The following is a 57,671-nucleotide window of genomic DNA, read 5'->3' as shown; positions in this document are numbered from 1 at the left end:
CGGTTCGTGAAAATTTAGCTTTTGCCGATGGTTTTTTTCTAAATGATAAAAAACATCAATTAGAGATTATTAAGATGATTCGAAAATATAAACCAGAAATTGTACTTTGTAATGCAATTGATGATAGACATATAGATCATCCTAAAGGAAGTAGTTTGGTTTCTGATGCTTGTTTTTTAAGTGGATTATTAAAAATAGAAACTGAAGTAGAAGGGAAGCAACAAGAAAAATGGAGACCAAAATTAGTGTATCATTATATACAATGGAAAAGTATTGAACCCGATTTTGTAGTTGATGTAACTGGTTTTATTGATAAAAAAACAGATTCAGTTTTAGCATATTCGTCACAATTTTATGATCCAAAAAGTAATGAGCCAGAAACTCCAATAACAAGTAAAAATTTTATTGATAGCATAAATTACAGGGCAAGAGATTTGGGAAGATTAATTGGAGTTGATTACGCAGAAGGTTTTACTACAGAGCGTTACGTTGCTATAGAAAATTTAAGTAAATTAATTTAATTTTTTGTTGTTTTAGAATAGAAAAAATATTTATATTTGCACCCGCAATTATATGGTGGTTGTAGCTCAGTTGGTTAGAGTATCGGTTTGTGGTACCGAGTGTCGCGGGTTCGAGTCCCGTCTTCCACCCAAAAATAAAATCCTTCTCATTATGAGAAGGATTTTTTTGTTACTATTATTTTATATATTCTAAAGGATAATTTTAATTTATCCCTTATAGAATGGCAACTTTACAATTGTTGCTGGAATTGCTTTTTTACGAACTTGAATATGTATTTGCGTTCCAGACTTTGCAAAAAGAGTAGGAACATAACCCATTCCAATTCCTTTTTGTAAACAAGGACTCATTGTACCAGAAGTTACGTTTCCAATAACATTTCCATTGCCATCTACAATATCATAACCTTGTCTTGGAATTCCTCTTTCATCTAATTCAAAAGCAACTAAACGTCTTTCTGGTTTGTGTTCTTTTTCTTTAGCTAAAGCTTCATGGTTTACAAATTTTTTCGTGAATTTAGTAATCCAGCTTAAACCTGCTTCAATTGGTGAAGTTGTATCGTCAATATCGTTTCCATACAAACAGTAACCCATTTCTAAACGCAAAGTATCTCTTGCTGCTAAACCAATTGGTTTAATTCCGAATTCTTCTCCAGCTTCAAAGACTTTATTCCAAATTTGTTCTACTTCAGAATTTTTACAATAAATTTCGAATCCTCCAGAACCAGTATAACCTGTTGCAGAAATAATGACATTTTCAATTCCTGCAAAATCTCCAACTTTAAATTTATAAAAAGGAATATCTGCCAAATCTAAAGAAGACAAAGATTGCATTGCATCAATTGCTTTTGGTCCTTGAATTGCCAACAAAGAATAATCTTCCGATAAATCTTTTAGATCTGCATTAAATTCTTCATTGTAAGAAGAAATCCAGTTCCAATCTTTCTCAATATTTGAAGCATTAACTACTAATAAATATTGGTTTTCTTTAATTCTATAACAAATTAAATCATCTACAATTCCGTTTTCTGTATTTGGAAAACAGCTGTATTGAGCATCGCCAATTTCTAATTTAGAAGCATCGTTAGAAGTAACTTTCTGAATTAAAGCCAATGCATTTTCTCCAGAAACTAAAAACTCTCCCATATGACTTACATCAAAAACACCAACAGATTCTCTTACCGTTAAATGTTCTGCAGTAACGCCTTCATATTGAACTGGCATATTATAACCAGCAAAAGGAACCATTTTTGCTCCAAGATTTTCGTGAATTGTATGTAATGCAATATTTTTCATGTATAAACTTCTTAAAATTTCAGCTAAATTATTGAAAAATTCGCAATTATCAATCACTAATTTTTTGTTAATGTTTCTTTTGAAAAAATAAATAATATTACATTTGAAAAAACAACAACTAATATAATTACAATGAAAAGTTTCAGATTTTTATTTATCCTTTTATTTACAATTTCTTTCAGTGGATTTTCACAAACTCCAACTGATTTTTTATCTAAAGAATTTCATAAAAGTAGAAGAGATGCATTAAGAGCGAAAATGCCAGCAAATTCTGTAGCAGTAGTATTTGCAAACCCAATAAGAAATAGAGCCAATGATGTAGATTTTGTATTTCATCAAGATCCAAATTTTTATTATTTAACAGGTTATAGAGAACCAAATGGTGTTCTAGTACTATTTTCTGATAATCAAACAGATGAAAACGGAGTTTCTTATAATGAAATTTTATATGTTCAGAAAAAAGATGAAAAAGCAGAGCAATGGAATGGAAAACGTTTAGGAATTGAAGGAGCTAAAAATGAATTAGGCTTTAAAAAAGTAATGAATGCTGAAGAGTTTGTAAGTACAAACATCAATTTTAAAAATTTTGACAGAGTTTTAATCGAAAAATTTAGTGATGATTATAGAAACTCTACAAGAAACACTGCAGAAGTTTACGATTTAGTAGTCGCTTTTAAAGAGAATTCAGGTTTTAATCCTAATAACTTTTTATCACCAGTAAAAAAGCAAGTTTATGAATTGGTAAAAGCTACTCCAATTGAAAACAGCGCAAATGTTGCTCAAATAATTGGTAGAGCCTTGGCTTATGATCCTTCATTAAAAAATGATGAAGATTTAATGAAATATAAAAATGCTACTGATAGTAAAATTAAAAAAGAATTACAGCAGAAAATTTCTTTAAAATTAGAAGCAAAAACTAATATAGATGTTACTTTTTTATCAAGTAATTTAGCAGCGTTAAGAGAAGTAAAAACTGCAGAAGAATTAAAATTGTTAACCAAAGCAGTTCGTATTTCTGCAGTTGGTCAAGTAGAAGTTATGAAAGCCATGAAACCTCATATGTCTGAAACTGAATTACAAGGAATTCATGAATTTGTCTACAAAAAATATGGCGCAGAACATGAAGGATATCCTTCAATTGTTGGTGCAGGTAATAACGGTTGTATTTTACATTATATAGAAAACAACAAAACTAAAGTTGGTAACGATTTGGTTTTAATGGATTTAGGAGCAGAGTATAGAGGTTACACAGCAGATGTTACACGAACAATTCCAGCAAACGGAAAGTTTACAAAAGAACAAAAAGAAATTTACGATATTGTTTATGCCGCACAAGAAGCTGGTATTGCAGAAAGCAAAGTAGGCAATAGTTTTAATGCGCCAAATACTGCTTGTAGAAAAGTGATAAATGAAGGTTTACTAAAATTAGGAATTATAAAAACTTTGGACGAAAAACACCCTTATTTACCTCATGGTGTTACACATTATATTGGTTTAGATGTTCATGATGCAGGAACTTATGGTGCTTTTGTAGCCAATTCTGTAATTACTGTAGAACCTGGAATTTATATTCCAGAAGGTAGTAATTGTGACGAAAAATATTGGGGAATTGCAGTTAGAATCGAAGACGATATTTTAATCACAGAAAATGGCCCAATTAATTTATCTGGCGAGGCTCCAAGAAAATCAGATGAAATTGAAAAAATGATGAAAAAGAAATCTATTTTAGATGAATTCATTTTACCAGATTTAGATAAATAATGGGTAAAACTGCAATTGTTTTAGGAGCAACAGGTTTAACAGGAGGAATTCTATTAGAAAAACTTTTAGCTGATAAAAATTACTCAACAATTAAACTATTTTCAAGAAGTTCTGTTAAAGTAAAATCTGAAAAAATAGAAGAATTTATTGTAGATTTATTACAATTAGAAAAGTCTGCAAAAGATTTTACTGCAGATGAAGTTTACTGTTGTATTGGTACTACAGCTTCAAAAACCAAGGATAAAGAAAAGTATAAAAAAATAGATTACGGAATTCCAGTAACTGCTGCTAAACTCTCCAAAAAAAATGGTATAGAAACATTTGTGGTAATGTCTTCAATGGGAGCAAACTCCAATAGTTCAGTTTTTTACAACAAAACAAAAGGAGAAATGGAGCGAGATGTTTTAAAGCAAAATATTAAACACACATTTATTTTAAGACCTTCTTTAATTGGCGGAAATCGTGATGAAAGTAGAGTAGGAGAAAAAATTGGAAAGATATTTATGACCATTTTTAATCCGTTATTTATAGGACCATTAAAGAAATACAAAATGATTCATCCAGAAATAATTGCCAATTGTATGAAAATACTTGCAAACAACCCTAAAAATGAATCTATCATTAGTTCAGATAAAATTTTATTAATTGCTAATTCTAAATAATATGAGTGAAAAACAACCCAACAATCCAATGCATGGCATAAAATTGGCAACAATTGTAGAGCAACTTTTTAAAGAATATGGTTGGGAAGAATTAGGAGATATTTTAAATATAAACGCTTTTAAAAATAACCCAACTTATAAATCGAGTTTAAAATTTTTAAGAACCACACCTTGGGCAAGAGAAAAAGTAGAAAAATTTTACGAAAAAAATATGCTTGATTAATTTTTTATGGAGCTATTTCCTGCTTTCACTACTCGCTTTTTTTGCATAAAAAATGCAAAAAAGAGCTCAAATAAACCGTTCAATCAGGGCTAGAACTTTTTGCTAACTTATTTTAAATATTATAAGTTATTGTTTTTCTATTTTTAATTCGCTTTCTCATTCCTAAGAAAACAAGAATCCATAATTAACTACTTAGAATCTCAATAACCAACTCCTTTGTCAAAGGTTTACCATTGGCAATTTTCTTAATATTATCAAACGTAAAAACAAAATCACATCCCATTTTATAATCTGAACAACCATAAGCAGTTTTTCCTTTTAAAATGGTTCCTTTTTTACATTTTGGACATGCAATTTTATCTGAAGTAGAATTTATAGGTTTTGATATTTCTTTTTTAGGTTCTAGTTTTAAAGCAAAATGCTCATCAAAACGAATTAAACCATCTACTTTACCAGCATCGGTTTTAAAACCTTTTAAGTTGGTTGTACAACCTTTATCAATCAAACGAATTAACTGATTTTCAGAAATCTTTTTTCCGTAAACTTCAAACGGAATTTTTAAATCGCAATTATTTTTATATTCAGAACAACCAAAAGCAGAAGATCCTTTTAATAATTGCCCTTTTTTACATTTCGGACAGGTTTTTCCAGCAACTTGTTTTGATTTTGCAGGTTTTTTTGTTTTTGAATTGGTAGTTTGTTTTTCTTCCTTTGCAGTTGCGTTAGAAGAAATTCGCTTTTTAGAAGTATTAGAACGGACTTCATACACCAATTCATCTACCATTTTTTTCATATTATTTATGAAAGTCCCAGCATTGAATTCTCCACGTTCAATTTCTTTTAAACGTTTTTCCCAACGACCCGTTAATTCAGCAGATTTTAATAATTCGTTATCAATAATATTAATTAAATCGATGCCTGTTTGCGTTGGTAAAACGAGCTTTTTCTTACGTTCTATATATTTTCTTCTGAATAAAGTTTCAATAATACTTGCACGCGTAGAAGGTCTTCCAATTCCGTTTTCTTTCATTAATTCGCGCATTTCATCATCATCTACTTGCTTTCCTGCAGTTTCCATGGCGCGTAATAAACTTGCTTCTGTAAAATTTCTTGGTGGTTTTGTTTCTTTTTCTAAAAAGGATGGTTCATGTGGTCCTTTTTCGCCTTTTACAAAAGAAGGTAAAATAGCTTGAGCGTTTAATTCTTTTTTTGCCTTACTTTCTTCCGTTTCAAAAGCAACTCGCCAACCTTTGGTTAAAATTTCTTTTCCAGTTGTTTTAAAAGGAACATCAGAAGCTTTTCCAATTACAGAAGTATTAGAAACATCAGAATCTGGATAAAAAACACCAATAAATCTTCTGGTAATTATGTCATAAACTTGTTGCTGATTGTATTGCAAATTGCCCTGAATTCCTGTCGGAATAATTGCATGGTGATCTGTAACTTTTTTATCATCAAAAACACGTTTCGATTTCTTTATTTTCTTTCCTAAAAGTGGTTGCGTTAATTCGCTATAATTTGTCAGTTTTGACAAAATTCCGCCAATTTTCGGATATACATCATTTGGTAAAAAAGTAGTATCAACTCTTGGGTAAGTAACTACTTTCATCTCATATAACTTCTGAACCATTTTTAGTGTTTCATCCGCAGAAAATCCGAATTTATTATTACAATATACCTGTAAACCTGTTAAATCGAACAATTTAGGAGCGTATTCTTTACCTTTCTTTTTGGTAACAGAAACAATTTCAAAGTCAGATTGTGCTACTTTATCTGCTAAAACTTGTCCATCTTCTTGTTTCAGAAAACGACCATCTTCATAATTAAAAAGTGTATTTCTGTACGTGGTTTGCAATTCCCAATAAGGTTGTGGTTTAAAATCTCGAATTTCCTCAAAACGAGTTACCAACATTGCAAGGGTAGGAGTTTGCACTCTTCCAACGGATAAAACTTGCTTGTAACCGCCAAATTTTACGGTGTATAAACGAGTTGCATTTAAACCTAAAAGCCAATCTCCAATAGCTCTAGAAAATCCTGCATAATAGAGATTATCATATTGTTCAGCAGGTTTTAAATTGTTGAAACCTTCTTTTATGGCTTCTTCAGTTAAAGACGAAATCCATAAACGTTCTACTTTTCCTTTGTAATTACACTGGTTAATTACCCAACGCTGAATTAATTCTCCTTCTGTTCCTGCATCCCCACAATTAATTACAACATCTGCTTTTTCAAATAAACTTTTTACAATATTAAATTGTTTTTTAATTCCTGCATCTCCAGTAACTTTTGTATCAAAACGTTCTGGAAGCATGGGTAAGTTGTTCAAATCCCAACTTTTCCAATGTGGTTTGTAATCTTTAGGTTCTAAAAGTGTGCATAAATGCCCGAAAGTGTAGGTTACAGCATAGCCATTTCCTTCGTAGAAACCATCACGTTTTGTGTTGGCTCCCAGAATATTAGCAATTTCTCTTGCTACAGATGGTTTTTCGGCAATACAGACTTTCAATGTTGATTAATTTTGTGAGTTCGAAATTAGTGAATTATTATATAATTAAAGATGTTCTTTTTGCGATTGTTAATAAAATAGAAGTCCTTCAGTTTCTTAAAACATGAAGGACTAAAATAGGAATTTGTATATTATTAATTAAGAGATTATTTAATTTATAAATAGGATTAATATCACTTTAATTTTGAAAGTTCTTTTTTCACATCTTCCCAAGAGAGTTTTTTCTTTTTAATTGATTCACTAACTTCTTGCTGAATTTCATTCTTTTGAGAATCAGTTAAGTCATCCCATAAATCTGTTTTTTCTTTTTTACTCATGTTTAAAGATAATAAAAATTTTATTTAACCAAAGCCAATTGAATTCGCTTTCGAACAATATCAACCTCTAATACTTTTACCAAAATTTGCTGATTTAAAGCCACAATTGCATTGACATCTTTTACAAAAGTATCTGATAAGTTAGAAACGTGAATTAAGCCACTTTCTTTAATTCCGATATCTACAAAACAGCCAAAATTGGTAATATTATTTACAATTGCTGGTAAAATTTGTCCGGTTCTTAAATCAGAAATGGATTTGATATTTTGGTCAAAAGAAAATGCTTTTGCCTTTTCTCTTGGGTCAACTCCAGGTTTTTCTAATTCTTTAATAATATCTTCTAAAGTTGGCAAACCAATGGTTTCAGAAATATAATTTTTTAAATTTATTTTTTGAAGAATCTCTTTATTACCAATAAAATCTGCAACTTTTACTTTGTTGTCTTTCGACATTTTATCAACCAAAGCATAACTTTCTGGATGCACACCAGAATCATCTAACGGATTTTTACCATTTTTAATTCGTAAAAAACCTGCAGATTGCTCAAAAGCTTTTCCTCCTAAACGTGGTACTTTTTTAATGGCAGTTCTTGAAGTAAAAGAACCATTTTCGTTTCTATAATTTACAATATTTTCTGCAATTTTTGGTCCAATTCCAGAAACATAACTCAACAAAGATTCACTTGCAGTATTTATGTTTACACCAACAGTATTTACACAACTTTCTACAGTAGAATCTAAAGATTTTTTCAATTTTGATTGATCTACATCATGCTGATATTGCCCAACTCCAATCGATTTTGCATCAATCTTTACCAATTCAGCCAAAGGATCTTGCAGACGTCTTCCAATAGAAACAGAACCACGAACCGTAACATCGTAATTTGGGAATTCGTCTCTGGCAATTTTTGAAGCAGAATAAATAGAGGCACCAGCTTCACTAACTACAAAAACTTCAACTTTATTCTTAAACTGAATTTTTTGTACCAATTGTTCTGTTTCTCTGGATGCTGTTCCATTTCCAATTGCAATGGCTTCTGTATTATAAGATTCTGCTAAAGAGCTGATTTTTTTAATCGCTTCTATGGTTTGTTTTTGTGGTTCATGAGGATAAATATTCTCATTATGCAACAAATCTCCTTGCTCATTTAAACAAACTACTTTACAACCAGATCTAAAACCAGGATCGATTGCTAAAATTCTTTTTTCTCCTAAAGGAGCACCTAATAATAATTGTTTCAGGTTTTTAGCAAAAACTAAAATGGCATTTTCATCTGCTTTTTCTTTGGCAATTGATAACGCTTCGTTAGATAAAGAGGGAAATAACAAACGTTTATAAGCATCTTCGATAGCCAATTGTATTTGCTCTGAACATTCGTTTTGAGAACGAATAATTCTGTCTTCCATTTTTTGAAGCCCTCGTTCTTTGTCAATTTCTATTTTAACACGAATAAAGCCTTCATTTTCTGCTCTTAAAATTGCCAACAATCTGTGTGATGGAATTCGCATTAAAGATTCGCTCCAATCGAAATAATCTTTAAATTTTTGTGCTTTTTCGTTATCAATTTCTTTCTTTACAACTTTCGATGAAATCGTAGAATAACGTTCTAATTCTCGTCTAATATGAGTTCTGATATCAGTTCTTTCGTTAATCCATTCTGCAATGATAAAACGAGCACCTTCCAAAGCATCTTCAATAGTTTCAACTTCGTTGGAAGTATATTTTGAAGCAGTATGTTCCAAGTCATTTATACGCTGACTCATAATCATCTTCGCCAACGGTTCTAAACCTTGTAAACGTGCAGTTTCCGCTTTTGTTTTTCGCTTTTTCTTGAAAGGTAAATACAAATCTTCTAAAGCAATCATATCTTTAGAATTGTTTACTTTTTGTTCTAATTCAGCAGTTAGAACATTTTGCTCTTCTAATGCTTTTAAAATCGCTTTTTTTCGTTTTTCTAACGCTTCAAAAATTTCTTTAAAATTGACTATTTTTCCAATTTCAACTTCATCTAAATTACCAGTCATTTCCTTTCTATATCTACTTATAAAAGGAATTGTAGCGTCTTCATTTAACAAAGAGATAGTGTTTTCTACAGATTTAGATGATAGTTGTGTTTGCTGAATTATATATTGAAGTAATTGCATTTTATATTTGAATTTTATCAGAAAAAAGAAACCCCATAAAGTTAAATTTATGAGGTTGTAAATATACTTTTAATATTGATTTATTCAGAAATTACTTTCTCAAAAGCCAATCTTTTTGCGTTGTAACTTGTGTAAATAACACCACAATATTTGTAACCTAATTTTTTGATTAAAGATTGCATTCCAATGTTTTCTTCATGTGTATCAATCTTTAAACTTTTTACTTTATTTTCTAATAATTGCATGTGAAATTCATGGAACATAAAAGTTGCCAAACCGAATTTTCTAAACTCTTTTTTGATTGCCATTCTATGTATTACACCATATTTTTCATCTTCATTTATAATCCAATTTCCATCAATAACTTTATAAGTTGGTTCTTTGTTGGTGGTAAACATGGAAGTTGCCATTATTTGGTTTTCATCATTAACAACCACAAAGCTTTCTCCGTTTTTAATATCGTTTTCAACTTGTTCAGCATTTGGATATCCATTTTGCCATTGATCGATATTTTGAGATAATAAATAAGCTTTAGCATCATTAATAATTTCCATAATTGCAGGAACATTGTCTAAAGTAGAAAGTTGAATTTTCATCAGTAAAAATTATATCATTTTAAAATCTAATAACAATTCACCTTCAATAGAACATTGCAAATGATCTCCTTTTTGAATTTCTCCAATTCCTGCAGCAGGAGTTCCTGTGAAGATTAAATCTCCAGGTTCTAACGTCATATATTCAGAAATAAATGAAATAATATCTGCGAAATTATTAATCATAAACGCTGTACTACTTTTTTGTTTTTGTTCTCCGTTTATTTTTAAATCAAAATTTATATTATTCAAATCTGGAAAATTAGAAACAGGCTTAAAATTGGAGATAGGAGCAGCACCATCAAACCCTTTTGCAAATTCCCAAGGATGTTTTCTTTCTCTATAATCATTTAAAACATCTTTGGCTGTATAATCGATTCCTACAGCAATTTCAGAAATATAATCGTTTGCATTTTCAACAGATATGTCTTTCCCTTTTTTACCGATTTTAATCACTAACTCAACTTCATAAACCAATTGATTTGTGAAACTTGGGTATTTAACATCGCAATTAACTGCTAAAGCTGTTTCTGGTTTAGAGAAGATAAACTTTTTTCCTTTTCTTCTTTCTTCGATTTCTTTTTGGTCAATTACATAATTACTACCAATTCCTAATATTTTCATTTTCTTTTATTTTTGATGTAAAAAAAAACCACAAAAATCACAATGTATATTTTGTGTTTCTGTGGCTAAAATAATTTATTTTTAAAGATTTTAAGCAGTAACTTTCTCTTTTTTAGTTTTACTTTTTGGTGCAAAATCTACCACAACTTGATTTTGTAAAATATCTTGCATTGTTTGTCTTTTTCTAATTAAGTAATCTTTTCCATCAACAATCATAACTTCTGCAGGAATATAACGAGAATTGTAGTTAGAAGCCATTGAAAAACAGTAAGCTCCAGCATTGTGGAAACATAAAACATCTTCTTCAGAAATTTCTGAAATTCTTCTGTTTGATGCAAACGTATCAGTTTCGCAAATATAACCTACAACCGAGTAATAACGGTCTTTTCCTGACGGATTAGAAATATTTGTAATATGATGATAAGAATCGTACATCATTGGTCTAACCAAGTGATTAAAACCAGAATCTACATGTGCAAAAACTGTTGAAGTTGTTTGTTTTACAACATTTACTTTTGCTAAAAAAGAACCCGCTTCAGAAACCAAAAACTTACCTGGTTCGAACATTAATGTTATTTCTTTTCCATATTCAGTACAAAAATCATTAAATCTTTCTGATAATTGTAAACCTAATTGCTCTATATCTGTAGAAATATCTCCTTCTTTATAAGGCACTTTAAATCCACTTCCAAAGTCGATAAAATCGATATTTTTGAATTGTTTTGCCACATCAAATAAAATTTCTGATGCACGTAAAAAAGTATCAATATCTAAAATATCAGATCCTGTATGCATGTGAATTCCATTAATATTCATTCCTGTGTTTTCTACGACACGTTGAATGTGAGGAACTTGGTGAATCGAAATTCCGAATTTAGAATCGATATGACCTACAGAAATTTTAGAATTTCCACCAGCCATAATATGCGGATTGATACGAACACAAACAGGAATTTCTGGATGTTTTTGACCAAATGATTCTAAAATAGAAAGATTATCAATATTAATTTGAACACCTAATTTTGCAACTTCTTCAATTTCTTGAAGAGAAACACCATTTGGCGTGTAAATAATATTCTTTGGGTCAATTCCCGTTGTTAAACTCAATTGTACTTCTTGAATAGAAACTGTATCTAAACCAGCACCTAAATTGGTTAAAAACTTTAAAATATTTACGTTCGATAATGCTTTAACAGCATAATTCAATTTTAAATTATCAACAGAATTAAATGCACCTGTTAGGCGTTTGTATTGCGTTTCAATTTTATCTGTATCGTAAACGTATAAAGGACTTCCGTATTTATTTGCTAATTCTAAAAGTTGTGTTCTTTCCACAATAATATATTTTTATTTCGGGTCAAAAGTAACCAAATTGTTTAATAAACTTGTATTTGTTTAAAAATATAACAAATTGTTTTTTATTGTGATTTTTACATCAAATTTACTTGATGATTTTAGTAAAATAATGCTTTAATTTTCGTTGAAATCATGTTAATAACTAATTGTTAAAGGCATTTCATTTTTCTTTGTTAAACCCTATTTTTACGAGTACTTCAAACCTAACAGTAGTAAGAGATTTTTATGAGTCAAGAAACAAAATATACAGAAGATAATATTCGGTCTTTAGATTGGAAAGAGCATATTAGAATGCGTCCAGGAATGTACATTGGAAAATTAGGAGATGGCTCTTCTGCAGACGATGGAATTTATATTTTGGTGAAGGAAGTTTTAGACAATTCCATTGACGAATATGTAATGGGAGCTGGAAAAACTATTGAAATTTCTATTCATGGAAGTAAAGTTACGGTTCGAGATTATGGTCGTGGAATTCCGTTAGGGAAAGTGGTTGACGTAGTTTCCAAGATGAATACTGGAGGTAAATACGATTCTAAAGCCTTTAAAAAATCTGTTGGTTTAAACGGAGTTGGTACAAAAGCAGTAAACGCATTATCTTCTTATTTTAGAGTAGAATCTTCTCGTGAAGGAAAATCTGCTTCAGCGGAATTTAGTCAAGGAAATTTAGAAAATCAGGAATTTTTAGAAGAAACTTCTCGAAGAAAAGGAACGAAAGTTTCTTTTGTACCAGATGAAGAAATATTTAAGAAATACAAGTTCAGAAATGAATATGTAGCAAAAATGCTGAAGAATTATGTGTATTTAAACCCAGGTTTAACCATAATTTTTAACGGAGAAAAGTATTTCTCTGAAAACGGATTAAAAGATTTATTGGAAGATAATAATAATCAAGATGATATGTTATATCCAATTATTCACTTGAAAGGACATGATATTGAAGTTGCAATTACGCACAGTAAAACCCAATATTCAGAGGAATATCATTCGTTTGTAAACGGTCAGCACACCACACAAGGTGGAACACATCAATCTGCATTTAGAGAAGCGATTGTAAAAACAATTCGAGAATTTTATGGAAAGAATTTTGAAGCTTCAGACATTCGAAAATCGATAATTTCTGCAATCGCCATAAAAGTGATGGAACCTGTTTTTGAAAGTCAGACAAAGACAAAGTTGGGTTCTACAGATATGGGTGGAGATTTACCAACAGTTAGAACCTACATAAACGATTTTCTAAAAACAAAGCTAGATAATTATCTGCATAAAAATCCTGACACTGCAGATAAGCTTCAAAGAAAAATTGTACAAGCAGAGAAAGAAAGAAAAGAGCTTTCAGGAATTAGAAAGTTAGCTAAAGATCGTGCTAAAAAAGCGAGTTTACACAATAAAAAATTACGTGATTGTAGAATTCATTTAGGTGATATTAAAAAGGAAAATTATTTAGAAACTACTTTGTTTATTACAGAGGGAGATTCTGCTTCTGGTTCTATTACAAAATCGCGAAACGTAAACACTCAAGCCGTTTTTAGTTTAAAGGGAAAGCCTTTAAATTCTTACGGATTAAGTAAAAAAATTGTATATGAAAACGAAGAATTCAACCTTTTACAGGCCGCTTTAAATATCGAAGATGGTTTAGAAGATTTGCGTTATAACAACATTGTAATTGCAACAGATGCCGATGTTGATGGAATGCACATTCGTTTGTTATTAATCACATTTTTCTTGCAGTTTTTCCCTGAATTAATCAAAGAAGGACATTTATATATTTTAGAAACTCCGTTGTTTAGAGTTCGAAATAAGAAAGAAACTTTTTATTGTTATTCTGAAGAAGAAAAACGAGAAGCAATTGAGAAATTAAGAGGAAAACCAGAAATAACTCGATTTAAAGGTTTGGGTGAGATTTCACCAAATGAATTTGTTCATTTTATTGGTGATGACATTCGTTTAGACCCTGTAATGTTAGACAAAGAAATGTCTATTGAACAAATGTTGGAATTCTATATGGGTAAGAATACACCAGATAGACAAAAATTTATTATTGATAATTTGAAAGTTGAGTTGGACACTATAGAAGATGAAGTTTAGAATATGAGTGAAGAAATAAACGAAAACGAACACGAAGAAGAATTAACGAACCAAAATGAGGAGTTAGAATCGCCTCAAGAAGAAACCATTACCAAAGTTACAGGAATGTACAAGGAGTGGTTTTTGGATTATGCTTCGTATGTAATTCTAGAAAGAGCAGTACCTTCTTTAGAAGACGGTTTGAAGCCTGTGCAACGTAGAATTATGCATTCTATGAAGGATTTGGACGATGGACGTTACAATAAAGTGGCGAATATTGTTGGTCATACCATGCAATATCATCCTCATGGAGATGCTTCTATTGCTGATGCAATGGTGCAAATTGGTCAGAAAGAATTACTGATTGATATGCAAGGAAACTGGGGAAATATCTTAACTGGAGACAGAGCTGCAGCATCTAGATATATTGAAGCTCGTTTGTCGAAATTTGCGTTGGATGTTGTTTTTAATCCGAAAACGACGGATTGGAAAATGTCTTACGATGGAAGACGAAAAGAGCCGATAGATTTGCCTGTAAAATTTCCGCTTTTGTTGGCACAAGGAGCAGAGGGAATTGCAGTTGGATTGTCGACCAAAATATTACCTCATAATTTTATTGAGCTAATTGATGCTTCCATAAAATATTTAAAAGGAAGAAGTTTTAAAATTGTACCCGATTTTTTAACAGGCGGAATTGCCGATTTCACTAATTATAAAGATGGAAAACGAGGTGGAAAAGTAAGAGTTCGTGCAAAAATTGCGCAATTAGATAAGAAAACGTTGGTAATTACTGAAATTCCTTTTGGGACAACCACCACTTCTTTAATTGAAAGCATTATTAAAGCGAACGAGAAAGGGAAAATAAAAATTAAAAAGATTGAAGATAATACTGCTGCTGAAGTAGAAATTTTAGTGCATTTACCACCAAATGTTTCGCCAGATAAAAGTATTGATGCTTTGTATGCTTTTACGAATTGCGAAAGTTCTATTTCACCTTTAGCGTGTACGATTGAGAATAACAAACCTGTTTTTGTTGGGGTTTCAGAAATGTTGAAACACTCTACAGATTTAACAGTAGAATTGCTGAAAAAAGAGTTAGAAATTCAGTTAAATGAATTGGAAGAACAATGGCATTTTTCTTCATTAGAGAGAATATTCATTGAAAATAGAATTTATAGAGATATTGAAGAGGAAGAAACTTGGGAAGGCGTAATTGAAGCAATTGATAAAGGTTTAAAACCACATATAAAACATTTAAAACGTGCCATAACTGTTGAAGATATTACTCGTTTAACAGAAATAAGAATTAAGAAAATATCGAAATTCGATATTGACAAAGCCAAGCAATTTATTGAAGGTTTAGAAGATAAAATAGCCGTTGTAAAAGGTCATTTAGCAAACCTAATTGAGTATGCAGTCGACTATTTTAAACGTTTGAAAGAAACGTACGGAAAAGGAAAAGAGCGTAAAACGGAAATTAGAATTTTTGATGACATTGTAGCGTCTAAGGTGGCAATGAATAACGCAAAACTGTATGTAAATAGAGCAGAAGGTTTTATTGGAACTTCCTTAAAAAGAGACGAATTTGTTACAGATTGTTCAGATATAGATGATATTATTATCTTTAGAAAAGATGGTGTAATGTCCGTTACAAAAGTAGATGCGAAGACTTTTGTAGGAAAAGATATTTTACACGTTGCTGTCTTTAAAAAGAAAGATAAAAGAACGGTTTATAATTTTATGTATAGAGATGGGGCTCGTGGACCAAGTTACATGAAACGTTTTAACGTAACTTCTGTAACGCGTGATAAAGAGTACGATTTAACAAACGGAAGTAAAGGTTCTATTGTTCATTATTTTTCTGCGAACCCAAATGGAGAAGCAGAAGTAGTTACCATTAATTTACGTTCTGTTGGAAGTGTGAAAAAGTTGAAATGGGACATCGATTTTGCGGATTTAGCTGTAAAAGGAAGAGCAGTTCGTGGAAATAGAATTACAAAATATTCAATAAAAAGTGTCGATTTTAAATCGGAAGGAGTCTCTACTTTAAAACCTCGTAAAATTTGGTTTGATGATGCTGTACAACGTTTAAATGTTGATGATAGAGGTGAATTGTTAGGCGAATTTAAAGCAGAAGATAAATTGTTAATCATCACCCAAAGTGGAAAAGCAAAAGCGGTAAAACCAGATTTGGCAATGCATTTTGATGATGATATGATTGTCTTGGAAAAGTGGAAACCAAACAAACCAATTTCAGCCATTTATTATGATGGAGAAAAGGAACGTTATTATGTAAAACGTTTTCTAATTGAAACTACAGATAAGGAAGAAGAATTTATTTCTGACCATCCTAAAAGTCAGTTAGAAATTGTTGCCACAGATTACAGACCAGTTGCTGAAGTAATTTACTCGAAACGAAGTTTAGAAAACGAGGAAGTTAATTTTGAAGAATTTATTGCTGTAAAAGGAATAAAAGCACAAGGAAATCAATTAACGACAGAGAAAGTGAAGCAAGTAAATCTATTGGAATCTTTACCTTTTGAAGAAGAAGTGGAAGAAACTACTGAAGAAATAGAAGTGGTTGATGAAGAAGTTATTGAAGAGAAACTTATTGATATTCCTGTTGTTGAAAAGCCTGTTTTAGAGGATGCTGATAAAGAGGATAAAAAACAAGCACTTTTAAAGAAAGCTATTCAGAAGAAAAAAGAAAATACGGATGATGATACACAACAGAAGTTGTTTTAATAGAATAAAAATGAAAAAAGGAATTTTAATTTATTTGCTTTTGATTTCTCCATTTGTTCTCAGTCAAGATTTTGGCTTTCATTTTGGAATGAATTTATCAACCCAATTAAATAAAGATAAAGTTCAAAATAATTCTAAAGAATTAGATTATAAAAATGTTTTTGGTGTAAATTTTGGATTTGATTATAAAACTAAAATAGGACAAAATGTGTTTTTTCAGACAGGTTTAACATTTATACAAAATGGATTTAAACACGATAGATTAAATATTAATGGAGGCTCATATTTAGCAAAATCAGCTACATTAAATTATTTAAAAGTTCCCTTACTTTTATTAGCAGACAAAAAAACAACAAAAGTTGGCCCGAATATAAAATTTGGAGGTTATATTTCATATTTAATTGGCGGAGATTATAATGTTTTAAATTCTCCTATTGAAACTCCTTTAAACAAAGAATTTAAAAAACTTGATTTTGGAATAACTGGAGGAATTGGGTTAAAAATTAACAAATTTACCCTCGATTTTATTTATAATTTAGGTTTGAATAATATAGCTGAAGATGGCGATAATAACTTTATAGAAACAGTTATAAAAAACAGGAATTTTAATGTTAATCTAATATATTGGATATACTAAAAATTAGATAACTAAATTTCTCATGAAACTTAAAAACCTTTATTTAGCATTATCAGTTTTAGGAATTTGTTATACTTGGTATTATAATATTCAATGGTTTCAAACTACAGAAAACCCTACTTTTTTAGGTTTTATGCAAGATGCACAAGTCAATTTTGTAGGTAAATCTTTTGGTGCAGATTTAACGGTTGTTGTGCTAACTTTTTTTGTGTTTATGATTCCAGAATCTATAAAACTTAAAATTAGGTTTTGGTGGGTATTAATTCCGCTTACTTTTTTAATCGCCATTGCATTTACGTTTCCGTTGTTTTTATATATGAGAGCAAATGCTTTAGAAAAACTTCAAAAAACATGAATAAAATAGGACTTATTGGTGGAATTACGCCAGAATCAACAATTTTATATTACCGAATTTTAAACCAGTTAAATGCGGAAAAATTAGGCGCAAAACATTCAGCAAAAGTAATTATGAATTCTTTTGATTTTGGAGAGATTTCTAAACTTCAAGTTGAAGGAAATTGGGATAAGTTGAACGAATTAATGGCAAAAGCTGGAAAAAGTTTAGAAAAAGGAGGCGCAACTTGTATTTTAATTTGTGCAAATACCATGCATTTGTGTATTGATGCTGTTAGAAATGTGGTGAATATTCCAGTAATTCATATTGCAGAAGCAACAGCAAAACAAATCATTGAGAAGAAGTTGAAAAAAGTGTCTTTATTAGGTACAAAATACACCATGGAAAAAGACTTCTTCAAAGATATTTTAACGTCATTTGGAATCGAAACCATTATTCCTAATGAATTAGATAGAAACGAAATTCATCGAGTTATTTACGATGAATTATCGAAAGGAGAAATTAATCCTGTTTCTAAAGTAAATTACATCAACATTATTAACAAACAAATAGAAAGTGGGGCAGAAGGTATTATTTTAGGATGTACAGAAATTCCGTTATTAATCAATCAAGAAGATGTTTCTGTACCCGTTTTTGATACGACAATGATTCACGCAACTGCTGGTTTTTATCAAATTTAAAAAACTTACTATCAATTTTATTAGTATATTTAAGTATTATCCCCCAAATATTTTAAATGCAAAAACAACTACTTTATATTTTCTTATTCCTTTGGTTTGGAATAAGCTTTTCGCAGACAGATATTTATTTTGTTAAAGATTCTGAAAATATTTTTAATAAAGAATCTATAAAAAATGCAGATTTCAATTTATTAAAAAATGAAATAAGTGAGGGTTATAATAACGCTACTTATTGGTTTAAAATACCAGCATATAAAACAGATAAAAACTATATTTTTAGGGTTACATATGATAGGTATACAGATGCAATTGTTTATCAAAATTCTAATATAATAGAGAAACTTAACAACCAAAGGTATCTAACATATCGTTTTTCTAGAGAAAATGATGTTTATATAAAAATTAAATCCAAACTTCATTCTTACATACCCATTGAGTTTGATACAGAAGAAGCCTCGTTTGTAAATCAAAAACATCAACTAATTTTTAACTGTTTTTATTACGGTGTTGCTTTTTTTATTATTCTTTATAATTTCTTTTACTTTTTTCTTTTTAAAGAAGATACTTTTCTATACTATTCGCTCTTTTTAGGTTTTACTTGTTTGGGAATTTTTTCCATGGATGGCATGTTAAATTTTTATAATATTAGTGAAGCCCTTAATAGATTTATTGTGACTTTAAGTTTAGTATTATTAACTTATTTTTCAGCTAAATTTGCGAGTAGTTATCTGTTTTTAGACAGGTACTATCCTAAAATTAAAAGAATTAGCTATTCTGTTGGTGGTGTAATTATAGTTGTTGCAATACTTTTTTTAATTTTTAATAATTATTATTACTTGCTTACACTTAACGTGTTAGTTTTTTTATTACTTTTTATATATTGGGTCGTTTCAATCTTACTATTTAATAAAAGCTTTTATAATAAAATATTAACAGTAGCATACGTGTTGCTTTTATTCTCCTCTATAGATTTCTTTATACTAAAATTTATTGGTTTATCAATTATTGATATCGATTCAATTACCATTAAAATTGGAGCTTTTTTTGAAATGATAATTCTTTCTATTGCAGTATTATATAGAATGAAAGTTTTAAGAGATGATAATTATTTTATGAAACAAGAAATTATTAATTATTCTAAAGAAATTAAAAATTTATCTGAAGAAATATCTGAAGAAAAAGAAATTTTGAATCAAAAATTAGCATCGGTTTTAAGTATTAGAGAAGATGAGATTTTTAAATTAATTGTAGATGGAAAATCAAATAAAGAAATAGGAACACTTTTAAATATTTCTGTAAATACAGTAAAGTTTCATATTAAAAATATTTATGAAAAATTAAATATAAAAAGTAGAAAAGAAGTGTTAGTAATTGCTAAAAGTCAGCATTAACAGTCTATTTAGTGTTTTACTACCCAAAAACTACCCAACTAAAAAAATAGAATTTATGAGATATTTACTAATTTTACATTATCAGAGCGATATATAGTAATCCCCCAATTAGTGCAAAAAAGTCTTCAATAGAAATATTGGAGACTTTTTTTTATTGCATCTTTTCAAAGAAAGTTAATTGGTAATTTGGCAATAATTCTGGATTTGTAATTTTAATAATATCCTTTAAAACCAAATCTGGTCTTGTTGGCGCTAATTCGTAATAAATAACACCACCAGTTTTTCCTTTTTTGGTAGAAGGCGTATAAATTTCATCATTTTTAAATGACGAAAATCTAGCATACAATTCATTGCTTTTTAAGAGTTGCTCTTTCGATGAAAAATAACCTGGAGCAATCCAAAAATCTGCTTTTTGTCCTTTATCAAAAACGCTTTCGAAACTTAAAGATAAACTTCCTTTTCCTTCGGAATTTCCCCATAAATAATTAAGGTTTGCATCTTTTAAAAAAGTAGCTACAAAACTATCTCCAGCAGGTAAATTCCAAATATCTTTACTCATAATTGCACCAGATAAAATTGTAGGTTTTTTTGTTGATTTTAAAGCGATTTGTTTCGCCTCTAAATAATTATTTTCAATTACTTTAAAAATACTATCTGCTTGTTTTTCATTATCAAATAAAACACCGAAAAATTTAATCCATTCTGCTCTTCCTAAAGGCGTTTCTTCTAACCAATCTCCATTATAAATTACATTTATTCCTGCTTTTTGTAATGTAGATAAAGATTTATCAGCGGAAGAAACACTATAACCAACTACCAATTCTGGTTGTAAGTCTAATAATATTTCTGTGTTTAAAGAATTCTCTTTCCCTATTTCTGTAATTTTCCCTTCTTCAATTAAAACCCTCGTTTTTTCTGACGAAACATATTTAGAATATGGAAAACCAACAATAGAAGTTTCTTCATTTAATAATTCTACCATTGGAATATGGGTAGTAGAAGTAACTACAATTTTATCAATTGGAACTTGAATAACATTCTTTTTAGAATCATTTTTTTCTGCTAATTTTTCTTCAATAAGGTATTCAAAAACATCTTTAGATCCTTTGTAAGCAGATTTAATTATCAACTTTTTCATTCCATTTTCTTCACCAATATCAAAGCCTTTTGCATATTTAATAGTGCTTGCAAGTTGAGTTTTATTATCAATTTTTATAACTTCTTTCTTACAAGAAAAAGAGATAAATAAAAGTAATAACAAAAATGAGTTTTGGATATTTTTTTTCATCAAAAGTAAATTTTCAACAAGATTACAAAACTATTTTATAATAACAATATTTAAACTACTTTTGCGCCGATTTTGGTTTTGATGTAATAATTATTTTGCATCAAATTAAAAGGGAATCTGGTTAAACTCCAGAACTGTTCCCGCAACTGTAAGCTATAAAGCTTGTAACTAATTCTTTTACCACTGACAATTTTATTGTTGGGAAGGTTTGTTACAAGACGCAAGTCAGGAGACCTGCCATTTTCACGAGTTAAAAACTTTCGGGATAAAAGTTTATGTACTAATACCAATTCGTACACAAAATTTACCTGATTTATTGTTTCAATTAAATCATTAAAAATGAAAAAACAATTAGTAATTGTTGGTGTTTTGGCATGTAGTTTTGTCAACACTAATCTTTTTTCGCAAAAAAAACAGACGCAAAAAGAAAACGTAGAAACGTTAAAAGAAGTTGTAGTTACTGCAACTAAATTCAGCCTGAAAAAAGAAAACACAGGTAAAGTAATTAATGTAATTTCACAAAAACAACTGCAACAAAATGCAGGTAAATCTGTTATTGAAATTCTAAATACCATTGCTGGTATAGATGTTAGAGGTGTAAATGCAAACCCAACAGAACCAAGAAGTATTAATATTCGTGGTGGAAGAAGTAGGCAAGTTTTAGTTTTAATTGATGGTGTTCCTGTAACAGATCAATCTGCAATTAATCAAGAATTTGATTTGCGTTTATTAGCAGTAAATCAAATAGAAAGTATAGAGATTTTAAAAGGAGCCTCATCTACTTTATATGGTTCTGGTGCCGCAACTGCAGTAATAAATGTTATTTTAAAGAAAGCTTCAAAAGATAAAATTTCTGGTTCTTTCGAAACAAGTTTGGGTACAAATAATACTGCAAATTCAGATAAAGGAAGTTTGTCTGATAGAAACCAAAATGTAAACATTAATGGAACTATTGGAGATTTTAATTTTTTAGGTTCTTTTAGTTTAACAGGTGTAGATGGAATGTCATCAGCAAAAAGTAAAACAAATACTGCTTTTGAAAACGATGCTTTTTATTCTAAAAACGGTTTGTTAAAATTAGGGTACAATATAAATGATAAGTTAAGTATTGAAACTTTTTTAAATTACGATGAATTTGAATATGATTTTGATGCAGGTGCTTTTTCAGATAGTGATGTAAATTCAGGAAACCAAGAACAATTTAGAATTGGTATAAAACCTTCTTATAAATATATTAAAGGGCAAGTTTATCTTTTAGCTTCAGCAAATGTGGTTGAGAGAGATTTGAATCAATTTAATTCATTTTCTAACACATTAGATACTTATGAGTTTGTTGGTAGAAGTGTAAATGTAGATTTGGTTAATAAATACGAGTTTTCTAATCAATTGCAATTAATTACGGGTGTTAACTATCAAATTCATAGTAATAATACTGTAACTCCTTTTGCAACTATAGAAAAAGGAATTGCTAATTTTAACACAATAGATCCTTACGCTAGTGTAGTTTATATTTCTGATTACGGATTAAGTGTAAATGTTGGTGGACGTTTAAATATACACAATGTCTATGGAAATCAGTTTGTTTATGATGGAAACCTAGCATATTCAATTCTTAAAAACGAAGATACTTCTGTAAAATTATTAGCTTCTTATAGTACTGCTTTTATTGCGCCAAGTTTATACCAATTATATGATGGTTTTTCTGGAAATATCGATTTAAAACCAGAAACTAACGAAACTATAGAGGCAGGTTTTGATGTAAATTACCAAGATTGGTTACAATTAGATGCAGTTTATTTTAATAGAAAAGAAACGGATGCAATTATTTATGATAGTTCTACTTTTAAATATGGAAATAGTACTTCTGATGCCAACGGGTTTGAGGTAAATACAAAGATAATTCCTACTTCATTTTTAACTGTAAATGCATCATATACTTATATAGATAGAGATAAAACAGAAGATTTTAACGATTACATTCCTGAAAACAAAATTGTTGCAGGTTTAGATATTACGCCATTTAAGAAAGCTTTTTTCAATTTTACATATAGAAATGTAAGTGAAAGAACAATTTTTGATAGATATGGTTCTTTTGGAACTGCTGGCGAAGATGTTATTTTAGAGAGTTACCAAGTATTAGATTTTATGACAAATTATAAATTATTAGGAGAAACTGTAACCATTTTTGGAGCAGTTACTAATATTTTAAATGAAGATTATGATGATATTTTAGGGTATTCTACAAGAGGAAGAAATTATAAAGTAGGAGTAAGGTTACAATTTTAGAAAGGGAAAAAGGCTAAAAAGAAAAAGACGAAAGCTCCGTTTGTAGAAATATTCTATAAACGGAGTTTTTTTTATAATAATTTTCTTACTTCATTTTTAATAAAGTCAACAGCAGTTTCTGTTGGTGGTAAAGATTTAGAGTAATCTATTAACACATTCTCTCTTAAATCATTTGCAGAAGAAGAATTTTCTGCAACTTGTTTTAATTTATTAATTACTGCATTTTTGGCAGCGTGTATTGCTGTCCAAGTATCTTGAGAAACGTAAATTTGTTGCACTAAATTGTGTTCAAATTCTTGTTCTATGTTTGCTGTTAATAATTGTAAATAATCGTTTGTATTTGTAGAGATTGGTGGAATTCGCATTAATATCTTTACAGGGTTTATTCTGTCGCAAAAGAGCATTAAACGTTCGTAAGCTTGTAATTTAATAGGTAAAGCTTCTTTTTTTCTTTGTGCTAAAAGTTCTAATTGTTTTTCAGAATTTTTGTTTTTGATGAATCCGTTAAACATATAATAAGCCACAAAACCAGTTACTGCAGCAGGCAAAATATATGCGATGCTTTCTAAAATTTTATCTTCCATAAATTACATAAGAGTTACAAAATACGAATATAAGATTCCGATTATAATTGCCAATCCAAAACTTAATAAAGTACCAATTAAAATATATTCTGTTAGTTTTCTGTCTTTGGACGATGTTAAATCTCCAAACCTAAAAACCGACTTTGCTGCCAATAAAAAACCAATAGCCTCCCAATGGTTTGTGATTACAAAAACAAATACAAATAAACGTTCTAAAATACCAATATAACGTCCTGCTTTTGCAAGAGAATCGTCGTTTTCTATTTTGTTTTCAGGATTCCATTGTGTAATAAAAACTTTAATAATTACTGATGAAACGTTTGTTATTAAAAGGATTCCAATCAATAATAGTAATATTTTACCTGTAAAAAAATCATCAAAATTTAAATTGAAATCGAAGTATAAAGTGGCCATAAAAAACAAGACCAAAAGATGTAAAACCTGGTCTATAAAAAACCAAGTTCGTTTACTTTTTTTGTTTTGAAAAGTGAGTTTTAAAACATCAAAAATATAATGAGAAACTATAACTATTATAAAACCAAGCCAATATTCCTTCAAATTAAATTGAAGAAAAACTAATAACAAAACAGCATGAACAGCAATATGAAAGTACAGTTTTACTGACTTAATTTTCTTTTCTTCTTTGTCTTTTACCCATTTTTCTGGTTGAAAAACAAAATCTCCTATAATATGTGCCAATAACAGTTTTAAAAATAGAAGCATTATTCGGTTATTTTTTGGTTGATTAATTTTCTAAAACGACTTTCCAGATTCATTATAGGATCGAAACCAGCTCGTTTTTGTCTCTCACTAACTCTACCTTGAGTTATTCCTAAAGTTTTTGCAATTTCTTTTTGTGTTGCTTCTCTATTTTCTATCGACAAATTAAAAACTTCTGCAGAATTTTGTGTCCAAGAATCTATGGTTAATGAGGCCAAATCTAACGCAATATTTATTTCTTCATCAATATCTTGCCAAGGCGTTTTTATGGCTAAATTTTGTTTTTTTAGATAATTATCAAATGCAAAACCAGAGTTTACAAAAGCTTCTCCATTAGATGCTGTTATATTTGCATCATCATACTTTTTTTCGCCTATTCCTATCCCAATTCTAACATCAATTCCTTCAATTCTTTTCAAATTAGATTTTAATTTTAAGGCTCCAAAAAATGCTTTTTCAGGGTTTTCTATTTCTAATTGAAAACTATCTCCTCTATATATTTGCCAATACTTTGGTGATTTTCCAAAACTAGAAAGTGCATTTTTTAAAGTAGATAACCATAAATCATCATCCTTCTTTCTAGAATTTATAATATCTCCAGTTAAAATACTTGTCATTATTTTATAATTTATATTCAAATGTATGTTTTATTTATTAAAATAGCAAAATTATCTGCCTATAAGCAGATATTTTAATTTATCTGCCTATAGACAGATATTTGTGTTTATCTGTTTATGAGCAGATAAATTTGGAGTAAACTATGAAAAAAATGAAACATTCTTTTTAAGATGAATTTTGTCACTAATAACTTGTGAATAAAAAAGAACAATCATCCTTTAAAAAAACGAATACTTTGGCTAATTTCACGTTTTAAATTCTTCAAAATAAAATCTATTGAATAGTTACTTAAATTCTTTAAACGAAGCTCAAAAACAAGCAGTTTTACAAAAAGATGGCCCAATGATTATTATTGCTGGTGCAGGTTCTGGTAAAACACGTGTATTAACTTACAGAATTGCTCATTTAATGAAACAGGGCGTAGATTCGTTTAATATATTATCATTAACATTTACCAACAAAGCAGCTAAAGAAATGAAAGCAAGAATTGCTGGAGTAGTTGGTAATAGTGAAGCAAAAAACCTTTGGATGGGAACATTTCACTCGGTTTTTGCAAGAATTTTACGTTCGGAAGCAGATAAGTTGGGCTTTCCTTCAAATTTTACAATTTACGATTCACAAGATTCTGTTCGTTTGATAACTGCAATTATTAAAGAAAAAAACTTAAATAAGGAACAATACAAGCCAAAACAGATTTTAAATAGAATATCTTCTTTTAAAAATAGTTTAATAACGGTTAGAGCATATTTTAATAATTCCGATTTACAAGAAGCAGATTTGCATGCTAGCAGACCAGAAGTGGGTAATATTTACAAGGAATATGTAGATAGATGCTTTAAAGCTGGTGCAATGGATTTTGATGATTTATTGTTAAGAACCAACGAGTTATTAGCCCGTTTTCCAGAAACTTTAGCAAAATACCAAGATCGTTTTAGATATATTATGGTAGATGAGTATCAAGATACAAATCACTCGCAATATTTAATCGTAAAAGCGTTGGCAGATAAATTTGGTAATATTTGTGTGGTTGGAGACGATTCCCAAAGTATTTATAGTTTTAGAGGTGCAAATATTCAGAATATTTTAAATTTTCAGAAAGATTATCCTGATGTTAAAACCTTTAAATTAGAGCAAAATTATAGATCTACAAGTAATATTGTAAATGCAGCAAACTCTGTAATAGCAAGAAATAAGACCAAATTAGATAAAGAGGTTTGGACTTCTAACGACGCTGGAGATTCCATAAACGTAATGCGAACAATTTCTGATGGTGAAGAAGGGCGATTTGTAGCACAATCTATTTGGGAAAACCAGATGAATCATCAATTAAGTTCCGATAATTTTTGTGTTTTGTATAGAACAAATTCACAATCACGAGCTATTGAAGATGCTTTAAGAAAAAAAGGAATCGATTATAAAATTTATGGTGGAATTTCCTTTTATCAACGTAAAGAAATTAAAGACATCCTGTCTTACTTACGTATATTAATCAACCCAAATGACGAGGAAGCTTTAAAGAGAATTATAAATTATCCTGCAAGAGGGATTGGTGCAACAACCATAGACAAACTAACAATAGCTGCAAATCATTATAAAAAATCTATTTTCGATATTATAAAATATATCGATAAAATTGATTTAAAAATAAATTCTGGAACAAAAAATAAGTTGCAGAATTTTATGAATATGATGTTGCGACTTCAAATAGAGTCAAAAACAAAAAATGCCTTCGAAATTGCAGAAACTGTTGTAAAACAAACACTTTTAATTAAAGATTTAGAAAAAGACGGAACTCCAGAAGCAGTAAGTAAAGTAGAGAATGTTCAAGAATTATTAAACGGAATTAAGGATTTTATTACAGATAAGATTGAAGAAGGAGCAGATGCATCTTTAACTACATTTTTAGAAGATGTGGCTTTGGCTACAGATTTCGATTCAGAAAAAAATGATGATAAACCAAGCGTTTCTTTAATGACCATTCACCAATCTAAAGGTTTGGAATATATGTATGTGTATGTTGTTGGTTTAGAGGAAAATTTATTTCCTTCTGCAATGAGTATGAATACTAGAAGTGAGTTGGAAGAAGAACGTAGGTTATTTTACGTAGCGTTAACCAGAGCAGAAAAAGTTGCTTATTTAACCTACGCACAAACGCGTTACAGATGGGGGAAATTGGTAGATGCAGAACCAAGTAGGTTTTTAGAAGAAATAGACGATCAATATTTACATTATATAACACCAAAAGTACCAGAACCTTCTATAAATAGGTTTGTAGATAAAAGTATTTTCGATGATGCTCCAAAAGGAATTCGCTTTCAAAAACCAATTCAGCGTAAAAAAATGGAACGTGATTTGGCAAAAAAGAAAGAAATTATTATTCCTAAAAACCTAAAAAAAGTTTCTCAAGTAGGAGCAAAAGCGAATCTATTTGATGGCAATATTTCTGTAGGTAATATCGTTGAACATAATAGATTTGGTAGTGGAGAAGTGATAGCTTTGGAAGGAAATGGACCTAATAAAAAAGCAGAAATTAAATTTGGTACAGTTGGTAAAAAGAAATTGTTATTACAATTTGCCAAATTAAAAGTGATTGGTTAAAAATCTTCAGTAAAACTAAAAATAAAATGTTATTTTGCAACATTAAATAACTTCAATATAATAAGTGGCATTCTTGAAACTAAATCAAGACACTTCAAAAATAAATAAATGACATTCGATTTAGAATATAATTCAGGAAGACCGTTAATGATAATACCAGAATACGGCAGACATATACAAAAATTAGTAGACCATTGTGTGGCTTTAGAATCTAAAGAAGAACGCGATAAAATGGCAAAAGCTATTGTAGATGTTATGGGAAATTTACAACCACATTTACGTGACGTTCCAGATTTTAAGCACAAATTATGGGATCAGTTGTACATTATGTCAGATTTTAAATTAGATGCAGAATCTCCATATCCAGTTCCGTCTAAAGAAGAATTACAAGAAAAACCAGAAGGTTTAGCGTATCCAAAATCAGCTTCAAGATATCGTTATTATGGTAACAATATTCAAACAATGATAGATGTTGCCTTAAGTTGGGAAGAAGGAGATAAGAAAGAAGCATTGGTTTTTACCATTGCAAATCATATGAAAAAATGTTATTTAAATTGGAATAAAGATACAGTAGATGATGCTGTTATTTTTAAACATTTATATGATTTATCTGACGGAAAATTAGATTTAAGAGAAACTAGAGAAGAGCTTTCTGAAAGTAAAAATTTGTTAAGAAAAAGGAATTCTCAAGGGCAGAATAATTCTAAAACAAATCATAAAAAACCACACCACAATAATCAAAATAAAAATAGAAAAAGATATTAGTATATGGCATCATTTAAAATTGAAGGAGGACATAAATTAAATGGAACAATAACTCCGCAAGGAGCAAAAAATGAGGTTTTACAAATACTTTGTGCAGTTTTATTAACGCCAGAAAAAGTAGTTGTAAACAATGTTCCTGATATTATAGATGTAAATAAATTAATTTTTATTCTTGGTGAATTAGGTGTAAAAGTTGAAAAATTAAGCAGAAATTCATATTCATTTCAAGCAGATGAAATTGATTTAGATTATTTAGAATCTACAGATTTTAAAAGAGATGGAAGTTCTTTACGTGGTTCAATTATGATTGTTGGTCCACTTTTAGCTAGATTTGGTAGAGGATATATTCCACGTCCAGGAGGAGATAAAATTGGTAGAAGACGTTTAGATACCCATTTTGAGGGCTTTATTAGATTAGGCGCAAAATTCCGTTATAATAAAGAAGAATCTTTTTATGGAGTTGAAGCTGAAGAACTAAATGGAGTAGAAATGTTATTAGATGAAGCTTCTGTAACTGGAACCGCAAATATTTTAATGGCGGCTGTTTTAGCAACAGGAACTACAAAAATTTATAATGCAGCTTGCGAACCCTATATTCAACAATTGTCTAAAATGTTGAATTCTATGGGTGCAAAAATCTCTGGAGTTGGCTCAAATCTATTAATTATTGAAGGCGTAGATTCTCTTGGTGGTTGTGAGCACACAGTTTTACCAGATATGATTGAAATTGGTTCTTGGATTGGTGTTGCAGTAATGACACGTTCAGAACTAACCATAAAAAATGTTAGTTGGGAAAATCTTGGACAAATACCTAATGTATTTAGAAAATTAGGAATTACTTTAGAAAAAAGAGGTGATGATATTTATATTCCTGAACAAGAATCTTACGAAATTCAGAATTATATAGATGGTTCTGTTTTAACAGTTGCAGATGCACCATGGCCTGGTTTTACGCCAGATTTATTAAGTATTGTTTTGGTAATTGCAACGCAAGCCAAAGGAACGGTTTTAATTCATCAAAAAATGTTCGAAAGCAGATTATTTTTCGTTGATAAATTGATTGATATGGGTGCAAAAGTTATTCTATGTGACCCCCACAGAGCAACAGTTATTGGTATGAATTTTAAATCGAGTTTAAAGGCAACAAAAATGACTTCACCAGATATTAGAGCAGGAATTTCTTTATTAATTGCCGCTTTATCAGCAAAAGGAACATCAATAATTAATAATATCGAACAAATAGACAGAGGTTACGAAAACATAGAAGCTCGTTTAAAATCTATTGGAGCTAAAATTGAAAGAATAGAAGAGTAAGAAAAAGTGTTCTATATAAATTTAAAAAAATTGTGAATAAGAAAAAGTATTTTATTAATTTTTAAAATACTTTAAATGATGATACGAGATTTATGGAATGAAGAATGGAAAGACATTCAGTTTGATGAAAAAATTTCCAAAAAAGAAAAATTTAAAATTTCTAATTACGGAAGAATAATCAATTGTAAAAATGAAGAAAAACCTTATTTAAAAAAAGAAACGTACACAAATGGTTACGAATCTTTATCTTTAAAACAGGAGGCTAATGGTAAATCAACTGCTAGATATGTTCATAAATTAGTTGCAAAACATTTCATAGAAAAGGAGAGTAATGATAAGCAATTTGTTATTCACTTAAATTACGATAAAAAAGATAATAGTTTAGAAAATTTACAATGGGCAACAAAACGGGAAAAAGAATTACATCAATTTAAAAATCCTGTATTTATCAAATCAAGAGAAAATATAACTTATGGAAAACTTTCTGTTGGAAAAGTAAAAATTATAAAACGACAACTTCAGAACAAAAGAAATAGAATAACAATGATTGCTAAACGTTTTGGGGTTTCAGATATGCAAATCCATAGAATAAAATCCGGTGAAAACTGGGGACATGTAACCATTTAAAAAAAAATAGTGTCAGTTTGACACTATTTTTTTGTTGGCAACATTTTTGCGAATAAATTGTAGACAATTTAACGATTACAAAGAAATGAGTAAGAAAGAAAATATACAAGAAGAAGAAATAAAAAACGAGCAAGAAACTGCACAAGTTGAAGAAAACCAAGAGGTTGAGACTGAAGTTGTAATAGAAGAACCAACTCCGGAAGAATTACTTCAAGCAGAAAAAGATAAATTTTTACGTCTTTTTGCAGAGTTCGAAAACTATAAAAAGAGAACAAACAGAGAACGTATAGAATTATTTAAGACAGCAGGTCAGGAAGTAATGACATCTTTACTGCCAGTTGTAGATGATTTTGAACGTGCTTTGTCACATATCGAAGAAGATAAAGAAGCAGAAGAATTAAGAAAAGGAGTTTTATTAATTTATCAGAAATTTTACAACACTTTAGAACAAAAAGGATTATCAAAAATAGAAACCAATGCTGGTGATGTTTTTGATGCAGAGATTCACGAAGCAATTACACAAATTCCTGCTCCATCAGAAGATTTAAAAGGAAAAGTAATTGACTGTGTCGAAAAAGGATACAAGTTAGGAGACAAAATTATCCGTTATCCAAAAGTGGTTATAGGACAATAATATAATTATAAATTACGAATTATAAATTATAGATATTCAATCTTTTAATTTTTAATTTTTCAATTGCATAGAATGGCAAAACAAGATTTTTACGAAATATTAGGCATTTCTAAATCAGCTACACAAGCAGAAATTAAGAAGGCATATAGAAAAATGGCAATTAAATATCATCCAGATAAAAATCCAGATGATAAAACAGCTGAAGAAAACTTTAAGAAAGCTGCAGAAGCTTACGAAATTTTAAGCGACGAAAACAAAAAAGCACGTTATGACCAATATGGTCACCAAGCTTTCGATGGTCCTCAAGGAGGTGGTGGCTTTGGTGGAGGCGGAATGAATATGGATGACATATTCAGCCAATTTGGAGACATTTTCGGAGGCGGAGGCGGTTTCGGTGGTGGCTTTGGAGGCTTTGGTGGTGGTGGAGGCCAACGTCAAGCTAGAGTTAAAGGAAGTAACATGCGAATTCGTGTAAAACTTACTTTAGAAGAAATTGCAAAAGGAGTAGAGAAGAAGGTAAAAGTTCGCAGAAAAGTTCAAGCAGATGGAGTTACATACAAAACTTGTACAACCTGTAATGGTTCTGGTCAGCAAATGCGTGTTACAAATACCATTCTAGGTAGAATGCAGACAGCAACTACCTGTGGCACTTGTTCTGGAGCAGGAGAAATAATAAGTTCTAAACCAAATGGAGCAGATGCTCAAGGTTTAATAACTAAAGAAGAAACAGTACCAATTAATATTCCTGCAGGTGTAACTGAAGGTGTTCAGTTAAAAGTAGGAGGAAAAGGAAATGAAGCACCAGGTAAAAATTCAATTGCTGGAGACTTATTAGTCTTAATAGAAGAAATACCTCACGAAACTTTAAAAAGAGAAGGAACAAATATTCATTACGATTTATATGTAAACTTTTCAGAAGCAGTTTTAGGTGTAAGTAAAGAAGTGGAAACAGTTACAGGAAAAGTAAAAATTAAAATAGAACCAGGAACACAATCTGGTAAAATTTTAAGACTAAAAGGAAAAGGTTTACCTAGTATAGAACGTTATGGAACAGGAGATTTCTTGATTCATATTAATGTTTGGACACCACAAGAGTTAAACAAAGAACAAAAACAGTTTTTTGAGAAAATGTCTGATAATGAAAACTTTACACCAAGTCCTAACAAATCAGACAAATCATTTTTTGAAAAAGTAAAAGATATGTTTTCGTAAAACTATGTTATTTGTAAAAAAAGTATTAGTTTTTTTTCAAATACATTTTTTTATAACATATTTTAATATATATTTGTAAAGTTGTTGAGAAATCAGCAACACTTTTTCTTTTTCATAGCAATTTTTCCCACTCATTTATGAGTGGGTTTTTTTATGAATAAAGATTGTACTTTTGTAAATAATATAGAAATAGCAGACTTATCTTATCGACTTATTTTATAAGTAGGAAAGTCCGGACACCAAAGAGAAATCATAGCGGATAACATCCGTCCAACGTAAGTTGAGGACCAGTGCAACAGAAAGCAAGTACAGTTCGGCTGTAGTGAAACCAGGTAAACTCTATGAGGTGCAATGCCATGTAAATTAGAGCTTGAGGGCTTCTCGCTCGATTCTAAAGGGTAGGCAGATAGATTCTAAAAGTAATTTTAGAACTAGATAAATGATAAGAACCTTTTTAAGGAACAGGATTCGGCTTATTAGTCTGCTTTTATCTATATTATTTTTACGATATCTTCATTAATTTATCTTAAATATTTGTTTTTGTTGATTAAAATTCAACGTTTTTAAAAATAACTTTTATTTATTCATTAATTAGAGCAATCTATTATTTATCTTTTAATATTGATTTAAAAAATGTAAATTTGTGTTACTTAACAATTCATAAAATTTAACTAGAATATGGCTTTTGATATTGAGATGATCAAAAAAGTGTACGCAAACGTTGTAGAACGAGTAGATGCCGCACGTGAAATTACAGGAAAACCTTTAACGTTAGCAGAGAAAATATTATATTCTCACCTTTGGGATGGAAATCCTAGTAAAGCGTTTACTAGAGGAAAAGATTATGTAGATTTTGCACCAGATAGAATTGCTTTACAAGATGCAACTGCACAAATGGCTTTATTGCAATTTATGCAAGCAGGTAAAAGTAAAGTAGCAGTTCCTACAACCACACACTGTGATCACTTAATTCAAGCTAAAAATGGAGCTGGAGCAGATTTACAGTCTGCATTAAATACTAGTAACGAAGTATTTAATTTTTTAGAATCAGTTTCTAATAAATACGGATTAGGTTTTTGGAAACCAGGAGCAGGTATTATTCACCAAGTGGTTCTAGAAAATTATGCATTTCCTGGAGGAATGATGATTGGTACAGATTCTCATACTGTAAATGCAGGAGGATTGGGAATGGTAGCAATTGGAGTTGGTGGAGCAGATGCTGTAGACGTTATGGCAGGAATGGCTTGGGAATTAAAATTTCCAAAACTAATTGGAGTTAAGTTAACTGGAAAACTTTCAGGTTGGACTGCACCAAAAGATGTTATTTTAAAAGTTGCTGGTATTGTTTCTGCAAAAGGAGGAACAGGAGCAATTGTAGAATATTTTGGTGAAGGAGCAAAAGCAATGTCTTGTACTGGAAAAGGTACAATTTGTAATATGGGAGCTGAAATTGGAGCAACAACTTCAACATTTGGTTACGATGAATCTATGGAACGTTATTTACGTGCTACAGATAGAAGTGATGTTGCAGATGCAGCAAATAAAGTTAAAGATTATTTAACTGGAGATGATGAAGTGTATGCAAATCCAGATGCTTATTTCGATCAAGTTATAGAAATTAACTTATCTGAATTAAGCCCATTATTAAACGGACCTTTTACGCCAGATTTATCTACGAAAGCAGGTTCTGATATGACTAAAAAAGCTAATGAAAATGATTGGCCTTTAGCTGTAGAATGGGGATTAATTGGTTCTTGTACTAACTCTTCTTACGAAGATTTATCGAGAGCTTCTTCTATTGCGCAACAAGCAATTGATAAAGGATTAACAATGAAATCTGAATTAGGTATTAATCCAGGTTCAGAAAAAGTAAGATATACTGCTGATAGAGATGGTATTATTGGAATTTTCGAAAAATTAGATGCGAAGATTTTTACAAATGCTTGTGGACCATGTATTGGTCAATGGGCAAGATATTCAGATCCTAAAAATGCACCTAAAAACTCTATAATTCACTCTTTTAACAGAAACTTCGCAAAACGTGCAGATGGAAATCCAAATACACATGCATTTGTAGCTTCACCAGAAATGGTTGCTGCAGTTGCTATTGCAGGTCGTTTAGATTTTAATCCAATGACGGATAAATTAATCAATAATAACGGAGAAGAAGTAATGTTAGATGAACCTACAGGATGGGAATTACCTCCAAAAGGTTTTGAAGTAAAAGATGATGGATATTTAGCGCCAGAAGAAGATGGAAGTCACGTTAAAATTGCTGTAAAAGAAGATTCAGAAAGATTACAATTATTAGAGCCTTTTACACCGATTGGAAATGATATTTCAGGTGCAAAATTATTAATAAAAGCTTTTGGAAAATGTACAACAGACCACATTTCTATGGCTGGACCATGGTTACGTTTTAGAGGGCATTTAGATAATATTTCTAACAACTGTTTAATTGGTGCTGTAAATGCTTTCGGTAAGAAAACTAATTTTGTAAAAAATCAATTAACTGGTGAGTTTGGTGGTGTTCCAGACACTGCAAGAGCTTACAAAGCTGCAGGAGTTAAATCTATTGTAGTTGGTGATCATAATTATGGTGAAGGTTCTTCTAGAGAACATGCTGCAATGGAGCCTCGTCATTTAGGAGTTGTTGCTGTTTTAGTAAAATCTTTTGCTAGAATTCATGAAACAAACTTAAAGAAACAAGGTATGTTAGGTTTAACATTTGCTAATGAAGCAGATTATGATTTAATTCAAGAAGATGATACATTCAACTTTGTTGATATGAATGAATTTTCTCCAAATAAACCTTTAACTATTGAAGTTGTTCATGCAGATGGTAGTAAAGACACTATTATTGCTAACCACACTTACAATCAAGGACAAATAGATTGGTATAATGAAGGTTCTGCTTTAAATTTAATTAAAAAAGAAAACGCATAAGAAGTTAAAAGTTCTTATCATTCATATAAAAACTCCTGAAGAAATTCAGGAGTTTTTTTTGTAAGGAAAACTATATTTTTTAGACTTTTTTAATATCCACTAAAATAATTAACTATGAAAAATCTTTGGTTTTTTGACAATGTAAATTTATTTAATTTATTATGTCCACATAAATTTAAAGAATATAAAAAGTGTCATACTTTCGATAACTATAAAAAAAGTGATTATATCTATTTTACAGAAGATACTGCAAACAAGGTCTTTCTTATTCAAAATGGAAAAGTAAAAATTGGTTATTACACAGAAGAAGGAGAAGAAGTTGTAAATGCAATTTTAACCAAAGGGCAATTATTTGGTGAAAAAGCAATACTAGGAGAAGAAAAAAGAAATGAATTTGCGCAATCTGTAGATAACTCAACTTCAATATGTCCAATAGGAGTGGAGACACTTCATGATTTAATGCGAGATAATAAAACCTTCAGTTTAAAAATATATAAGTTTTTAGGCTTACGTTTTAAAAAACTAGAAAGAAGATTACAACTCATTTTATTTAAAGATACCAAAACTCGCTTTTTAGAATTTATGAAAGAATTGTGTGAAGAATATGGACATGATTGTGAGAAAACTGGAGATAAGATAATCGAACACCCTTATACACAAAAAGATATTGCTTCGTTAATAGGTACTTCTAGATCTAATTTAAATGTATTAATGAATGAGTTAAAAGATGAAAATATCATCAATTTTAACAGAAAAGAAATAAGATTACTTCAAAAAATAGCATAAGTGTTCGCTAGCTAACATTTAAAGACATATTAAGCCGATAACTTTGTCATCAACATTAACAATAAATATTTAATAAGATGAAAAAAGTTTTAAATTTAGTATTAGTCTTTGCATTGACTGCGTTTTTTGCAGCATGTAACAACAACAATGATGATTTACCTACAACAGCAAATTTAACTGTAGATTTAACAGGATTAGATGAATTAGGTGCAGATTTTGTGTATGAAGGTTGGTTAATTGTAAATGGAGCGCCAGTAAGTACAGGAACATTTACAAGCGTTTCTTTTCCGCAAACTTACACAGTAGACATTAATGATTTAGAAAGTGCTACAAAATTTGTATTATCTATAGAACCAGCTGTAGATTCTGATCCAGCACCAGCAGCAACAAAAATTTTAGCTGGAGATTTCTCTGGTAATTCAGCAAGTGTTTCTTCAACAGGAATTGTTGGTGATTTTTCAAATTCATCAGGAAAATACATTTTAGCTACACCAACAGATTCAGATGATACAAATGAAGCAAGTGGGGTTTGGTTTTTAGATAATTCCAATCCGCCAGCTGTTGCAGGTTTAGATTTACCAACTTTGTCTGACGGTTGGAAATATGAAGGATGGGTAGTTTTAAACGGAACACCAGTAAGTACAGGTACATTTACATCTGTATCTTCAGCTGATGATAATGCTGCAACTTCACCATATAAAGGAACAACAGGAAATGGACCAGGATATCCTGGAGAAGATTATGTTATGGGATCTGCAGCCGGAGTTAATTTTCCAACAGATTTAAAAGGAGCAACAGTTGTAATTTCTGTAGAACCAAGTCCAGATAATAATCCTGCACCATTTACATTAAAACCTTTGGCACATGTTGTTCCTAGTGACGCTATGAATCATACTGTTTTAACTATGGGAACAGGTCCAAAAGCAGTTTTAACAGGAACAGTAACTAGATAACAGAAAAAGATTAAATCTACTATTTAAATTGTTAATGGTTGATTGAAATCGAAGGGTAATCATTTTTATATGATTACCCTTCTCTGTTTTTTTAAAAAAAAATGCCCAATAAAGCGTAAAGCAAATATTGGGCACCAACTAACCAACCAGTTGAGTCTCTAATAATTTAGAAACTACACTATATAGACTGTAATACTTTAAAAAAGTTTCACAGAAAATGAAATTTAATAGAATTTTAACGAATGAGTGATTAAAACAAATAATTGAAGAAAAAATATTATTTTTTAGTCTTTTTGTGAGCAAACATAGCAGCTCCAATTATACCTGCATTATTTTTAAATTTTGCTACTTCAACAGGAATATCAACTGTTAAATATTGTTTGAATTTATCATACTTTTTACTAATTCCACCACCTAAAATGTACATTTTTGGAGTGTGTAATGTTTTTACATGAGTTAAGAAAATATCTAATCTTTTAGCCCATTCTTCTAATGATAAATCTTCCTTTTTTCTTGTAGAATCTGCAACAAATTTTTCTATGATTTTGCCATCTGTATGATAAATTCTTCCTAATTCTACATTCGGAATTAATTTACCATTATAAAAAAGTCCCGAACCAATTCCTGTACCAATAGTAATTACAAAAACTTTACCTTTTACATCTTTTCCAGCACCTAAACTAATTTCTGCAACTCCTGCTAAATCTGCATCATTACTAACAAAAAAATGATTTCCACATTCTTTTTTAAAAAGCTTATCAACTTTAACATCTAACCAATCTGGACTTAAATTACCATGATGTTTGCATTGCCCATCAACAATAATTGTAGGAAAACAACAACCAACAGCACCTTTCCAATGGAAATAATTTACCATTTCTTTTACAACTTTAGCAACAGCTTTTGGAGTTGCAGGTTTTGGAGTTGCAATTCTGTGTCTTTCAGTAATTAACTCTCCTGTTTTTGTATCTACAATTGCAGCTTTAATTCCTGTTCCACCAATATCTATTCCTAATACTTTCATGTTTGTGATTTTAAAATCCTCTTTGTCTTTTTGCTTCAAATAAAATAATTGCAGCAGAAACAGAAACATTCATCGAGTCTATTTGACCTTGCATTGGTATGTTTATATTCTGTGTTGCAGCTTCTCGCCAAATATCTGTTAATCCTGTAGCTTCTGTGCCAACAATAATTGCTGAAGAATCTGTATAATTCTCTTTATGATATTCATTAGAATTCTGCAAAGTTGCTGTAAAAATAGCAATATTTTTTTCTTGAAGAAAAGAAATCATTTCTACGGAAGTGCCAACTGCAATCTGATTGGTAAAAACACAACCAACACTCGAACGAATAATATTAGAATTATAAAGATCGCTTTTAGGATTGGCTATAAAAACGGCATCTACATTTGCAGCATCTGCAGTTCTTAAAAGTGCGCCAATGTTTCCCGGTTTTTCTACTCCTTCAGCAACTAAAATTAAAGGATTCTTATTTTTAAATTGAAATTTATTTAATGAAAAATCTTTGGTTTTTGTTACAGCAATAATTCCTTCCGTAGAAGCTCTATATGCTAATTTTTGATATACTTCTTTAGAGATTTCTATTCGGTTTATGTTTTCATTAAATAAGTGAAGAATCTCTTTTTCTGAAATCAATTCTGGATAAAATAGAACAGTATCAAATTGATAATTTGCACTTATTGCTAAAGAAATTTCACGTTTTCCTTCAATAATAAATAAACCTTGTTTTTTACGTTCTCTCGCTTTTTCTTGCAGTTTTAGCAAGTTCTTTACATATTGATTTTGTATGCTAGTAATTTCTTTCATAAAACACAAATATACCTAATTGTGTGTATAGGTTTGTGTGTCATTTTTAAAAATATTTACAGAACTTTAATCTAAAAAATATATTATCATGAAAAAATTAAAATTTTTACTATTGTTTTTAACAATATCACTATTAAGTACAGAGATATCTGGTCAAAGTGTTGAAGGATACACTTATCATGATACTGATGGTAACGTTTCTCTTTATTATAAAAAAACACAATATGGTGTAACCTTTAGAGCAGTAAATAAAAGGGATAAACCAGTGTATGTAAAAGTTAACAATGTAAAGAGTAGTTGGACAGATGGAAGAACAAGAAGGAAAACTGTTCATATTGGTTTTGTTAATTCTGGTAGAGCTTCTAATGGAGGTGGTTTAAATTTAGATAATTATGCTAAAATTAAAGGCTGGTCTTTTTCTAGTTGGCAATGGTCTAGTAAACCATTTGATAGAAATTAAATATACCTATTTATAGGTATTGTAAAATAATGTTATTTATTGAATATTTGTTTAACAATAATATTGACCGTTATTAAGTTTTTATGTTATTAAAAAATTCTATGAAAAGGGGGATTTAAGGTTTTAATATTATTATTGTTAACTGTTTTTGATTGAAAAAGGCTCGCTAATTGCGAGCCTTTTATCATTGATGTAAAATAAATCTATTTAGATTTATACTTGTTAGAATAACGTTGCCAAAGTTTTGTTTGGTGTGTTTCTAAACTAATTTTTCTTCCTTTTATAAATGCTTCTGTAAGAATGTTACCTCTCATATCTAAAGCATCACCTTCAGAAACAAATAGGGTAGCATCTTTACCTACTTCTAATGTTCCAACCAAATTATCTATACCTAATATTTTTGCATTGTTAGAAGTAATCATTTTTAAAGCTTCTTCTTTCTCAATTCCGAAAGCAGCATATGTTCCTGCATAAAAAGGTAAATTTCTCGTATTCATTCTTTCCATTTGACCTTCCATTCCTAAACCAACAGTAATACCTTTGTCTAATAATATTTTTGCATTTCTGTAAGATAAATCATAATCATCATCTTCTCCATTAGGAATTCTATGAGATCTTTCAATAACAACGGGAATATTATTTTTCAATAATAAATCTGCAACATTTTCTGCTCCTTGACCATGAACAATTACAATATTATTTATACCAAGTTTTTTACAAGAATTTACAGCATCTGTAATTTCTCTTTCTCCACTTACATGAATAAATATTTTTTGAGAACCATTAAACAAACCTTTTGTAGCCACAAAAGGCAGGTTTTTTGTTGATGATTTATTTTCTAAATACCTTTTAGCATCCGCAAAGAAATCTGTTATTTTAGTAATGTTTTCTGCATATTTTTTATCTTCTTTTAATGCAGGATCTTCGCCTAACCACCATCTACCACGAGTTAAACTTGTTGGCCAATTCATATGTATTGCATCATCCATTTTAATAGCGGCATCTTCCCAGTTCCAAGCATCAAATTGCATTACAGAAGATGTTCCAGAAATTGTACCACCTCTTGGTGTAATTTGCCCCATTAAAACTCCATTTGGTCTCATAGATTCAACTACTTTACTTTCTGCGTTATAGGCTATCAAACTTCTAATATGTGGTAACATAGAACCTACTTCATCTTCATCATCAGTTGCTCTTACAGCATCTATTTCTACCAAACCTAAAGAAGCATTAGCAGCTATAAAGCCAGGATAAATATGTTTTCCTGTTGCGTTGATAATAGTTCCTTGTCTAGCAATTCTCATCATATTACTTCCAACAAAGGTTATTTTTCCATCTGCAAACATAATTAAGGAGTTTTCTATAACGTTTCCGTTTCCTAAATGTGCAGTTGCTCCTTCAATAGAAAAAGCAGTGGTTTGTTTTGGTGCTGGAGTTTGTTGCGCTGTGATGTTTCCTAAAACGAATAAGAAACATAGCAAACTATATATAAATTTATTTTTCATCTTGTTTGTATTTAAGTTCTTATTCAGTATCACAGTGAAAATTTTGATTACGTTTCTTTTTTGGCATCACAGTTTTTCCACCGTTCATTTTTTCATTCAACATCATTTTTAAAAGTCTACTTTTTTCTGCTTTTATTGCTTTTCTTTTTTCTAAATCTGCTTCAATATCAAAATAAACAGCACCTTCTATGATTGTTTTTTCTGCTTTTGCATATATTGATAATGGATTGTTACTCCATAAAACAACATCTGCATCTTTACCTACTTTAATAGAACCTGTTCTGTTATCTAAATGCAATAATTTTGCAGGATTTATGGTTACCATTTTCCAAGCTTCCAATTCAGACATACCACCATATTTAATTGTTTTGGCAGCTTCTTGATTTAATCTTCTAGACATTTCTCTGTCATCTGAATTTATAGCGACCGTAATTCCTTGGTTTGCCATAATTGCGGCATTGTATGGAATTGCATCTAAAACTTCGTATTTATATGCCCACCAATCTGAAAATGTTGAAGCACCAACGCCATGTACTTTCATTTTATCAGCAACTTTATAACCTTCTAAAATATGAGTAAAAGTATTCACATTAAAATCGAATTGATCAGCAACTTTCATTAACATATTAATTTCTGATTGCACATAAGAGTGACAAGAAATAAAACGTTCTTTATTGATAATTTCTGCCAATGTTTCTAATTCTAAATCTTTTCGATAAGGTTGTCCAGATTTTTTTAAAGCATCATATTCTTTTGCTCGTTGAAAATAATCTACAAAAACTTGTTCTGTTCCCATTCTTGTTTGTGGAAAACGGATGTTATTGTTTGGTCCCCAATTAGATTGTTTTACGTTTTCACCCAAAGCAAATTTTATATATTTAGGAGCATTATCAATTAGCATTCCTTCAGCATTTTCTCCCCATTTTAATTTGATAAGTGCAGAACGTCCGCCAATAGGATTTGCAGAACCATGTAAAATTTGAATAGAAGTAACACCACCAGCCAAATTTCTATATATGTTCATATCATTAGGGTTCACAACATCTTCTATAGTAACTTCTGCAGTAGAATTGTGTCCAGCTTCATTAACCGCAGAAGTTGCAATATGTGAGTGTTCATCAATAATTCCGGCTGTTAAATGTTTACCAGTTCCATCAATTTCTTTTGCACCTCTTACTCGTAGGTTTTTACCTATTTGAGATATTTTTCCGTCTTTTAAAAGTACATCTGTGTTTTCTAAAATTCCATCAGATTCACTTGTCCAAACTGTCGCATTTTTAATTAAAATAGTTTCTTGTTTTGGTAAGGTATAATTACCATAACCAACGTTAGGATAGCTTACAGGTAAAAGAGTTAAATTTTTATCATCTTTCTTTTTTTCCTCAACTTTTTTATCTTCTTTTCTAACTTGTTTAGAGGCAGACCAAGAAGTTTCGTTTCCTGCTTCATCATAAGCAGTTCCTTGCATTACATTAGAAGCGTTAATTGTTTGTCCTGTTAACCTTGTAAAACCAGATTCTTCGTTAATAGTAAGGTGAATCCAATTGTCTTTAAAAGAGAATGTAGATTTTATTTTTTCTTCTCCCATTTTTAAAGAACCTTTTTGTTGTGCTCCTTTTCCTGTGATAGAAAGTAAATAATCTTTACCATTTACACGAACCATATAATCTCCATTAAGGTCTTTTATGTTCATATCATTAATGATGTTTTGGTCTCCTTGAACCCAATTTTCATGAATTACAGTTTCTGCATCAAAAACATCACCAGAAGTAATAATAAAGTTGGCGTAACTTCCTTCATTTAAGTTACCAATTTTTGTATTACCCAACATTAGCGCAGGTTTAGTTGTTAAAGCTTCTAGTGCTTTCTCTTTATCAAAACCATACTTAATAGCTTTTTGTAAGTTTTTATGAAAAGACCCTACAGATTTTAAACCGTGAGTCGTTAGCGCAAAGTTAATTCCGTTTTTATCTAAAACACTTAAGTTAGAAGGTTCTTGATTCCATTTACGCATATCACTTAAAGCAATTTGTTTTGCAATTGTTGGATTGCTAACATCATAAGCAACCTTGAAATTGATAGGAATAATAAAATTTGCGTTTGTTTTTTTGATATCGTTTATTCTTTCAAACTCATCTCCACCACCCAAAATTGTATATTGAATTCCAAATTCATCACCAACTTTATCTGCTCTTAAAACATCTAAATGGTTTTCTCCATCAAAAATTTGAAGCAAACCTTTATTGTTATTTAAAGCTTCTAACGATGCATCTTTATTTTTCATGTTTCCTGCAGCATACCAGTCTGCATCTAAATACATTTGGCGTAATAAAGCCATTGCACCCATTCTTGAAGTAGGGTAGGATTGACGAGACAGAACACTTTTTGAAAAGGATAAATATTGTGCAGATTTGTTATTCAATATTCTATAAGCATCTGAAGAATTAGGGTTCAAAGCAACCAACATTCCGTTTCCACGAACAATTCCGTCTTGTAAATGTGTGTTTACAACCCCAAAACCTTCTTTTAATAATTCGTTTGCTTTTTTATTATCAAAGTTAAAAGAATTAGCAGCTTCTGTTTCTGGTCTAATATGATCGTTCCAGTAGAAACCTGTTCTACCAGCATCATATTGTGGTCTTCTACTATTAGAAGAAGGTCTTTTTGGTTTTGTTATACCAAAGCTAGAATACATATCAATAAAAGAAGGATAGATTGTTTTTCCTTTTAAATCGATTGTTTTTGTGCCTGCTGGAATTTTTTCTGATTTTCCCACAGCAACTACTTTACCGTCCTTAATTAATAAAGTTCCTTTTTTAATAACTTTTTGTGGAGTAACATAAATAGTTGCATTTTCAAAAGCAACCATTGTGTTTTTTTTAGTTTTTACGCCTGTATTTGTTGGAAAATAATCTTGCGCCTGCAAAGTAATTGTAAACAAAACAACACATAATAAGAGTAGTTTTCTCATATAGTTTGGATTAGTTAAATGATAATTAAGTTCTAAATTTAATTAGAACGAATTTGTAAACTGTTAAATGAAGTTATTTTAACATAATTTTAAGAATGCTAAATCTTTTTTGAAATGATCTACTACAAAAAGCAACTACAGCTAATATTTAATTGGTTTTAAATTTGTGCTCTGTTTTACCGTATGCTTTTATTTTTTTGTTTCTAATTACAAATCCAACATCATATTCATCTTTAGGAAGTTTATTTGTATAAATAGACATATCAAAACCACAAGAATCTATATTTTGTTTCTTAAAATAAGCTGTTACATCTGGCCTAGAAATTAAACTAGTGTTAAAAAGATAAGTATCTTTTTTGTTGGTTAGTGAAATAAAAATAGAGTCGTTAAAATTTGTTTCTGCTGGTTCATTAAAAGCCCAACCTCTAACTTTTAAAGCATTATTAACCATAGAGACTTCGTCCAATCCATACTTCACATTATTAGTATTTTTAATTAGTGAGTTACTAATCTTTATAAAATTTGTAGAATTTTTATCGATGGTACTTATTATTTGATTAAATATTGAATCTTGTGTTTTTTGATTTTCATTAGAATTTTTAAAAAGTTTTTCAATATCTATTTTATTGGAATAAATAAGAATAAAATTATCTAACTTTTTTAAAGAAACTTTTTTCTGATAAATAGGTACATTAAAAATGTTAATATAGTTTGAAGTTGTTAGGTACAGAGATTTTTTACCAAGTTCGAAATTACCTTTTACTATGTTTCTTTGTATAGAATCTAAATACTTATGAGTCGGTTTCATTCTAGCTACATAACCAGTTGTAATTGGAGTTTTAGCCTTACTTGCTAAAAACATTAAATCTTGATAATCTTGATTATAGACCATCGTATTTTGATAAGGTGGATAGGTTATTATTTCATCAAATTCACTAAAAATAGCTATCCATTTTTTATCGTCATTTAGTTTGGTCTCAAAACTTCCATATTCTAAATCTCTAGAGGTAATTTCATGTTGAATATCATACACTTGTAGACCTATTAAAAATACAAAAATTCCTGTTTTTAATAGCTTGTTGATAGGTAGTTTAGAAAAAATGATAATTGAAAAAATAACAAGAAAATAATAAAAAGGCCAACAAAAACGACCATTTGCTCTAAATATACCTCCTAAAGTTTTAATGAATTCTGGAATTGGAATTTCAAACAAAACTTCATCACCAAAAGTTACAATATTACTTATAGAAAAAAGCAATAATAAGATGGTAAATAGAAATAAAGGTAAAATATATTTGTACTCTTTTAAAATTCTCTTATCAAACACTAAATACAAACTATAAATAGCTACAACTAAACTAATAATTATCATTCCTAATCCTAAATAACTAAATCCTTCTAGTTGTTCTAATGATACAGATTTTAGACCTGAAAGAAATTGAGAAGAATATTCATAGGGATTTATAAAGCTATTCAAGTTAAAAGTACTTTTACCATAATTACCAGCGCCAGCAATAGAAGTACTTCCTTTTATTCCTATCACACCCAATATATACCAAAAAAAGAAACCTGATGATATTGATATAATAGGAAAGAAGATAGCCGATTTTAATGAAATCGATTTATCATAAAAATAGTTTTTCAAAGGCAATATTATAGAAAAACCAAAAACCATTGCAGCTAAATAGGGGTGAATTCCTGCACTTAAAACAAAAAGTAAGACTTGTATCCAATTAGCTTTAATAGGATTTAATTTGCTTGGTGGACAGAGATAATAATAAAAAGAAGCAATTATTAACCAATGTGCTGTTAAGGCAGGATGCATTCCTCTATATAAAAATAAAGGACTTGTAATTATAATAATAACTGCACCCAGAATAATAATTTTATTTACTTTAAAAAGCTGTAAAATCTTTACTGTAAAAATTGCATTTAGCAAAAAAGCTAAAAGCATAAAAGCTCCAAAGTATTGAAAGTCTGATGTTAGAAATCTAGAAAAAGGCTTAAGCATTAATGCTAACAAAGGTATAGAATCTGTAAAACCAACATTAGTACCTAAAGGATAATAATAATTATACATATTTCCTAAAGGAAAACCCCAAGAAGCTTCTCTAAAATATGTCCAACCAAGATAATGTTGTCCCCAATCATGATATGCAGAAAGCATCCAGTCTATATTAGTTGGAACAATAAGTTCTAGTCCATAAGAAATTTGGAAAAAAACAAGACATAATATTACAACAGATATTAATAACCAATTAGGTTTAAAAAATGAAAAGCGTTTTTTATTTTTTATAATTGGTTTGTCATTTGAATATTCTTTTTTAATTTTTAATAAATCAAACCAAAGTTTAAAAAAGTAAGTCAATTCAACTTTAGAATCTCCTCTGTCTACCCATCTATTTAAAGGGATTTCTAACAATTTATTTAAAACATTATCTCTTCCGTATACGGCTATTATCCTAAAGAAAATTTCTACATCAAAAAGCCATTTAGAAATAAAAGGTTTTACAAAAATTTTTTCAGATAATTCTTTTTTGAAAACTTTACAACCACATTGTGTGTCATAAACTTTAAGAGATAAAATATAAGATATTAAAGTTGCAATAACTCTTCCAATTAAGTGTCTAGACTTTTTTCTTTCAATAACAGCACCGATTCTTAAAACTCTAGAACCAAAAACAAAATCAATATCTTTTTTTAAATGTGATGTTAAACTATAGCATTCTTCTAAAGAAACTGCTAAATCCGCATCTAAATACGCTATATATTTAAAATCAAAATTGTTATTACAAAAATTAAAACCAGTTTTAACTGCAGCAGCTTTTCCTTGATTTACTTTATGGTTTACAATTGCTACATTATTAGGAAAAAGTGTTTTTAAATTTTTTAGACAACTACTAGTATCGTCTGAAGAACCATCATTAACAAAACAAACTAAAGCTTCTTTATTATTTTTAAGAAATTCTTTGTATTCTGTATGAAGAAAAAAAGTTTCTTCATTATAACACGGAATAACAATACAGGTATTGAACATTAATTTGAGATGAGTTCTGGTTGAAATTTATTTTTTTCAAATTTACCAAATAATATTATAAATGACGGTGAAAGTTAAATGCTAATTAATGTTATTATTTCGAATTGGATTTAGTGGTTTCAAAATAAGAAATTAATAAATCCACCACATAATTATAAGACTCAACTCCCTTAGCTTGTTTATTTGCTTTTAAATAAGCACTATATCCTTTTTTAATAACCGGTTCAAAAGGGTTTTTATAATCTTGCCAAAACAGATAACTTGCATTAAAATCTTTGGTAATTCCTTTGTTTACTGTTTTCCAAAGTTCTTTAGATAAATTTCGATCTCGTTTTCTAATTTCTGAAATGCAATACCCAAAAGCCATTCTATAACTCGCATATTTAAAATAGATGTCATCATTATAATTGGAAGCTAAAAAACCTACAAAATTGGCTTCATTTTCTGCTGCATAACCAATTTGATGTGCCATTTCATGACAAACAGTTGTAGGATAACTTGTTTTAGGAATTCTATCATTTACTTGCGCTTCTCCAGTTAAAGGATTCATATATCCAGAAGTTCCATTATAGGTTTGTAACAAACTCATTATAGAACTTTTTACAGATGTATATTTGTATTTTAATTGTGGAAAATCTGCTTCCAAGTTTTTATAACCAGCAACTGCCATTTTATACATTTCTTTTTGATGATAGCTGTTTTCTACTTTTATTGTATCGTTTTTTGTAATTTTATATTGATAAAAATTCAAATTTTCAATAATGTTTTCTGTTACTTTTTGAAGCTGTTCTGTTGTATATTTTGTTTGTTGGTATTTTAAGTTTTTGGCTAAAGGTTCTCTGTAATAATTCAAACCCCAAAAAAGGTAAAAACAAAAATAAATTATTGATAAAATTGAAGTAAAATGAATAATTTTGTAAATGAAATTTTTAAATCGAGATTTTATCAATCTGTATAAAAAACGAAGAAAAATAAATAGGCCAAAAGCCAGTAAAATATCACCAAAAGAAAAAGGAATCCAACCCAAAATAATTCTTAAAAAAGAGGAAATAATGGGATAAATTCCATTCGAATAATACGTTTCTATAAATGCAGGATTTTTAGCAGCCAATTGCACCAACAAAACCTGAATTGGAAGAAAAATTGTTAGAAAAAGATGTTTTTTATTTACTTTCATTTGGGTAAAAATAACATTTCATTTTGGAAGTTCACTGGTTATTAACAAGATAATAACAATTTAGTTTACAATATTTGTGTACAAATAAATGTTATCAATTAGTAAGCGCTAAAGAAGTAAAAAAGTACATTTGTAATCATGGAAAAAACGAATGCAGTCGCAGGCAAAAAAATAGATAAGGCAAGAATTATTAGTCTGGAAAAAGGTAAGATTCCTCCACAGGCAGTGGAATTGGAAGAAGCTGTTTTGGGTGCGATGATGATTGACAAAAAAGGAATGGATGATGTAATTGACGTTTTAAGTCCAGAAGCTTTTTACGATCAAAAACATCAAGAAATTTACGATACCATCAATCAATTATTCCAAAATTCGGAACCAATTGACTTGTTAACAGTTTCTAACTTGTTGAAAAAGAATGGAAAGTTAGAATTTGTTGGTGGCGATTTTTATTTAATTCGTTTAACGCAAAAAGTTGCTTCTTCTGCACATATCGAATTCCATGCAAGAATTATTCTTCAGAAATACATTCAACGTAAATTAATTTCGATTTCCAGCGAAATTATAGAAAATGCCTATGATGATGGAACAGATGTTTTCGAATTATTAGACGATGCAGAAGCAAAGTTATTCGAAGTTACACAAGGAAACTTAAAAAAGAGTTCGGAAGATGCAGGTTCTTTAGTAAAACAAGCATTAAAGAAAATTCAGGAAATTGGAAACCAAGAAGGAATGTCTGGTTTGGCAACAGGTTTTACAAAATTAGATGCGCTAACTTCAGGTTGGCAACCATCGGATTTAGTAATTATTGCAGCAAGGCCTGGTATGGGAAAAACGGCTTTTGTAATTTCTATGGCAAAAAATATGGCAATTGATTTTAATCATGGAGTTGCAGTATTTTCTTTAGAGATGTCTTCTGTTCAGTTGATTACACGTATGATTTCTTCTGAAACAGGTTTAACTTCAGAAAAATTAAGAAAAGGAAATTTAGAGCCACATGAATGGGAACAATTAAACGTAAAAGTTAAGAAATTATCTGATGCGCCTATTTTTATAGATGATACACCATCACTTTCAGTGTTCGATTTACGTGCAAAAGCACGAAGATTAGTTTCGCAACATAATGTTAAAATTATTGTAATTGATTATTTACAATTGATGACTGCTGGTGGAAAAGCAGGTGGAAATCGTGAACAAGAAATATCTATGATTTCGAGAAACTTAAAAGCGTTGGCGAAAGAATTAGAAGTGCCTGTTATTGCACTTTCTCAATTATCACGTGCTGTAGAAACACGTGGAGGATCTAAAAGACCTTTATTATCCGATTTACGTGAATCTGGTGCAATTGAGCAAGATGCAGATATTGTATCGTTTATTTTCCGACCAGAATATTATGGAATGACAGAATGGGATGATGATGAACACACGCCATGTGAAGGACAAGGAGAGTTTATTGTCGCAAAACACAGAAATGGTGGTTTGGACAATATTCGACTAAAATTTACGGGACATTTAGCAAAATTCTCCGATTTAGAAGAAGGTTTTAGTAGTGAATTCCAATCTTCTATGAATGCAGATTTTCCTGAAGATCCATTTGCTGGAGCTGGAGGAGTAGATCCAAAAGATGCTTTTGGTGATGATGATGTGCCTTTCTAAATACTAAATAATTTATAAAATTTAATAAATACACAATTGCTTTCAAGTAATTGTGTATTTTAGTTTTTAATATGAAAAAACTCTTAACAATACTGATATTCCTATTCATCTCAAACTCAATTTGGGCATCATTTATATATGTTCCAATGAGTAACGATAATCAGAAAAATCATTTAAAAGCCTACGGAATTGTTTATTTCGGTTTAGAAGCTGGTTTAAAATCGAAATGGTTATTAAATTACAATGGAGGTGCATTTTTAATAGAAAACAACAAAATTGTAGAAAACGAATGTAAAATTCGTGGCGTTTCTTATCAAGTAATTTCCGATGCAAAAGCACAAATTATATTACAAGAAATTTCTGCTCCAAGTTCTAATCAAGATGCAGTAACTTTAGAAAAAGCGCCAAAAATTGCAGTGTATTCCCCAAAAGACAAAATGCCTTGGGATGATGCTGTAACTATGGTTTTAACGTATGCAGAAATTCCTTTTGATGTAATTTACGACAAAGACGTTTTAGAAGATAAATTATTAATTTACGAGTGGTTGCATTTGCATCACGAAGATTTTACTGGTCAATATGGACGATTTTACGGATCCTTTAGAACTGCACCTTGGTATATAGAAGGTAAACAAAGAGCAGAAAAATTAGCAAGCGAATTGGGATATTCTAAAGTTTCACAAGAAAAATTAGCAGTCGCTAAAAAGATTAGAGATTATGTTGTTGGAGGTGGCTTCATGTTTGCCATGTGCTCTGCAACCGATAGTTTCGATATTGCTTTGTCTGCAGAAGGCGTAGATATTGCAGAAGCAATGTTCGATGGAGATGCATCAGAACCAAATTATCAATCGAAAATCAATTTTAATAAAACCTTTGCTTTTAAAAATTTCGATTTGATTAGAAACCCAACAACCTACGAATTTTCTACAATAGATATGACTCGTAAACGTAAAATACCAAAAACTTCAGATTATTTTTCTTTGGTAGAATTCTCCGCAAAATGGGATCCAGTGCCAACCATGTTAACTCAAAATCATACAGTTTTAGTAAAAGGTTTTATGGGACAAACCACTTCTTTCGATAGAAATACAGTTAAAAGTAACGTCTTGGTTTTGGGAGAAAATAAAGTAAATAGAGAAGCGCGATATATCCATGGAACCAAAGGAAAAGGAATGTTCACTTTTTACGGAGGTCATGACCCAGAGGATTATACACACAGAGTTGGCGACCCAAAAACGGAGCTAGATTTACACCCAACTTCGCCAGGTTATCGTTTAATTTTAAATAATGTGTTGTTTCCGGCAGCGAAAAAGAAAAAGCAGAAAACATAATTGTTTTTTGGGCGTTCGAGCGGGCTTTCCAATACAATCTTTTGCCTTAAAAAAGGCAAAAGGATTTCCATTTCAATCCCTAACGCACTTACTCAATCTCAATAAAAAATAAACTGTTAATAAAACTTCAATAAATATTTTTTAAAATCCATACAAATTCAATCACTTTTGTATTTTTGTCAGCATAAAAATAAAATCACAAAATGTCAACAACACAACAATTACAAGATTTTACACAACAAGTTCGTAGAGATATATTAAGAATGGTACACAAAGTAAATTCTGGGCATCCAGGAGGTTCTTTAGGTTGTGCAGAGTTTATTACTTGTCTTTATCAAGAAGTAATGGATTATTCTACAGACTTTAAAATGGATGGTAAAAACGAAGATTTATTCTTTTTATCAAACGGACATATTTCTCCAGTTTTTTATAGTGTTTTAGCACATAGTGGTTTTTTTCCTGTAGAAGAATTAAACACTTTTAGATTGTTAGATTCTCGTTTACAAGGACACCCAACAACGCACGAAGGTTTACCAGGAGTAAGAATTGCATCTGGTTCTTTAGGACAAGGAATGTCTGTTGCTTTAGGTGCTGCAGAAGCTAAAAAGTTAAATGGAGATAATAAATTAATCTATACTTTACATGGAGATGGAGAATTGCAAGAAGGGCAAAACTGGGAAGCAATTATGTATGCATCTGCAAAAAAAGTAGACAATATTATTTGTACTATCGATTTAAATGAAAAACAAATCGATGGAGCTACAGACGATGTTTTACCAATGGGAAGTTTAAAAGCGAAGTTCGAAGCTTTTGATTGGTTGGTTTTAGATGTAGAAAAAGGAAATGATATTGATACTATTTTAGCAGCATTAGCAGAAGCAAAATCATTAACAGGAAAAGGAAAGCCAGTTTGTATTTTATTACATACAGAAATGGGGAATGGTGTAGATTTTATGATGCATACACATGCTTGGCATGGTAAAGCACCAAGTGACGAGCAGTTAGAAAATGCTTTAGCTCAAAATCCTGCAACTTTAGGAGATTACTAAAAATAGAATTATTAAGATTCAAATAAATAAAAATATTAAAAGAGCTTTTCAGTAAAATGAAAAGCTCTTTTTTTTGCTTTTATTTTGATTTCAACTGTAAGATTAGCTTTATATTTACAACTATTAAATTTTTAATCTTTCAATATTACATATGAAAATAGGGATTGTTTGTTACCCAACATTTGGTGGAAGTGGAGTAGTAGCTACAGAATTAGGAAAAGCTCTGGCGAATAAAGGACATGAGGTTCATTTTATTACTTATAATCAGCCAGTTCGTTTAGATTTTCTTTCTCATAAATTGCATTTTCATCAAGTTGTAATTGAAGAATATCCACTATTCGAATACCAACCTTACGAATTAGCTTTATCGAGTAAAATGGTAGAAGTTGTTAGAAAATACGAATTGGAAGTTTTACATGTACATTATGCAATTCCACATGCGTATGCTGCTTTTATGGCAAAACAAATGCTGAAAGAAAAAGGATTGGATGTTAGAGTTGTAACTACTTTACACGGAACAGATATTACTTTGGTAGGTAGTCATCCAACCTATAAAACAGCTGTAGAATTTAGCATTAATAATTCTGATGTTGTGACAGCAGTTTCAAATAATTTGAAGGAAACAACGAATAAACTATTCAATATCACTAAAAATATTGAAGTCGTTTATAATTTTATTGATACAGAAAAATACGACAATGCGCATCAAGAAGAATGTAAGAGAAATGCATTGGCAAAACCAAATGAGAGAATTTTAACTCACATTAGTAATTTTAGACCTGTAAAAAGGGTAGAAGATGTAATTAGAATTTTTGCTGAAGTAAAAAAAGAAATTCCGTCTAAATTATTAATGATTGGTGAAGGTCCAGAAAAAATAAAAGCTAAAAAGTTAGCCAAAGAATTAAAAATATCAGATGATGTTTTCTTTTTAGGAAATAGTACAGAAGTTGCAAAAATTTTATGCTATACAGATATTTTTCTTCTACCTTCTCAAACAGAGAGTTTTGGTTTAGCAGCTTTAGAAGCTATGGCTGCAGGAACAGCAGTTATTTCTACAAATACTGGTGGTTTACCAGAAGTAAATATTCAAGGTGAAACAGGTTATCTAAGTAATTTAGGCGATGTTAATGACATGGCCAAAAATGCAATTTCAATTTTAAAAGATGATGCAATTTTAGAAAAATTCAAGCAGAATGCTAAAAAGCATACAAAACAATTCTCTTTAGAAAATATTCTTCCTGTTTATGAAGATATTTATAAGTCTTGCTTTAAAAGTAAAGTATAAAATAATTAATATATTTTAAATACAAAAAAGCTCAAACTGTATAAGTTTGAGCTTTTTCTATTTTATAATAAGTAAATCTTATTTTCCAAAAAGTCCACCTAATAAACCACCAAGTCCACCAGATTTTTTGTCACTTCCACCTAAAACCATTCCAGCAACATCATCTACAATACTTCCATCTCCATCTGCATCTAATATTTTCTCTAAAAAGCTTTGTTCGTTTTTAGTGTCATTTCCACCTAGCATTCCTCCTAATAAACCTCCTAATCCTGAAGTATCACTAACGTTTTGCTCTTTCTTTTGTTTTCCCAAAACTCCCATTAAAATTGGCGCAGCAACTTTTAAAATGTTTGCAACAGAACCAGCATCTAAACCAGATTTCTGACTAATAACTTGTTCTACTCCTTGTTTTTTAGAACCTAAAATATGTCCTAAAATGTTTTCTCCATCTTGTTTTACACTATCATCAACTCCACCACCAAATAAACCTCCAAGGTTATCCAAAATACTACCATCATGTTTTCCAGATAATGCACCTAGCAAACCTTGCGCTCCTTCAGGAGTTGCAGCATTTCTTTCCATAGCTTTCATTAAAACTGGCAAAGCCATTGTTAAAACACTATTTGTTTTGTTTGAATCGTTTCCTGTAGAACCTGCTACACCAGAAACTATTTGTTTTCCTAAATCACTGTTTAATAAGTCTAAAATACCTGCCATTTTTATGTTTTTAATAATTAATATGAATGTTTTCTAAAAATATGACACAATATACAAATAAAGTCACTTCATTTTTTAAATAATTTTTTATCTTTCAGATTCTAAACAATCATAAACTTTTTAATGAAAAAATTAGCATTACACTGGAAAATTTTAATAGGAATGGTACTTGGTATCGTATTTGGTTTTATAATGAATACCGTAGACGGTGGTAAAGGCTTTGTTACAGATTGGATAAAACCTTTTGGAACCATTTTTATAAATTTATTAAAATTGATTGCAGTTCCGTTAATTTTAGCTTCATTAATTAAAGGGATATCAGATTTAAAAGATATTTCTAAAATTAAGAAAATGGGATTAAGAACAATTTCTATTTATATAGGAACAACTTTAATTGCCATTATAATTGGTTTAGGAATTGTTAATATAGTTAAGCCTGGAGTGGGAATGTCTCCTGACACTATAGAAAAAATTAAAGCCAAGTATGAAACAGATTTAGGAGTTACAGATAAGTTAGTAAAAGCGTCTGCTCAAAAAGATGCTGGCCCATTACAAGCTTTAGTTGATATTTTTCCTAGTAATATTTTTCAATCTTTTGTAGATGCAAGTATGTTGCAGATTATCTTTTTTGCAATGTTTGTAGGAATTTCTTTATTATTAATTCCAGAAAAAAAAGCCAAACCTTTAATGGATTTCTTTGATTCTTTAAATGAAATGGTCATGAAAATGGTAGATTTAATCATGCTTTTTGCGCCATATGCAGTTTTTGCTTTATTAGCAAACGTTATAATAGCCTTTGATGATACAGAAATTCTTTTAAAGTTATTAGTTTATGCAATGTGTGTAGTTGGAGGTTTAATTTTAATGATTGGTTTCTACCTAATTTTAGTAAGTGTTTACACTAAAAAATCGCCAATGTGGTTTTTAAAACAAATAAGTCCCGCACAATTATTAGCATTTTCTACAAGTTCGAGTGCAGCAACTTTACCAGTAACAATGGAAAGAGTAGAAGAGCATTTGGGTGTAGATAAAGAAGTTTCTGGTTTCGTTTTACCAGTTGGAGCAACCATAAATATGGATGGAACAAGTCTATATCAAGGAATTGCAGCCGTTTTTATCATGCAAGTAATTTGGCCAGAAGGTTTAACATTTTCTAATCAATTAGTTATTGTTTTAACAGCTTTATTAGCTTCTATAGGTTCTGCTGCTGTGCCAAGTGCAGGAATGGTAATGCTAGTAATCGTATTGGAGTCTATTGGTTTTCCAGAAGAATTATTACCAATTGGTTTGGCACTTATTTTTGCAGTAGATAGGCCTTTAGATATGTGTAGAACTACAGTAAATGTAACTGGAGATGCTACTGTATCTATGTTGGTTGCTAAATCTTTAGGTAAATTACACGATAATCCTAAAGCTAAAGATTGGGATGATAATTATGATAGAGTAAAATAATTGTTTGTCTGCGGTTACAATTGACATTAAATAATTTGTAACTACTTATTTTTAAATTTATAACAACTAAATATAAACTATGAATGTTTGTTTCTTAATGTATCCATGGGAAAACATAAAATCTCCAGAAAATGATACGTCTTTAACTTTAATTCACGAATGTGTAAAACGTGGGCATGGAGTTGCAATTTGTACACCTTCTAATTTAACAATTAGAAATAGTGTTACAAATGCTTTCTGTACCATTTTAAATAGAGTAGAAAAAATACCTAGTAACATAAAAACGTTTTACAATAAAACTACCACTAGAGAAGAGATGCTTCCTTTGGCTGGTTTCGATGTTATTTTTATGCGTGCAGAACCACCTTTAGATCCGTTAATGTTAAACTTTCTAGACTCTGTTAAAGATGATGTTTTCATTATCAATTCTGTGCAAGGAATGAGAGAAGCAAATAATAAATTATATACAGCTGTTTTCGAAGACCCAAATAATGAAATTATTCCTGTAACTCATGTATCAAAAAATAAAGATTATTTAATTAAAATGATTGAAGAATCTAATTCTGATAAGATGATTTTAAAACCTTTAAATGGTTTTGGTGGATCTGGAGTTATTTTAATTGAAAAATCAGCCATGGGAAATATTAATTCTTTGCTAGATTTTTATATTAATAAAGGAGATGGAGGTTCAGATTATGTAATTCTTCAAGAATATATAGAAGGAGCAGACCAAGGAGATGTTCGTGTTTTAATTTTAAATGGAATTCCAATAGGCGCAATGCGTAGAATACCTGGAGATAAAGACCACAGATCTAATGTTTCTGCTGGTGGAACTATAGCAAAGCACAAATTAACTACTGAAGAAAAAAAATTATGTGATAGAATTGGTCCAAAATTAGTAAAAGATGGACTCTATTTTGTTGGTATTGATGTAATTGGAGGAAAATTAGTAGAAGTAAATGTAATGTCTCCTGGAGGAATTACCTACATGAATAAAGTATATAAAACAAGAATTCAAGAGAAGGTAGTTAATTTTATGGAAAGTAAAGTTCTTGAGAAAGAAGCTGCATTTAGACGTAAATCTAGTTTAAAAAAGTTAGTAGACGAAGCTTAAAAATGAAAATACACAATCCTTTAGTTTCTGTAGATTGGCTAAATGATAATTTAGACAATAAGAACTTAATTGTTTTAGATTGTACTATTCCAAAAGTTACAGATAAATCATCAATTTATAATGATAAAAAACAAATTAAAGGGGCTGTTTTTTTTGATATAAAAAACACTTTTTCTGATAAAAAAGCACAATTTCCAAACACTATTTTATCTTCAGAAGAATTTCAAGAAAAAGCACAAGAATTAGGTGTTAACAATGATTCTATTATTGTTTGTTATGATGATTTAGGAATCTATTCTTCACCAAGAGTTTGGTGGAATTTTAAACTAATGGGATTTACAAATGTTTCAGTTTTAAACGGAGGCTTACCAGAATGGATTAAAAATAATTTACCAATAGAAACACCTAAAAAAAATCAATATAAAAAAGGTAATTTTAAAGTAAATTATCAATCTCAAAAAATCACTTTTACCAAAGATGTTTTACGAGCAATTAAAGATGATAAAATTTCAATTCTAGATGCACGCTCAAAAGGTCGTTTTTATGGTACAGAACCAGAACCAAGAAACGATGTAAAAAGTGGTCACATTCCTAATTCTTTAAGTTTACCTTTTGGAGACATTCAAGAAAAAGGGAAAATGAAATCTAAAGACGAATTAGAAAAAATTTTCAGTAAACATAAAGATAAAAAACAAATTATTTTCTCATGTGGATCAGGAATTACAGCATCAATTTTAGCATTTGGTGCAGAATTATCAGGCCTAAAAAACTATGCAGTTTATGATGGTTCTTGGACAGAATGGGGTAGTAGTAACAATTTACCAATAGAATTATAAGACATGAATTTAGATTGGACTAAAAAAGAATTTGAAGCTTATGTGCTCTTATATG

Annotated in this window: 47 protein-coding genes, 1 tRNA gene, 1 other RNA gene and 1 riboswitch (2 of these 50 cut by a window edge); of the genes, 31 read left to right on the top strand and 18 right to left on the bottom strand. The window is 29.9% G+C overall.

The window, feature by feature from the left end:
• On the top strand, nucleotides 1–521 hold the 3' portion of the coding sequence (gene bshB1 / locus H9W90_RS05105) for a bacillithiol biosynthesis deacetylase BshB1 (RefSeq protein ID WP_187483380.1). The gene continues 196 nt to the left of window position 1, outside the view; 521 of the gene's 717 nt are visible here — the last part of the coding sequence; its start codon lies off the left edge, out of view; it ends in the stop codon at nucleotides 519–521.
• Between the two features lie 54 nt (nucleotides 522–575).
• A tRNA-His gene (locus H9W90_RS05100) sits at nucleotides 576–651 on the top strand.
• 77 nt (nucleotides 652–728) lie between these two features.
• On the opposite strand, the gene gcvT is transcribed toward H9W90_RS05100, so the two are convergent.
• Nucleotides 729–1,814: a glycine cleavage system aminomethyltransferase GcvT gene (gcvT, locus tag H9W90_RS05095; RefSeq protein WP_187483379.1), complete on the bottom strand. Its 1,086-nt coding sequence runs from the start codon at nucleotides 1,812–1,814 to the stop codon at nucleotides 729–731.
• A gap of 132 nt (nucleotides 1,815–1,946) precedes the next feature.
• Here gcvT and H9W90_RS05090 point away from each other — a divergent pair, with 132 nt between their 5' ends.
• From H9W90_RS05090 to H9W90_RS05080, 3 genes are read left to right on the top strand one after another with little or no spacing between them, the layout of a single operon-like run.
• Complete coding sequence (locus H9W90_RS05090) at nucleotides 1,947–3,575, top strand: aminopeptidase P family protein (protein ID WP_187483378.1); 1,629 nt, start codon at nucleotides 1,947–1,949, stop codon at nucleotides 3,573–3,575.
• Nucleotides 3,575–4,237: an NAD(P)H-binding protein gene (locus tag H9W90_RS05085; protein WP_187483377.1), complete on the top strand. Its 663-nt coding sequence runs from the start codon at nucleotides 3,575–3,577 to the stop codon at nucleotides 4,235–4,237. Before H9W90_RS05090 ends, H9W90_RS05085 begins: the two co-directional genes overlap by 1 nt.
• A gap of 1 nt (nucleotide 4,238) precedes the next feature.
• Nucleotides 4,239–4,460 (top strand): VF530 family protein, encoded by a 222-nt coding sequence (locus tag H9W90_RS05080; protein ID WP_187483376.1) that lies wholly within the window; start codon nucleotides 4,239–4,241, stop codon nucleotides 4,458–4,460.
• 184 nt (nucleotides 4,461–4,644) lie between these two features.
• Here H9W90_RS05080 and H9W90_RS05075 read toward each other — a convergent pair whose 3' ends face one another.
• From H9W90_RS05075 to lysA, 6 genes are all read right to left on the bottom strand, one after another.
• On the bottom strand, nucleotides 4,645–6,966 hold the full coding sequence (locus tag H9W90_RS05075) for a type IA DNA topoisomerase (RefSeq protein ID WP_187483375.1): 2,322 nt from the start codon (nucleotides 6,964–6,966) through the stop codon (nucleotides 4,645–4,647).
• Between the two features lie 173 nt (nucleotides 6,967–7,139).
• Complete coding sequence (locus H9W90_RS05070; RefSeq protein WP_176397537.1) at nucleotides 7,140–7,283, bottom strand: hypothetical protein; 144 nt, start codon at nucleotides 7,281–7,283, stop codon at nucleotides 7,140–7,142.
• Between the two features lie 20 nt (nucleotides 7,284–7,303).
• On the bottom strand, nucleotides 7,304–9,427 hold the full coding sequence (locus H9W90_RS05065) for a Tex family protein (RefSeq protein WP_187483374.1): 2,124 nt from the start codon (nucleotides 9,425–9,427) through the stop codon (nucleotides 7,304–7,306).
• Between the two features lie 80 nt (nucleotides 9,428–9,507).
• Nucleotides 9,508–10,023: a GNAT family N-acetyltransferase gene (locus H9W90_RS05060; RefSeq protein WP_187483373.1), complete on the bottom strand. Its 516-nt coding sequence runs from the start codon at nucleotides 10,021–10,023 to the stop codon at nucleotides 9,508–9,510.
• Nucleotides 10,024–10,032: 9 nt separating this feature from the next.
• Entirely contained in the window at nucleotides 10,033–10,644 is a 612-nt protein-coding gene (locus H9W90_RS05055; protein ID WP_187483372.1) for a fumarylacetoacetate hydrolase family protein, read from the bottom strand.
• 90 nt (nucleotides 10,645–10,734) lie between these two features.
• Nucleotides 10,735–11,979 carry a diaminopimelate decarboxylase gene (lysA, locus tag H9W90_RS05050; protein ID WP_187483371.1) on the bottom strand — a complete coding sequence of 415 codons (1,245 nt, stop codon included), beginning with the start codon at nucleotides 11,977–11,979 and terminating at the stop codon, nucleotides 10,735–10,737.
• 246 nt (nucleotides 11,980–12,225) lie between these two features.
• Between lysA and H9W90_RS05045 the strand changes: the two genes are divergently transcribed.
• From H9W90_RS05045 to H9W90_RS05020, 6 genes are read left to right on the top strand one after another with little or no spacing between them, the layout of a single operon-like run.
• Nucleotides 12,226–14,085 carry a DNA topoisomerase IV subunit B gene (locus tag H9W90_RS05045; protein WP_187483370.1) on the top strand — a complete coding sequence of 620 codons (1,860 nt, stop codon included), beginning with the start codon at nucleotides 12,226–12,228 and terminating at the stop codon, nucleotides 14,083–14,085.
• Between the two features lie 3 nt (nucleotides 14,086–14,088).
• Nucleotides 14,089–16,809: a DNA gyrase/topoisomerase IV subunit A gene (locus tag H9W90_RS05040; RefSeq protein ID WP_187483369.1), complete on the top strand. Its 2,721-nt coding sequence runs from the start codon at nucleotides 14,089–14,091 to the stop codon at nucleotides 16,807–16,809.
• A 10-nt stretch (nucleotides 16,810–16,819) separates the two neighbouring features.
• Nucleotides 16,820–17,446 (top strand): porin family protein, encoded by a 627-nt coding sequence (locus tag H9W90_RS05035; protein WP_187483368.1) that lies wholly within the window; start codon nucleotides 16,820–16,822, stop codon nucleotides 17,444–17,446.
• A 22-nt stretch (nucleotides 17,447–17,468) separates the two neighbouring features.
• A complete protein-coding gene (locus H9W90_RS05030; RefSeq protein ID WP_187483367.1) occupies nucleotides 17,469–17,801 on the top strand; it encodes a DUF2834 domain-containing protein in 333 nt (110 codons plus the stop codon).
• A complete protein-coding gene (locus tag H9W90_RS05025; RefSeq protein ID WP_187483366.1) occupies nucleotides 17,798–18,481 on the top strand; it encodes an aspartate/glutamate racemase family protein in 684 nt (227 codons plus the stop codon). Before H9W90_RS05030 ends, H9W90_RS05025 begins: the two co-directional genes overlap by 4 nt.
• 56 nt (nucleotides 18,482–18,537) lie before the next feature.
• Nucleotides 18,538–19,872 carry a 7TM diverse intracellular signaling domain-containing protein gene (locus H9W90_RS05020; RefSeq protein ID WP_187483365.1) on the top strand — a complete coding sequence of 445 codons (1,335 nt, stop codon included), beginning with the start codon at nucleotides 18,538–18,540 and terminating at the stop codon, nucleotides 19,870–19,872.
• Nucleotides 19,873–20,023: 151 nt separating this feature from the next.
• Here H9W90_RS05020 and H9W90_RS05015 read toward each other — a convergent pair whose 3' ends face one another.
• Nucleotides 20,024–21,160, bottom strand: a complete 1,137-nt coding sequence (locus H9W90_RS05015; protein WP_187483364.1) for an ABC transporter substrate-binding protein — start codon at nucleotides 21,158–21,160, stop codon at nucleotides 20,024–20,026.
• Nucleotides 21,161–21,216: 56 nt separating this feature from the next.
• A riboswitch (cobalamin riboswitch) is annotated at nucleotides 21,217–21,416 on the top strand.
• Nucleotides 21,417–21,499: 83 nt separating this feature from the next.
• Between H9W90_RS05015 and H9W90_RS05010 the strand changes: the two genes are divergently transcribed.
• Nucleotides 21,500–23,446, top strand: coding sequence for a TonB-dependent receptor plug domain-containing protein (locus tag H9W90_RS05010; RefSeq protein ID WP_187483363.1), 1,947 nt, complete (start codon nucleotides 21,500–21,502; stop codon nucleotides 23,444–23,446).
• Nucleotides 23,447–23,517: 71 nt separating this feature from the next.
• Here H9W90_RS05010 and H9W90_RS05005 read toward each other — a convergent pair whose 3' ends face one another.
• Genes H9W90_RS05005 through H9W90_RS04995 form a run of 3 tightly spaced genes read right to left on the bottom strand, consistent with a single transcriptional unit; the run spans nucleotide 23,518 to nucleotide 25,367 of the window.
• Nucleotides 23,518–24,030 carry a DUF7935 family protein gene (locus H9W90_RS05005; RefSeq protein WP_187483362.1) on the bottom strand — a complete coding sequence of 171 codons (513 nt, stop codon included), beginning with the start codon at nucleotides 24,028–24,030 and terminating at the stop codon, nucleotides 23,518–23,520.
• A 3-nt stretch (nucleotides 24,031–24,033) separates the two neighbouring features.
• Nucleotides 24,034–24,753 carry a DUF3307 domain-containing protein gene (locus tag H9W90_RS05000; RefSeq protein ID WP_187483361.1) on the bottom strand — a complete coding sequence of 240 codons (720 nt, stop codon included), beginning with the start codon at nucleotides 24,751–24,753 and terminating at the stop codon, nucleotides 24,034–24,036.
• Nucleotides 24,753–25,367, bottom strand: coding sequence for a SatD family protein (locus H9W90_RS04995; protein WP_187483360.1), 615 nt, complete (start codon nucleotides 25,365–25,367; stop codon nucleotides 24,753–24,755). Before H9W90_RS04995 ends, H9W90_RS05000 begins: the two co-directional genes overlap by 1 nt.
• 277 nt (nucleotides 25,368–25,644) lie before the next feature.
• Between H9W90_RS04995 and H9W90_RS04990 the strand changes: the two genes are divergently transcribed.
• The 10 genes from H9W90_RS04990 to H9W90_RS04945 all read left to right on the top strand — a co-directional run bounded on the left by H9W90_RS04990 (nucleotide 25,645) and on the right by H9W90_RS04945 (nucleotide 37,203).
• Nucleotides 25,645–27,966 carry an ATP-dependent helicase gene (locus tag H9W90_RS04990; RefSeq protein ID WP_187483359.1) on the top strand — a complete coding sequence of 774 codons (2,322 nt, stop codon included), beginning with the start codon at nucleotides 25,645–25,647 and terminating at the stop codon, nucleotides 27,964–27,966.
• Nucleotides 27,967–28,074: 108 nt separating this feature from the next.
• Nucleotides 28,075–28,731, top strand: coding sequence for a DUF4290 domain-containing protein (locus tag H9W90_RS04985; RefSeq protein ID WP_187483358.1), 657 nt, complete (start codon nucleotides 28,075–28,077; stop codon nucleotides 28,729–28,731).
• 3 nt (nucleotides 28,732–28,734) lie between these two features.
• Nucleotides 28,735–30,045, top strand: coding sequence for a UDP-N-acetylglucosamine 1-carboxyvinyltransferase (gene murA / locus H9W90_RS04980; RefSeq protein WP_187483357.1), 1,311 nt, complete (start codon nucleotides 28,735–28,737; stop codon nucleotides 30,043–30,045).
• Between the two features lie 78 nt (nucleotides 30,046–30,123).
• Nucleotides 30,124–30,672: an NUMOD4 domain-containing protein gene (locus H9W90_RS04975; RefSeq protein ID WP_187483930.1), complete on the top strand. Its 549-nt coding sequence runs from the start codon at nucleotides 30,124–30,126 to the stop codon at nucleotides 30,670–30,672.
• Nucleotides 30,673–30,757: 85 nt separating this feature from the next.
• Complete coding sequence (locus H9W90_RS04970) at nucleotides 30,758–31,306, top strand: nucleotide exchange factor GrpE (RefSeq protein WP_187483356.1); 549 nt, start codon at nucleotides 30,758–30,760, stop codon at nucleotides 31,304–31,306.
• 72 nt (nucleotides 31,307–31,378) lie between these two features.
• The gene (gene dnaJ, locus H9W90_RS04965) at nucleotides 31,379–32,518 is read left to right on the top strand and encodes a molecular chaperone DnaJ (RefSeq protein ID WP_187483355.1); all 1,140 of its coding nucleotides are present in this window, start codon (nucleotides 31,379–31,381) and stop codon (nucleotides 32,516–32,518) included.
• 189 nt (nucleotides 32,519–32,707) lie between these two features.
• An RNA gene (gene rnpB, locus H9W90_RS04960) (RNase P RNA component class A) lies at nucleotides 32,708–33,010 on the top strand.
• A gap of 186 nt (nucleotides 33,011–33,196) precedes the next feature.
• Nucleotides 33,197–35,464, top strand: coding sequence for an aconitate hydratase (locus tag H9W90_RS04955; protein ID WP_187483354.1), 2,268 nt, complete (start codon nucleotides 33,197–33,199; stop codon nucleotides 35,462–35,464).
• Nucleotides 35,465–35,578: 114 nt separating this feature from the next.
• Entirely contained in the window at nucleotides 35,579–36,250 is a 672-nt protein-coding gene (locus tag H9W90_RS04950) for a Crp/Fnr family transcriptional regulator (RefSeq protein WP_187483353.1), read from the top strand.
• A gap of 77 nt (nucleotides 36,251–36,327) precedes the next feature.
• Complete coding sequence (locus H9W90_RS04945) at nucleotides 36,328–37,203, top strand: anti-sigma factor (protein ID WP_187483352.1); 876 nt, start codon at nucleotides 36,328–36,330, stop codon at nucleotides 37,201–37,203.
• 277 nt (nucleotides 37,204–37,480) lie between these two features.
• Here the strand turns inward: H9W90_RS04945 and ppgK are convergent, their stop codons facing one another.
• Nucleotides 37,481–38,227: a polyphosphate--glucose phosphotransferase gene (gene ppgK / locus H9W90_RS04940; protein WP_187483351.1), complete on the bottom strand. Its 747-nt coding sequence runs from the start codon at nucleotides 38,225–38,227 to the stop codon at nucleotides 37,481–37,483.
• Between the two features lie 10 nt (nucleotides 38,228–38,237).
• Nucleotides 38,238–39,029 (bottom strand): TrmH family RNA methyltransferase, encoded by a 792-nt coding sequence (locus H9W90_RS04935; protein WP_187483350.1) that lies wholly within the window; start codon nucleotides 39,027–39,029, stop codon nucleotides 38,238–38,240.
• Between the two features lie 88 nt (nucleotides 39,030–39,117).
• Between H9W90_RS04935 and H9W90_RS04930 the strand changes: the two genes are divergently transcribed.
• The gene (locus H9W90_RS04930; protein ID WP_187483349.1) at nucleotides 39,118–39,489 is read left to right on the top strand and encodes a hypothetical protein; all 372 of its coding nucleotides are present in this window, start codon (nucleotides 39,118–39,120) and stop codon (nucleotides 39,487–39,489) included.
• 203 nt (nucleotides 39,490–39,692) lie between these two features.
• Here the strand turns inward: H9W90_RS04930 and H9W90_RS04925 are convergent, their stop codons facing one another.
• The 4 genes from H9W90_RS04925 to H9W90_RS04910 form a co-directional block, all read right to left on the bottom strand.
• A complete protein-coding gene (locus H9W90_RS04925; RefSeq protein WP_187483348.1) occupies nucleotides 39,693–40,994 on the bottom strand; it encodes an amidohydrolase family protein in 1,302 nt (433 codons plus the stop codon).
• Between the two features lie 19 nt (nucleotides 40,995–41,013).
• Nucleotides 41,014–43,965, bottom strand: a complete 2,952-nt coding sequence (locus H9W90_RS04920) for an amidohydrolase family protein (RefSeq protein WP_187483347.1) — start codon at nucleotides 43,963–43,965, stop codon at nucleotides 41,014–41,016.
• Between the two features lie 148 nt (nucleotides 43,966–44,113).
• Complete coding sequence (locus tag H9W90_RS04915; protein WP_187483346.1) at nucleotides 44,114–47,002, bottom strand: DUF6311 domain-containing protein; 2,889 nt, start codon at nucleotides 47,000–47,002, stop codon at nucleotides 44,114–44,116.
• A 94-nt stretch (nucleotides 47,003–47,096) separates the two neighbouring features.
• On the bottom strand, nucleotides 47,097–48,179 hold the full coding sequence (locus tag H9W90_RS04910; protein WP_187483345.1) for a DUF3810 domain-containing protein: 1,083 nt from the start codon (nucleotides 48,177–48,179) through the stop codon (nucleotides 47,097–47,099).
• 138 nt (nucleotides 48,180–48,317) lie between these two features.
• Here H9W90_RS04910 and dnaB point away from each other — a divergent pair, with 138 nt between their 5' ends.
• The 4 genes from dnaB to bshA all read left to right on the top strand — a co-directional run bounded on the left by dnaB (nucleotide 48,318) and on the right by bshA (nucleotide 53,497).
• On the top strand, nucleotides 48,318–49,832 hold the full coding sequence (gene dnaB / locus H9W90_RS04905; protein ID WP_187483344.1) for a replicative DNA helicase: 1,515 nt from the start codon (nucleotides 48,318–48,320) through the stop codon (nucleotides 49,830–49,832).
• Nucleotides 49,833–49,978: 146 nt separating this feature from the next.
• A complete protein-coding gene (locus H9W90_RS04900; RefSeq protein ID WP_187483343.1) occupies nucleotides 49,979–51,163 on the top strand; it encodes an asparagine synthetase B in 1,185 nt (394 codons plus the stop codon).
• A gap of 203 nt (nucleotides 51,164–51,366) precedes the next feature.
• On the top strand, nucleotides 51,367–52,212 hold the full coding sequence (locus H9W90_RS04895; RefSeq protein WP_187483342.1) for a transketolase: 846 nt from the start codon (nucleotides 51,367–51,369) through the stop codon (nucleotides 52,210–52,212).
• Nucleotides 52,213–52,363: 151 nt separating this feature from the next.
• Nucleotides 52,364–53,497, top strand: a complete 1,134-nt coding sequence (gene bshA / locus H9W90_RS04890) for an N-acetyl-alpha-D-glucosaminyl L-malate synthase BshA (RefSeq protein WP_187483341.1) — start codon at nucleotides 52,364–52,366, stop codon at nucleotides 53,495–53,497.
• A 78-nt stretch (nucleotides 53,498–53,575) separates the two neighbouring features.
• On the opposite strand, the gene H9W90_RS04885 is transcribed toward bshA, so the two are convergent.
• Nucleotides 53,576–54,214: a DUF937 domain-containing protein gene (locus H9W90_RS04885; RefSeq protein WP_187483340.1), complete on the bottom strand. Its 639-nt coding sequence runs from the start codon at nucleotides 54,212–54,214 to the stop codon at nucleotides 53,576–53,578.
• Between the two features lie 123 nt (nucleotides 54,215–54,337).
• Between H9W90_RS04885 and H9W90_RS04880 the strand changes: the two genes are divergently transcribed.
• The 4 genes from H9W90_RS04880 to H9W90_RS04865 form a co-directional block, all read left to right on the top strand.
• Nucleotides 54,338–55,666 (top strand): dicarboxylate/amino acid:cation symporter, encoded by a 1,329-nt coding sequence (locus tag H9W90_RS04880; RefSeq protein ID WP_187483339.1) that lies wholly within the window; start codon nucleotides 54,338–54,340, stop codon nucleotides 55,664–55,666.
• A gap of 79 nt (nucleotides 55,667–55,745) precedes the next feature.
• Nucleotides 55,746–56,780: a glutathione synthase gene (gene gshB / locus H9W90_RS04875; protein WP_187483338.1), complete on the top strand. Its 1,035-nt coding sequence runs from the start codon at nucleotides 55,746–55,748 to the stop codon at nucleotides 56,778–56,780.
• 2 nt (nucleotides 56,781–56,782) lie between these two features.
• Nucleotides 56,783–57,616 (top strand): sulfurtransferase, encoded by an 834-nt coding sequence (locus tag H9W90_RS04870; protein WP_187483337.1) that lies wholly within the window; start codon nucleotides 56,783–56,785, stop codon nucleotides 57,614–57,616.
• A gap of 3 nt (nucleotides 57,617–57,619) precedes the next feature.
• On the top strand, nucleotides 57,620–57,671 hold the 5' portion of the coding sequence (locus H9W90_RS04865) for a hypothetical protein (RefSeq protein WP_187483336.1). It continues 275 nt past the right edge of the window; 52 of the gene's 327 nt are visible here — the first part of the coding sequence; its start codon is at nucleotides 57,620–57,622; its stop codon lies off the right edge, out of view.

The organism is Polaribacter pectinis (genome assembly GCF_014352875.1).
Taxonomy (GTDB): Bacteria; Bacteroidota; Bacteroidia; order Flavobacteriales; family Flavobacteriaceae; genus Polaribacter; species Polaribacter pectinis.
The sequence above is the reverse complement of the archived record's forward strand: the minus strand, read 5'-3'. Positions and strand labels throughout refer to the sequence as shown.

Excerpts from the sequence above, each read along its gene's own strand:
- gcvT (WP_187483379.1), bottom strand. The coding sequence starts at position 1,814 with ATGAAAAATATTGCATTACATACAATTCACGAAAATCTTGGAGCAAAA.
- H9W90_RS05090 (WP_187483378.1), top strand. The coding sequence starts at position 1,947 with ATGAAAAGTTTCAGATTTTTATTTATCCTTTTATTTACAATTTCTTTC.
- H9W90_RS05085 (WP_187483377.1), top strand. The coding sequence starts at position 3,575 with ATGGGTAAAACTGCAATTGTTTTAGGAGCAACAGGTTTAACAGGAGGA.
- H9W90_RS05080 (WP_187483376.1), top strand. The coding sequence starts at position 4,239 with ATGAGTGAAAAACAACCCAACAATCCAATGCATGGCATAAAATTGGCA.
- H9W90_RS05070 (WP_176397537.1), bottom strand. The coding sequence starts at position 7,283 with ATGAGTAAAAAAGAAAAAACAGATTTATGGGATGACTTAACTGATTCT.
- H9W90_RS05065 (WP_187483374.1), bottom strand. The coding sequence starts at position 9,427 with ATGCAATTACTTCAATATATAATTCAGCAAACACAACTATCATCTAAA.
- H9W90_RS05060 (WP_187483373.1), bottom strand. The coding sequence starts at position 10,023 with ATGAAAATTCAACTTTCTACTTTAGACAATGTTCCTGCAATTATGGAA.
- H9W90_RS05055 (WP_187483372.1), bottom strand. The coding sequence starts at position 10,644 with ATGAAAATATTAGGAATTGGTAGTAATTATGTAATTGACCAAAAAGAA.
- H9W90_RS05045 (WP_187483370.1), top strand. The coding sequence starts at position 12,226 with ATGAGTCAAGAAACAAAATATACAGAAGATAATATTCGGTCTTTAGAT.
- H9W90_RS05040 (WP_187483369.1), top strand. The coding sequence starts at position 14,089 with ATGAGTGAAGAAATAAACGAAAACGAACACGAAGAAGAATTAACGAAC.
- H9W90_RS05035 (WP_187483368.1), top strand. The coding sequence starts at position 16,820 with ATGAAAAAAGGAATTTTAATTTATTTGCTTTTGATTTCTCCATTTGTT.
- H9W90_RS05030 (WP_187483367.1), top strand. The coding sequence starts at position 17,469 with ATGAAACTTAAAAACCTTTATTTAGCATTATCAGTTTTAGGAATTTGT.
- H9W90_RS05025 (WP_187483366.1), top strand. The coding sequence starts at position 17,798 with ATGAATAAAATAGGACTTATTGGTGGAATTACGCCAGAATCAACAATT.
- H9W90_RS05020 (WP_187483365.1), top strand. The coding sequence starts at position 18,538 with ATGCAAAAACAACTACTTTATATTTTCTTATTCCTTTGGTTTGGAATA.
- H9W90_RS05015 (WP_187483364.1), bottom strand. The coding sequence starts at position 21,160 with ATGAAAAAAAATATCCAAAACTCATTTTTGTTATTACTTTTATTTATC.
- H9W90_RS05010 (WP_187483363.1), top strand. The coding sequence starts at position 21,500 with ATGAAAAAACAATTAGTAATTGTTGGTGTTTTGGCATGTAGTTTTGTC.
- H9W90_RS05005 (WP_187483362.1), bottom strand. The coding sequence starts at position 24,030 with ATGGAAGATAAAATTTTAGAAAGCATCGCATATATTTTGCCTGCTGCA.
- H9W90_RS05000 (WP_187483361.1), bottom strand. The coding sequence starts at position 24,753 with ATGCTTCTATTTTTAAAACTGTTATTGGCACATATTATAGGAGATTTT.
- H9W90_RS04995 (WP_187483360.1), bottom strand. The coding sequence starts at position 25,367 with ATGACAAGTATTTTAACTGGAGATATTATAAATTCTAGAAAGAAGGAT.
- H9W90_RS04985 (WP_187483358.1), top strand. The coding sequence starts at position 28,075 with ATGACATTCGATTTAGAATATAATTCAGGAAGACCGTTAATGATAATA.
- murA (WP_187483357.1), top strand. The coding sequence starts at position 28,735 with ATGGCATCATTTAAAATTGAAGGAGGACATAAATTAAATGGAACAATA.
- H9W90_RS04975 (WP_187483930.1), top strand. The coding sequence starts at position 30,124 with ATGATACGAGATTTATGGAATGAAGAATGGAAAGACATTCAGTTTGAT.
- H9W90_RS04970 (WP_187483356.1), top strand. The coding sequence starts at position 30,758 with ATGAGTAAGAAAGAAAATATACAAGAAGAAGAAATAAAAAACGAGCAA.
- dnaJ (WP_187483355.1), top strand. The coding sequence starts at position 31,379 with ATGGCAAAACAAGATTTTTACGAAATATTAGGCATTTCTAAATCAGCT.
- H9W90_RS04955 (WP_187483354.1), top strand. The coding sequence starts at position 33,197 with ATGGCTTTTGATATTGAGATGATCAAAAAAGTGTACGCAAACGTTGTA.
- H9W90_RS04950 (WP_187483353.1), top strand. The coding sequence starts at position 35,579 with ATGAAAAATCTTTGGTTTTTTGACAATGTAAATTTATTTAATTTATTA.
- H9W90_RS04945 (WP_187483352.1), top strand. The coding sequence starts at position 36,328 with ATGAAAAAAGTTTTAAATTTAGTATTAGTCTTTGCATTGACTGCGTTT.
- ppgK (WP_187483351.1), bottom strand. The coding sequence starts at position 38,227 with ATGAAAGTATTAGGAATAGATATTGGTGGAACAGGAATTAAAGCTGCA.
- H9W90_RS04935 (WP_187483350.1), bottom strand. The coding sequence starts at position 39,029 with ATGAAAGAAATTACTAGCATACAAAATCAATATGTAAAGAACTTGCTA.
- H9W90_RS04930 (WP_187483349.1), top strand. The coding sequence starts at position 39,118 with ATGAAAAAATTAAAATTTTTACTATTGTTTTTAACAATATCACTATTA.
- H9W90_RS04925 (WP_187483348.1), bottom strand. The coding sequence starts at position 40,994 with ATGAAAAATAAATTTATATATAGTTTGCTATGTTTCTTATTCGTTTTA.
- H9W90_RS04920 (WP_187483347.1), bottom strand. The coding sequence starts at position 43,965 with ATGAGAAAACTACTCTTATTATGTGTTGTTTTGTTTACAATTACTTTG.
- H9W90_RS04915 (WP_187483346.1), bottom strand. The coding sequence starts at position 47,002 with ATGTTCAATACCTGTATTGTTATTCCGTGTTATAATGAAGAAACTTTT.
- H9W90_RS04910 (WP_187483345.1), bottom strand. The coding sequence starts at position 48,179 with ATGAAAGTAAATAAAAAACATCTTTTTCTAACAATTTTTCTTCCAATT.
- dnaB (WP_187483344.1), top strand. The coding sequence starts at position 48,318 with ATGGAAAAAACGAATGCAGTCGCAGGCAAAAAAATAGATAAGGCAAGA.
- H9W90_RS04900 (WP_187483343.1), top strand. The coding sequence starts at position 49,979 with ATGAGTAACGATAATCAGAAAAATCATTTAAAAGCCTACGGAATTGTT.
- H9W90_RS04895 (WP_187483342.1), top strand. The coding sequence starts at position 51,367 with ATGTCAACAACACAACAATTACAAGATTTTACACAACAAGTTCGTAGA.
- bshA (WP_187483341.1), top strand. The coding sequence starts at position 52,364 with ATGAAAATAGGGATTGTTTGTTACCCAACATTTGGTGGAAGTGGAGTA.
- H9W90_RS04885 (WP_187483340.1), bottom strand. The coding sequence starts at position 54,214 with ATGGCAGGTATTTTAGACTTATTAAACAGTGATTTAGGAAAACAAATA.
- H9W90_RS04880 (WP_187483339.1), top strand. The coding sequence starts at position 54,338 with ATGAAAAAATTAGCATTACACTGGAAAATTTTAATAGGAATGGTACTT.
- gshB (WP_187483338.1), top strand. The coding sequence starts at position 55,746 with ATGAATGTTTGTTTCTTAATGTATCCATGGGAAAACATAAAATCTCCA.
- H9W90_RS04870 (WP_187483337.1), top strand. The coding sequence starts at position 56,783 with ATGAAAATACACAATCCTTTAGTTTCTGTAGATTGGCTAAATGATAAT.